Origin of the sequence: Curtobacterium sp. MCBD17_013 (genome assembly GCF_003234565.1) — a bacterium.
Lineage (GTDB): Bacteria > Actinomycetota > Actinomycetes > Actinomycetales > Microbacteriaceae > Curtobacterium.
Window position 1 is genome coordinate 227,931 of the sequence record NZ_QKTU01000001.1, and the last position, 57,671, is coordinate 285,601.

General features: G+C 71.2%; 53 protein-coding genes (2 of these 53 cut by a window edge). 45 read left to right on the forward strand and 8 right to left on the reverse strand.

The window, feature by feature from the left end:
* The 5 genes from DEI81_RS01010 to DEI81_RS01030 all read left to right on the forward strand — a co-directional run.
* Window positions 1-436, forward strand: the final stretch of a protein-coding gene (locus tag DEI81_RS01010; protein WP_111008642.1) for an RluA family pseudouridine synthase. Its footprint begins 488 nt before the window's first position; only the last 436 of its 924 coding nucleotides appear in the window; the start codon falls outside the window, past its left edge; its stop codon occupies window positions 434-436.
* Between the two features lie 134 nt (window positions 437-570).
* On the forward strand, window positions 571-4,044 hold the full coding sequence (dnaE, locus tag DEI81_RS01015) for a DNA polymerase III subunit alpha (RefSeq protein ID WP_375334753.1): 3,474 nt from the start codon (window positions 571-573) through the stop codon (window positions 4,042-4,044).
* Between the two features lie 46 nt (window positions 4,045-4,090).
* On the forward strand, window positions 4,091-5,401 hold the full coding sequence (hisD, locus tag DEI81_RS01020) for a histidinol dehydrogenase (RefSeq protein WP_111008644.1): 1,311 nt from the start codon (window positions 4,091-4,093) through the stop codon (window positions 5,399-5,401).
* A gap of 24 nt (window positions 5,402-5,425) precedes the next feature.
* Window positions 5,426-5,926 carry a transcriptional regulator NrdR gene (nrdR, locus tag DEI81_RS01025; protein ID WP_111008645.1) on the forward strand — a complete coding sequence of 167 codons (501 nt, stop codon included), beginning with the start codon at window positions 5,426-5,428 and terminating at the stop codon, window positions 5,924-5,926.
* Window positions 5,923-7,023: a quinone-dependent dihydroorotate dehydrogenase gene (locus DEI81_RS01030; protein ID WP_111008646.1), complete on the forward strand. Its 1,101-nt coding sequence runs from the start codon at window positions 5,923-5,925 to the stop codon at window positions 7,021-7,023. Before nrdR ends, DEI81_RS01030 begins: the two co-directional genes overlap by 4 nt.
* A 64-nt stretch (window positions 7,024-7,087) precedes the next feature.
* On the opposite strand, the gene DEI81_RS01035 is transcribed toward DEI81_RS01030, so the two are convergent.
* Window positions 7,088-7,705, reverse strand: coding sequence for a DUF3043 domain-containing protein (locus tag DEI81_RS01035; protein WP_258368406.1), 618 nt, complete (start codon window positions 7,703-7,705; stop codon window positions 7,088-7,090).
* A 10-nt stretch (window positions 7,706-7,715) separates the two neighbouring features.
* On the opposite strand from DEI81_RS01035, the gene DEI81_RS01040 reads away from it, so the two are divergent.
* From DEI81_RS01040 to DEI81_RS01065, 6 genes are all read left to right on the forward strand, one after another.
* The gene (locus DEI81_RS01040) at window positions 7,716-9,179 is read left to right on the forward strand and encodes a dipeptidase (RefSeq protein ID WP_111008648.1); all 1,464 of its coding nucleotides are present in this window, start codon (window positions 7,716-7,718) and stop codon (window positions 9,177-9,179) included.
* Between the two features lie 129 nt (window positions 9,180-9,308).
* Entirely contained in the window at window positions 9,309-9,680 is a 372-nt protein-coding gene (locus DEI81_RS01045; RefSeq protein ID WP_111008933.1) for an iron-sulfur cluster assembly accessory protein, read from the forward strand.
* A 264-nt stretch (window positions 9,681-9,944) separates the two neighbouring features.
* Window positions 9,945-10,847 (forward strand): cytochrome c oxidase subunit II, encoded by a 903-nt coding sequence (gene coxB / locus DEI81_RS01050; protein WP_111008649.1) that lies wholly within the window; start codon window positions 9,945-9,947, stop codon window positions 10,845-10,847.
* Window positions 10,848-10,857: 10 nt separating this feature from the next.
* Window positions 10,858-12,624 (forward strand): cytochrome c oxidase subunit I, encoded by a 1,767-nt coding sequence (gene ctaD, locus DEI81_RS01055; protein WP_111008650.1) that lies wholly within the window; start codon window positions 10,858-10,860, stop codon window positions 12,622-12,624.
* Window positions 12,625-12,630: 6 nt separating this feature from the next.
* Window positions 12,631-13,047 carry a cytochrome c oxidase subunit 4 gene (locus DEI81_RS01060; RefSeq protein WP_111008651.1) on the forward strand — a complete coding sequence of 139 codons (417 nt, stop codon included), beginning with the start codon at window positions 12,631-12,633 and terminating at the stop codon, window positions 13,045-13,047.
* Window positions 13,048-13,170: 123 nt separating this feature from the next.
* Window positions 13,171-14,547 carry a glucose-6-phosphate dehydrogenase gene (locus DEI81_RS01065; protein WP_111008934.1) on the forward strand — a complete coding sequence of 459 codons (1,377 nt, stop codon included), beginning with the start codon at window positions 13,171-13,173 and terminating at the stop codon, window positions 14,545-14,547.
* A gap of 84 nt (window positions 14,548-14,631) precedes the next feature.
* Here DEI81_RS01065 and DEI81_RS01070 read toward each other — a convergent pair whose 3' ends face one another.
* Window positions 14,632-16,506: a glycoside hydrolase family 15 protein gene (locus DEI81_RS01070; protein WP_111008652.1), complete on the reverse strand. Its 1,875-nt coding sequence runs from the start codon at window positions 16,504-16,506 to the stop codon at window positions 14,632-14,634.
* A 109-nt stretch (window positions 16,507-16,615) separates the two neighbouring features.
* Complete coding sequence (locus DEI81_RS01075) at window positions 16,616-17,662, reverse strand: App1 family protein (protein WP_111008653.1); 1,047 nt, start codon at window positions 17,660-17,662, stop codon at window positions 16,616-16,618.
* A gap of 379 nt (window positions 17,663-18,041) precedes the next feature.
* Between DEI81_RS01075 and DEI81_RS01080 the strand changes: the two genes are divergently transcribed.
* From DEI81_RS01080 to holA, 9 genes are all read left to right on the forward strand, one after another.
* Entirely contained in the window at window positions 18,042-18,686 is a 645-nt protein-coding gene (locus DEI81_RS01080; protein WP_181435285.1) for a TetR/AcrR family transcriptional regulator, read from the forward strand.
* Between the two features lie 330 nt (window positions 18,687-19,016).
* On the forward strand, window positions 19,017-19,901 hold the full coding sequence (locus DEI81_RS01085; protein WP_111008655.1) for an ABC transporter ATP-binding protein: 885 nt from the start codon (window positions 19,017-19,019) through the stop codon (window positions 19,899-19,901).
* Entirely contained in the window at window positions 19,898-20,635 is a 738-nt protein-coding gene (locus DEI81_RS01090) for an ABC transporter permease (RefSeq protein ID WP_111008656.1), read from the forward strand. The genes DEI81_RS01085 and DEI81_RS01090 overlap by 4 nt, the downstream gene beginning before the upstream one ends.
* Window positions 20,632-21,360 (forward strand): ABC transporter permease, encoded by a 729-nt coding sequence (locus tag DEI81_RS01095; RefSeq protein ID WP_111008935.1) that lies wholly within the window; start codon window positions 20,632-20,634, stop codon window positions 21,358-21,360. Before DEI81_RS01090 ends, DEI81_RS01095 begins: the two co-directional genes overlap by 4 nt.
* The gene (locus tag DEI81_RS01100) at window positions 21,357-22,283 is read left to right on the forward strand and encodes an ABC transporter substrate-binding protein (RefSeq protein ID WP_111008657.1); all 927 of its coding nucleotides are present in this window, start codon (window positions 21,357-21,359) and stop codon (window positions 22,281-22,283) included. Before DEI81_RS01095 ends, DEI81_RS01100 begins: the two co-directional genes overlap by 4 nt.
* A 159-nt stretch (window positions 22,284-22,442) precedes the next feature.
* Window positions 22,443-24,998: a leucine--tRNA ligase gene (gene leuS, locus DEI81_RS01105; protein WP_111008658.1), complete on the forward strand. Its 2,556-nt coding sequence runs from the start codon at window positions 22,443-22,445 to the stop codon at window positions 24,996-24,998.
* A 104-nt stretch (window positions 24,999-25,102) separates the two neighbouring features.
* Complete coding sequence (locus DEI81_RS01110; protein ID WP_111008659.1) at window positions 25,103-25,777, forward strand: ComEA family DNA-binding protein; 675 nt, start codon at window positions 25,103-25,105, stop codon at window positions 25,775-25,777.
* Window positions 25,774-28,392 carry a ComEC/Rec2 family competence protein gene (locus DEI81_RS01115; protein WP_111008660.1) on the forward strand — a complete coding sequence of 873 codons (2,619 nt, stop codon included), beginning with the start codon at window positions 25,774-25,776 and terminating at the stop codon, window positions 28,390-28,392. Before DEI81_RS01110 ends, DEI81_RS01115 begins: the two co-directional genes overlap by 4 nt.
* Window positions 28,305-29,324 carry a DNA polymerase III subunit delta gene (gene holA / locus DEI81_RS01120; RefSeq protein ID WP_111008661.1) on the forward strand — a complete coding sequence of 340 codons (1,020 nt, stop codon included), beginning with the start codon at window positions 28,305-28,307 and terminating at the stop codon, window positions 29,322-29,324. The genes DEI81_RS01115 and holA overlap by 88 nt, the downstream gene beginning before the upstream one ends.
* 207 nt (window positions 29,325-29,531) lie before the next feature.
* Here holA and rpsT read toward each other — a convergent pair whose 3' ends face one another.
* The gene (rpsT, locus tag DEI81_RS01125; RefSeq protein WP_111008662.1) at window positions 29,532-29,792 is read right to left on the reverse strand and encodes a 30S ribosomal protein S20; all 261 of its coding nucleotides are present in this window, start codon (window positions 29,790-29,792) and stop codon (window positions 29,532-29,534) included.
* 169 nt (window positions 29,793-29,961) lie between these two features.
* Here rpsT and DEI81_RS01130 point away from each other — a divergent pair, with 169 nt between their 5' ends.
* From DEI81_RS01130 to DEI81_RS01145, 4 genes are all read left to right on the forward strand, one after another.
* Window positions 29,962-31,104 carry a pyridoxal phosphate-dependent aminotransferase gene (locus DEI81_RS01130; RefSeq protein WP_111008663.1) on the forward strand — a complete coding sequence of 381 codons (1,143 nt, stop codon included), beginning with the start codon at window positions 29,962-29,964 and terminating at the stop codon, window positions 31,102-31,104.
* Window positions 31,105-31,222: 118 nt separating this feature from the next.
* Entirely contained in the window at window positions 31,223-33,079 is a 1,857-nt protein-coding gene (gene lepA, locus DEI81_RS01135; RefSeq protein WP_111008664.1) for a translation elongation factor 4, read from the forward strand.
* A complete protein-coding gene (locus tag DEI81_RS01140; RefSeq protein ID WP_111008665.1) occupies window positions 33,076-33,780 on the forward strand; it encodes a DUF1990 family protein in 705 nt (234 codons plus the stop codon). Before lepA ends, DEI81_RS01140 begins: the two co-directional genes overlap by 4 nt.
* Entirely contained in the window at window positions 33,777-34,430 is a 654-nt protein-coding gene (locus tag DEI81_RS01145; RefSeq protein ID WP_111008666.1) for a DUF1990 family protein, read from the forward strand. The genes DEI81_RS01140 and DEI81_RS01145 overlap by 4 nt, the downstream gene beginning before the upstream one ends.
* A 17-nt stretch (window positions 34,431-34,447) precedes the next feature.
* Here the strand turns inward: DEI81_RS01145 and DEI81_RS01150 are convergent, their stop codons facing one another.
* The gene (locus tag DEI81_RS01150; protein ID WP_111008667.1) at window positions 34,448-35,182 is read right to left on the reverse strand and encodes an HAD family hydrolase; all 735 of its coding nucleotides are present in this window, start codon (window positions 35,180-35,182) and stop codon (window positions 34,448-34,450) included.
* Between the two features lie 82 nt (window positions 35,183-35,264).
* On the opposite strand from DEI81_RS01150, the gene hemW reads away from it, so the two are divergent.
* Window positions 35,265-36,482 (forward strand): radical SAM family heme chaperone HemW, encoded by a 1,218-nt coding sequence (gene hemW, locus DEI81_RS01155; protein WP_181434650.1) that lies wholly within the window; start codon window positions 35,265-35,267, stop codon window positions 36,480-36,482.
* Window positions 36,483-36,557: 75 nt separating this feature from the next.
* Here hemW and DEI81_RS01160 read toward each other — a convergent pair whose 3' ends face one another.
* Window positions 36,558-36,965 (reverse strand): DUF4870 domain-containing protein, encoded by a 408-nt coding sequence (locus DEI81_RS01160; protein ID WP_111008669.1) that lies wholly within the window; start codon window positions 36,963-36,965, stop codon window positions 36,558-36,560.
* Between the two features lie 175 nt (window positions 36,966-37,140).
* Here DEI81_RS01160 and hrcA point away from each other — a divergent pair, with 175 nt between their 5' ends.
* From hrcA to DEI81_RS01235, 15 genes are all read left to right on the forward strand, one after another.
* Complete coding sequence (hrcA, locus tag DEI81_RS01165; RefSeq protein ID WP_111008670.1) at window positions 37,141-38,178, forward strand: heat-inducible transcriptional repressor HrcA; 1,038 nt, start codon at window positions 37,141-37,143, stop codon at window positions 38,176-38,178.
* 80 nt (window positions 38,179-38,258) lie between these two features.
* Window positions 38,259-39,374 (forward strand): molecular chaperone DnaJ, encoded by a 1,116-nt coding sequence (gene dnaJ / locus DEI81_RS01170; RefSeq protein WP_111008671.1) that lies wholly within the window; start codon window positions 38,259-38,261, stop codon window positions 39,372-39,374.
* Between the two features lie 3 nt (window positions 39,375-39,377).
* On the forward strand, window positions 39,378-40,121 hold the full coding sequence (locus DEI81_RS01175; protein ID WP_111008672.1) for a 16S rRNA (uracil(1498)-N(3))-methyltransferase: 744 nt from the start codon (window positions 39,378-39,380) through the stop codon (window positions 40,119-40,121).
* 88 nt (window positions 40,122-40,209) lie between these two features.
* Window positions 40,210-40,560: a histidine triad nucleotide-binding protein gene (locus tag DEI81_RS01180; RefSeq protein WP_111008673.1), complete on the forward strand. Its 351-nt coding sequence runs from the start codon at window positions 40,210-40,212 to the stop codon at window positions 40,558-40,560.
* A complete protein-coding gene (locus tag DEI81_RS01185) occupies window positions 40,550-41,692 on the forward strand; it encodes a PhoH family protein (RefSeq protein ID WP_258368408.1) in 1,143 nt (380 codons plus the stop codon). Before DEI81_RS01180 ends, DEI81_RS01185 begins: the two co-directional genes overlap by 11 nt.
* Window positions 41,689-42,150, forward strand: coding sequence for an rRNA maturation RNase YbeY (ybeY, locus tag DEI81_RS01190; RefSeq protein ID WP_111008674.1), 462 nt, complete (start codon window positions 41,689-41,691; stop codon window positions 42,148-42,150). The genes DEI81_RS01185 and ybeY overlap by 4 nt, the downstream gene beginning before the upstream one ends.
* Window positions 42,147-43,475 carry a hemolysin family protein gene (locus tag DEI81_RS01195; RefSeq protein ID WP_258368410.1) on the forward strand — a complete coding sequence of 443 codons (1,329 nt, stop codon included), beginning with the start codon at window positions 42,147-42,149 and terminating at the stop codon, window positions 43,473-43,475. The genes ybeY and DEI81_RS01195 overlap by 4 nt, the downstream gene beginning before the upstream one ends.
* Entirely contained in the window at window positions 43,472-44,401 is a 930-nt protein-coding gene (gene era, locus DEI81_RS01200) for a GTPase Era (RefSeq protein ID WP_111008675.1), read from the forward strand. The genes DEI81_RS01195 and era overlap by 4 nt, the downstream gene beginning before the upstream one ends.
* A 104-nt stretch (window positions 44,402-44,505) precedes the next feature.
* Window positions 44,506-45,741 (forward strand): sensor histidine kinase, encoded by a 1,236-nt coding sequence (locus DEI81_RS01205; protein ID WP_220035605.1) that lies wholly within the window; start codon window positions 44,506-44,508, stop codon window positions 45,739-45,741.
* Window positions 45,738-46,427 carry a response regulator transcription factor gene (locus DEI81_RS01210; RefSeq protein ID WP_111008676.1) on the forward strand — a complete coding sequence of 230 codons (690 nt, stop codon included), beginning with the start codon at window positions 45,738-45,740 and terminating at the stop codon, window positions 46,425-46,427. Before DEI81_RS01205 ends, DEI81_RS01210 begins: the two co-directional genes overlap by 4 nt.
* A 58-nt stretch (window positions 46,428-46,485) precedes the next feature.
* Complete coding sequence (locus DEI81_RS01215) at window positions 46,486-47,229, forward strand: ABC transporter ATP-binding protein (RefSeq protein WP_111008677.1); 744 nt, start codon at window positions 46,486-46,488, stop codon at window positions 47,227-47,229.
* Window positions 47,226-48,719: an ABC transporter permease gene (locus DEI81_RS01220; protein ID WP_111008678.1), complete on the forward strand. Its 1,494-nt coding sequence runs from the start codon at window positions 47,226-47,228 to the stop codon at window positions 48,717-48,719. Before DEI81_RS01215 ends, DEI81_RS01220 begins: the two co-directional genes overlap by 4 nt.
* A 191-nt stretch (window positions 48,720-48,910) precedes the next feature.
* Complete coding sequence (gene leuA, locus DEI81_RS01225; RefSeq protein ID WP_111008939.1) at window positions 48,911-50,680, forward strand: 2-isopropylmalate synthase; 1,770 nt, start codon at window positions 48,911-48,913, stop codon at window positions 50,678-50,680.
* A gap of 92 nt (window positions 50,681-50,772) precedes the next feature.
* Complete coding sequence (recO, locus tag DEI81_RS01230; RefSeq protein WP_111008679.1) at window positions 50,773-51,561, forward strand: DNA repair protein RecO; 789 nt, start codon at window positions 50,773-50,775, stop codon at window positions 51,559-51,561.
* Window positions 51,558-52,361 (forward strand): isoprenyl transferase, encoded by an 804-nt coding sequence (locus DEI81_RS01235; protein WP_111008680.1) that lies wholly within the window; start codon window positions 51,558-51,560, stop codon window positions 52,359-52,361. The genes recO and DEI81_RS01235 overlap by 4 nt, the downstream gene beginning before the upstream one ends.
* A 97-nt stretch (window positions 52,362-52,458) precedes the next feature.
* On the opposite strand, the gene DEI81_RS01240 is transcribed toward DEI81_RS01235, so the two are convergent.
* Window positions 52,459-53,232 (reverse strand): hypothetical protein, encoded by a 774-nt coding sequence (locus tag DEI81_RS01240; protein ID WP_146243979.1) that lies wholly within the window; start codon window positions 53,230-53,232, stop codon window positions 52,459-52,461.
* Between the two features lie 214 nt (window positions 53,233-53,446).
* Between DEI81_RS01240 and DEI81_RS01245 the strand changes: the two genes are divergently transcribed.
* The 3 genes from DEI81_RS01245 to DEI81_RS16120 all read left to right on the forward strand — a co-directional run bounded on the left by DEI81_RS01245 (window position 53,447) and on the right by DEI81_RS16120 (window position 55,812).
* Window positions 53,447-54,832, forward strand: a complete 1,386-nt coding sequence (locus DEI81_RS01245; RefSeq protein ID WP_111008682.1) for a glycine--tRNA ligase — start codon at window positions 53,447-53,449, stop codon at window positions 54,830-54,832.
* Window positions 54,833-54,898: 66 nt separating this feature from the next.
* Window positions 54,899-55,642, forward strand: a complete 744-nt coding sequence (locus tag DEI81_RS01250; RefSeq protein WP_111008683.1) for a DsbA family protein — start codon at window positions 54,899-54,901, stop codon at window positions 55,640-55,642.
* Window positions 55,639-55,812, forward strand: coding sequence for a hypothetical protein (locus DEI81_RS16120; RefSeq protein WP_181434648.1), 174 nt, complete (start codon window positions 55,639-55,641; stop codon window positions 55,810-55,812). Before DEI81_RS01250 ends, DEI81_RS16120 begins: the two co-directional genes overlap by 4 nt.
* Window positions 55,813-55,924: 112 nt before the next feature.
* Here the strand turns inward: DEI81_RS16120 and DEI81_RS01255 are convergent, their stop codons facing one another.
* Window positions 55,925-56,416 carry an aminoacyl-tRNA deacylase gene (locus DEI81_RS01255; protein WP_111008684.1) on the reverse strand — a complete coding sequence of 164 codons (492 nt, stop codon included), beginning with the start codon at window positions 56,414-56,416 and terminating at the stop codon, window positions 55,925-55,927.
* Between the two features lie 68 nt (window positions 56,417-56,484).
* On the opposite strand from DEI81_RS01255, the gene dusB reads away from it, so the two are divergent.
* Both dusB and DEI81_RS01265 read left to right on the forward strand, forming a co-directional pair.
* Window positions 56,485-57,639 (forward strand): tRNA dihydrouridine synthase DusB, encoded by a 1,155-nt coding sequence (dusB, locus tag DEI81_RS01260; RefSeq protein WP_111008685.1) that lies wholly within the window; start codon window positions 56,485-56,487, stop codon window positions 57,637-57,639.
* Window positions 57,639-57,671, forward strand: the 5' portion of a protein-coding gene (locus DEI81_RS01265; RefSeq protein ID WP_111008686.1) for a deoxyguanosinetriphosphate triphosphohydrolase. 1,266 nt of this gene lie beyond the right edge of the window; only the first 33 of its 1,299 coding nucleotides appear in the window; the start codon lies at window positions 57,639-57,641; the stop codon falls past the right edge of the window. The genes dusB and DEI81_RS01265 overlap by 1 nt, the downstream gene beginning before the upstream one ends.

The window sequence follows — 57,671 nt, forward strand, 5'->3', positions numbered from 1 at the left end:
GGAGCGGACGGTCGACAAGGTCTACCACGCGCTCGTGCAGGGGCATCCCGATCCCACCTCCGGCACCATCGACGCCCCCATCGGCCGCCACCCCTCGAGCGACTGGAAGTTCGCGGTCGTCGCGGACGGCAAGCCCAGCGTGACGCACTACGAGACCCTCGAGGCGTTCCGTGCGGCGACACTGCTCGAGGTCCACCTGGAGACCGGCCGGACCCACCAGATCCGCGTCCACATGGCGGCCACCCGGCACCCGTGCGTCGGGGACACGACGTACGGCGCCGACCCGGTGCTCAGCGCGGAACTCGGGCTGACGCGGCAGTGGCTCGACGCCGTCCGGCTCGGCTTCGAGCACCCCCGCACGGGCGTCTGGGTCGAGTTCGAGGCGGCGTACCCGGACGACCTGCGACACGCCCTGGAACTCGTCCGCGAGGGCTGAACCCGCGCGGCCCGACCACGCGATGTCGTCCGTGCCCGTTACGATTCCCGGACCAGGTCAGAGCATCGATCGCCGGAGGTTCCGTGGCGGACAGCGACTCCTTCGTCCACCTGCACGTGCACAGCGAGTACTCCATGCTCGACGGCGCGGCGCGGATCGGACAGCTCGTCGGCGAGACCGCCGCGCAGGGCATGCCGGCGGTCGCCGTGACCGACCACGGCAACATGTTCGGCGCGTTCGACTTCTGGAAGACGGCTCGTGATGCCGGGGTCAAGCCCATCATCGGGACCGAGGCCTACATCACGCCCGGCACCCACCGGAGCGACAAGACCCGGATCCGATGGGGCGACGGCGGCGGCGACGACGTCTCCGGTGCCGGCGCGTACACGCACATGACGCTGCTCGCCGAGACCACCGAGGGCATGCACAACCTCTTCCGGTTGTCCTCCCGCGCCTCGATCGAGGGCTACTACTTCAAGCCGCGCATGGACCGCGAGCTCCTGTCGACGTACGCCAAGGGCCTCATCGCGACCACCGGGTGCCCCTCGGGCGAGGTCCAGACGCGGCTGCGCCTGGGGCAGTACGACGAGGCCGTCCGGGCCGCGGCCGACTACCGCGACATCTTCGGCGCCGACAACTACTTCTGCGAGATCATGGACCACGGGCTCGGCATCGAGCGTCGGATCATGACGGACCTGATCCGCCTCGCCAAGGACCTCGGCCTCCCGCTCGTCGCCACGAACGACCTGCACTACACGCACGCGGGTGACGCCACCTCGCACGCGGCGCTGCTCTGCGTGCAGTCCGGGTCGACGCTGAACGACCCGAACCGGTTCAAGTTCGACGCCGACGAGTTCTACCTCAAGACCCCGGCACAGATGCGGCACCTGTTCCGCGACCACCCTGACGCCTGCGACAACACCCTGGCGATCGCCGAGCGGTGCGACGTCGAGTTCGACACCTCGGCGAACTACATGCCGCGGTTCCCGACGCCCGAGGGCGAGAACGAGGAGTCCTGGTTCGTCAAGGAGGTCGAGAAGGGGCTGCACTACCGCTACCCGGACGGCATCCCGGACGCCGTCCGGAAGCGGGCGGACTACGAGGTCGGCATCATCACGCAGATGGGGTTCCCGGGGTACTTCCTCGTCGTCGCGGACTTCATCAACTGGTCGAAGGACAACGGCATCCGCGTCGGGCCGGGCCGCGGTTCCGGTGCCGGGTCCATGGCTGCCTACGCCATGCGCATCACCGACCTCGACCCACTGGCGCACGGTCTGATCTTCGAGCGGTTCCTCAACCCGGACCGCGTCTCGATGCCCGACTTCGACGTCGACTTCGACGACCGTCGCCGCGGTGAGGCGATCAAGTACGTCACCGAGAAGTACGGCGACGAACGCGTCGCGCAGATCGTCACGTACGGCACGATCAAGGCGAAGCAGGCCCTCAAGGACTCCTCGCGCGTCCTGGGGTTCCCGTTCGGCATGGGCGAGAAGCTCACGAAGGCGATGCCGCCGCCCGTGATGGGCAAGGACATCCCGCTCACGGGCATCTTCGACCGCGACCACCCGCGCTACAAGGAGGCCGCGGACGTCCGCGCCGTCGTCGAGTCGGACCCCGAAGCCCGGACGGTCTTCGACACCGCCCTGGGGCTCGAGGGCCTGAAGCGACAGTGGGGTGTGCACGCGGCCGGCGTGATCATGTCGAGCGATCCGCTCATCGACATCATCCCGATCATGAAGCGCGAGCAGGACGGCCAGATCGTCACGCAGTTCGACTACCCGGCCGCGGAGTCGCTCGGGCTGATCAAGATGGACTTCCTCGGGCTCCGCAACCTCACGATCATCAGCGACGCCATCGACAACATCAAGATGAACCGGGGGACCGACCTCGACCTCGAGTCGCTCACCCTCGACGACCCCGAGGCCTACGCGCTGCTGCAGCGCGGTGACACGCTCGGCGTCTTCCAGCTCGACGGCGGCCCCATGCGTGGGCTCCTCCGGCTCATGCGCCCCGACAACTTCGAGGACATCTCCGCGCTCATCGCGCTGTACCGCCCGGGGCCGATGGGTGCGAACTCGCACACGAACTACGCCCTGCGCAAGAACGGCGAGCAGGAGATCACGCCCATCCACCCGGAGCTCGCCGAACCGCTCGCCGACATCCTCGACACGACCTACGGCCTGATCATCTACCAGGAGCAGGTCATGGCCATCGCGCAGCGGGTGGCCGGGTTCTCGCTCGGTCAGGCCGACATCCTGCGGCGGGCGATGGGCAAGAAGAAGAAGTCCGAGCTCGACAAGCAGTACGCGGGCTTCGAGCAGGGCATGAAGGACAGCGGCTACTCCGACGCGGCCATCAAGACGCTGTGGGACATCCTGTTGCCCTTCTCCGACTACGCGTTCAACAAGGCGCACTCGGCGGCGTACGGGGTCGTGTCCTACTGGACGGCGTACCTCAAGGCGCACTACCCGGCGGAGTACATGGCGGCGCTGCTGACCAGCGTCGGCGACGCCCGCGACAAGCTCGCGCTGTACCTCAACGAGTGTCGGCGCATGGGCATCAAGGTCATGCCGCCCGACGTCAACGAGTCGATCGGGTTCTTCGCCGCCGTCGGCGAGGACATCCGGTTCGGCATGGGCGCCGTACGCAACGTCGGCTTCAACGTCGTCGACGCGATCGTGGAGGCCCGTGGGCAGAAGGGGCGCTTCGAGTCCTTCCACGACTTCCTCCGCAAGATCCCGATCACCGCCGCGAACAAGCGCACCGTGGAGTCCCTCATCAAGGCCGGTGCGTTCGACTCGCTCGGTGACACCCGGCGTGCGCTCGTCGAGATCCACGAGGGTGCGGTCGAGGCCGCGGTCAAGATCAAGCGCGACGAGGCGAACGGCAACGTCGGGTTCGACTTCGACAGCTTGTTCGCGGAGGTCGCCGAGACCGCCGCGCCCGTGTCACAGGTGCCCGAGCGGCCGGAGTGGTCGAAGCGTGACAAGCTCGCCTTCGAGCGCGACATGCTCGGTCTCTACGTGTCCGACCACCCGCTCGCCGGCCTCGAGGTCGAGCTCGCCAAGCACGCGTCGATGTCGATCGCCGACATCGTCGCGGCCGAGGACCACATCGACGGCGAGACCGTGACGATCGCCGGACTCCTGACGAGCGTGCAGCACCGGGTGTCGAAGAACTCGGGCAACCCGTACGGCATCGTGCAGATCGAGGACTTCGCCGGCGAGATCGGCGTCATGTTCCTCGGCAAGACCTACCAGGAGTTCGGCCCGATGCTCCAGGCGGACGCCATCGTCGTCCTGCGGGGTCGGGTGAGCGTGCGCGACGACGGCAAGAGCCTGCACGCGGTGAGCATGTTCGCGCCGAACGTCGGCGACGCCATGGGCTCGGGGCCGCTCACGCTGTCGTTGCCGGAACGGCGTGCGACGACCGAGACCGTCTCCGAGCTGGCGAAGGTGCTCGGCCGTCATCACGGGGACACCGAGGTGCGACTCCGGCTCCTCAAGGAGGACGCCGCGCGCACCTTCGAGATCCCGTTCCCGGTCGCGTTGACGCCGGATCTCTTCGGCGAGCTGAAGAGCCTGCTCGGACCGTCCTGTCTCGTCTGACCTGCGCCGTCGGTGACCGGGTCGGCCTCGGTAGGCTGGGCTGGCCATGATGCGACGAATCGACCTCCGCGGCGGTCTGCCGGACCGCGCCGAACTCCTCCGACTGATGCCGCGGGCCGCGGGTGACGTCGCGAGTGCGACGACCGCGGCGCGTGACCTGGTGGACGACGTCCGTGACCGCGGTGCCGCCGCGCTCCGCGAGCAGGCGGAGCGGTTCGACGGGGGCGCGCCCGGCGCCGTCCGCGTGGGAGCGGCAGCGATCGGCGCAGCAGTGGCCGGACTCGACCCGGTGGTCCGGAACGCGCTCGACGAGGCCATCCGGCGCGTCCGTGCGGCGAGCACCGCCCAGGTGCCCCAGGCCGCGATCACCACGCTCGCCGACGGAGCCGAGGTCCACCAGCGGTGGCGCCCCGTGCGTCGGGTCGGCCTCTACGTGCCGGGCGGCAAGGCCGTGTACCCGTCGAGCGTGGTCATGAACGTCGTGCCGGCCCAGGTGGCCGGGGTGCGGTCGATCGCCCTCGTGTCCCCGCCCCAACGCGACCACGGACACGGCGTGCACCCGACGATCCTGGGGGCCGCGGGCCTCCTGGGCATCGACGAGGTCTACGCGATGGGCGGTGCGGGTGCGATCGGGGCACTCGCGCACGGTGTGCCGGAGATCGGGCTCGAGCCGGTCGACCTCGTGACCGGTCCCGGCAACAACTACGTCGCGGCGGCGAAGCGGCTCGTCCGCGGCCTCGTCGGCATCGACGCCGAGGCCGGCGCGACCGAGATCCTCGTCATCGCCGACGCCTCCGCCGACGCCGAGTACGTCGCCGCCGACCTGGTGAGCCAGGCCGAGCACGACGAGCAGGCGGGCAGCGTCCTCGTGACGACGTCCGAGGCCCTGGCCGACGCGGTCGACGCCGCGATCCCGGCACAGCTCGCCCGGCTGGCCACCGCGGACCGCGTGCGCGTGGCGCTCGGCGGCCCGCAGTCGGCCGTCGTGCTCGTCGGCTCGCTGACGGACGCCGCCACGGTCAGCAACGCGTACGGACCGGAACACCTCGAGATCCAGACGGAGGACGACGACGCCGTGCTCGCGGAGATCGACAGCGCCGGTGCGGTGTTCGTCGGGCCGTCCGCTCCGGTCAGTCTCGGCGACTACCTCGCGGGGTCGAACCACGTGCTCCCGACGGGCGGGCAGGCCCGGTTCGGCGCCGGCCTCTCGGCGGCGACGTTCCTGCGCCCGCAGCAGATCGTGCGCTACGACGCGGAGGCCCTCGCCGAGGTCGGTCCGCGCATCGTGGCGTTGGCCGAGGCGGAGCAGCTGCCGGCGCACGGGGCCGCCGTGGCCGCACGCCTCGCCCGCTCCTGACCACCCGGTACGATCGTCTGCGACATGTTCTGCCCCTTCTGCCGCCACCCGGACTCGCGCGTCGTCGACTCCCGGACCAGTGACGACGGCACGTCGATCCGTCGTCGTCGCCAGTGCCCGAACTGCGGGCGCCGGTTCTCGACCACCGAGACCGCGAGCCTCAACGTGGTCAAGCGCAACGGAGTGCTCGAGCCGTTCAGCCGCGAGAAGATCATCTCGGGCGTCCGCAAGGCGTGCCAAGGTCGCCCCGTCACCGACGCCGACCTCGCCGTGCTCGCCCAGCGCGTCGAGGAGATCGTCCGCTCGTCCGGTGCGAGCCAGATCGACGCGAACGACGTCGGGCTCGCGATCCTCGATCCGCTCCGCGAGCTCGACGAGGTCGCGTACCTGCGCTTCGCCAGCGTCTACCAGGCGTTCGAGTCGCTCGACGACTTCGACGACGCCATCAAGCAGCTGCGCATCGACCACCACGCCGACGCCGACGCCGACGCGGTGGCGGGCCGCAGCGCGACGAGCGCCGGATGAGCGGCGTCGCCGAAGTCCTCCTCCGGGCCGGGTACAAGGTCGTGTTCCGGGTGGTGTTCGCCCGGATGGACCCAGAACGCGCGCACCACCTGGCCTTCGGCGTGATCCGTGTCCTGCCCCGGCTCCCCGTGCTCGCGGGACTGGCCGAGCGCTACGGACGGCCCGGTGCCGCAGACGGCGTCACGACGATGGGCATCCACTTCCCGTCGCGCTTCGGGATGGCGGCTGGGTTCGACAAGGACGCCAAGGGCGTCATCGGGCTCGGGCTCCTGGGGTTCGGGCACGTCGAGGTCGGCACGCTCACCGCCCGACCGCAGCCCGGGAACGAACGGCCCCGGTTGTTCCGGCTCGTCGCCGACCGAGCGCTCGTGAACCGGATGGGGTTCAACAACGGCGGTGCCGCGCGGGCCGCCCGGCGCCTCGAACGCGCGCGTCGCTTCCCGGGCCGCCCCGTCATCGGTGTCAACATCGGCAAGAGCAGGGTCGTCCCGGTGGCCGAAGCCGTCGACGACTACCTCGAGTCGACCCGCATGCTCGCGCCGTTCGCCGACTACCTCGCCGTGAACGTCAGCTCGCCGAACACCCCTGGGCTCCGCGGTCTGCAGGAGATCGACCAGCTCCTGCCGCTGCTCTCGGCCGTGCACGGCGCTGCCCGGGGCGTGCCGACGCTCGTGAAGATCGCACCGGACCTGACTGACGAGCAGATCGACGCGATCGCGGCACTCGCGGTGGAGCTCGGGCTCGCGGGTGTCATCGCGACCAACACGACGGTGGAACGCACGGGGCTGCGCGCCGCGGAGGACGTCGTCGCCGCCCTCGGCGTGGGTGGTCTCTCCGGCGCGCCGCTCGCGGAGCGGTCCCTCGCGGTCCTGCGTCGTGTGCGCGCTGCGGTACCGGACGACTTCTGCGTGATCGCGGTCGGCGGGGTGACGACCGAGGCCGACGTCGAGGCCCGCATCGAGGCCGGCGCGACGCTCGTGCAGGGCTACACGGCGTTCCTCTACGAGGGACCGACGTGGGCCATGCGCATCAACCGACTGCGTCGGCGTCGCCACCGGCGTGCGGCGCGGCGCGCGGCTGCCGCGGCGCGCGCCTGATCGGCCGCAGGAACGACGGGAGGCCCGGTGCGAGCGTGCACCGGGCCTCCCGTCCGTCCGGTCGTCAGACGGGGTACTGACCGCGCTTGACCTGCGGCTTCGGCAGTCGGAGGAACCGCATCTGGAACTGTCGGGTCACCACGTAGAGGAACGTGCCACGCTGCAGCGACCCCGACCCCCACTTCGCGGTGATGCGACGGCGCAGCGCGAGGAACGTGACGACGGCGTCGAGCAGGAACAGCGCGACGAAGAGCCAGATGAGGACGAACGCGATGCCCTCGATCGCCGTCACGGCCAGCGAGACGATGAGGAACACCGCCATGAGGGGGAGCATCACCTCGCCGACGCTCCATCGGGCGTCGACGTAGTCGCGGACGTACCGGCGCTGCTCACCGCGGTCCTTGGCCGGGAGGTAGCGCTCCTCGCCGTTCGCCAGGCCGACGCGAGCACGCTCGCGGTCGTCCGTCAGGCGTGCCCGCGCGGCCTTGCGGTCCGCCGGGGTCGCGCCGACGATCGGGCGCCGGTTCGCGGCCTCACGCTCCCGACGGCTCGGGGTGGGTCGCCCCTTGCCCCGGGCGGGGGCGCCCGCCGCGAGGAGTTCCTCGTCGGACGGGTTGACCGTCGTGTTCGTCTTGGGTTGCGCCTTGGCCACGGTGTCCTCGATCGTTGCTCGGACTGACAAGATTACCCGCATGACCGACTCCGCACAGCACGCGCCCGAGACCGATCCGACCCTGCTCGCCGCGCTGCGCGACGCGGTCCAGGGCGGCCTGCCGACCACCATCGCCGACCTGTCGGCGCTCATCCGGATCCCCTCCGTGTCGTGGTCCGCGTTCGACCCGTCCGCGGTCCAGGCGAGTGCTGAGGCCGTCGCCGACCTCGCGCGCTCCACGGGCGTGTTCGAGGACGTCCGGGTCGTCCGCTCCGCGATCGCGGGCGCCGAGGGCGAGGGCGCCGACGCGACGGCCGGAACCGACGGGGGCGCGGCGCTCGGACAGCCGGCGGTGCTCGCGGTGCGGCGCGCGCGGAACGGCCGACCGACCGTGATGCTGTACGCGCACCACGACGTCCAGCCGCAGGGTGACGAGGCGCTGTGGGAGACGCCGCCGTTCGAGCCGACCCTCCGCGGGGAGCGTCTGCACGGGCGGGGCGCTTCGGACGACAAGGCCGGCGTGATGACGCACATCGCGTCGCTGCGCGCCCTGCGTGCGGTCGTCGACGACGCCGACCTCGACCTCGGCATCGTCCTCTTCGTCGAGGGCGAGGAGGAGTTCGGGTCGCGCTCGTTCACCACGTTCCTCCGCGAGCAGCGCGAGCACCTCGCGGCCGACGTGATCGTCGTCGCGGACAGTGACAACTGGTCCACCGACGTCCCGGCGATCACGGTGAGCCTGCGCGGCAACGTGACCTTCCGCTTGACGGTGACGACGCTCGAGCACGCGTCGCACAGCGGGATGTTCGGCGGTGCCGTGCCGGACGCGATGATGCCCATGGTGCGCCTCCTCGCGTCGCTCCACGACGACGCCGGCACCGTGGCGGTGCCCGGGCTCAGGCGGTACGACGGTCCGGTGCCCGAGCGGAGCGAGGAGCAACTCGCGGCCGAGGCGGCGTTCGTCGACGGCGTCCGGCCCGTGGGGGAGGGCCCGCTGCTCGGCCGCATGTGGTCCGGGCCCTCGGTGACCGTCACGGGCATGGACGTGCCGAGCGTGGCGAACGCGTCGAACACGCTCCTGCCGACGGTCTCCGCGCGGGTCTCCATCCGGGTCGCCCCCGGGCAGTCGGCGACCGACGCCTTCGCGGCCGTGGAGGCGCACATCCGCGCCAACACCCCGTTCGGCGCGCGGGTCGACATCACCGACGTCGACACCGGCGACGGGTTCCTCGTCGACACGAGCGGCTGGGCCGTGCGCGAGGCCCGGACGGCCATGACCGAGGGGTGGGGTGCGCAGCCGGTCGAGCAGGGGATCGGCGGCTCGATCCCGTTCGTGTCGGACCTCGCCGCCGAGTTCCCCGCCGCGCAGATCCTCGTCACCGGCGTCGAGGACCCGGACACCCGCGCGCACAGCCCGAACGAGTCGCAGCACCTGGGCGTCCTGCACCGCGCCATCGCCGCCGAGACGATCCTGCTGGCCCGCCTCGGCACTCGCTCCGTCTGAGCGGCCCGCCGTCGGGCCTCCCGTCCGGTCCGCACGACCCGGGAGGCCCGACCCGGTGCACGGCGTCGGTGCGCGCGCCTACAATCGGAACGAGCCGCGGTGACCTGCACCGCGCGGAGGGAGACGGCGATGACCGACACCACCACGACGATCGAGAAGCCGGCCGCGGCACCGTCCCACGGCGTGCTGCTGTCCGACGCGGCTGCGGCGAAGGTCGCGAGCCTGCTCGAGCAAGAGGGCCGCGACGATCTCCGGCTCCGTCTGGCCGTCCAGCCGGGCGGCTGCTCGGGCCTCATCTACCAGCTGTACTTCGACGAGCGCCTGCTCGAGGGTGACGCCACCGCCGAGTTCGACGGGGTCGAGGTGGTGGTGGACCGGATGAGCGTGCCCTACCTCGACGGTGCGACCATCGACTTCGAGGACACCATCCAGAAGCAGGGTTTCACCATCGACAACCCGAACGCGCAGGGCAGCTGCGCGTGCGGCGACAGCTTCCACTGACCAGCACCGATCGCGGCGCACGCAGGGCACCGGCCCTGCCGCGGCACCGCAGCGAGCGAGGGACGACCGGGCGACCGGCGTCCCTCGTGCTGCGTTGGGCGACACCTGTGGGCTTCCGAAGCCGCCCGCGAGCGTGTCGCGTGTGCACGTCGGCACCCTGGCTGCGAGTAAGCTAGGAGTGTTCCACCCAGTCTGGGAACGAGCCCTGCGTCGAGCTGATTCGATGCGGTCACGTCCCGACAACCGTCTTCGCGAGAGGTAACAGTGCGTTCGAATCGCCGTATACGTTGGGCGGCCATCCCGGTGGCCGTCGGTCTGGTCATCGCACTGGCCGGTTGCACGCAGCAGCAGCTGAACGGCTGGCTGCCGGGCACCGAGCACACGCGGGACACGACCAACCACACGAGTGCGACGGTCGGCCTCTGGGTGACGAGCTGGATCGTCCTCCTCGCGGTCGGTCTCATCACCTGGGGCCTGATCATCTGGGCCGCGGTGGTCTACCGCCGCCGCAAGGGCCAGACCGGCCTCCCGGTGCAGCTCCGGTACAACATGCCGATCGAGATCTTCTACACGATCGTGCCGCTCATCCTGGTGCTCGGCTTCTTCGCCTTCACCGCCAAGGACCAGGCCGCGATCGAGAAGCCGTTCGCACACCCCGACGCCACCATCCACGTGTACGCCAAGCGCTGGGCGTGGGACTTCAACTACATCGACCAGAACGACGCCAAGAAGTCGGTCTACTACCAGGGCATCCAGGCCCAGGAAGAAGACAACGGCACCGGCGACATCAAGACCAACCAGCTGCCGACCCTCTACCTGCCCAAGGGCAAGAAGGTCGAGATCGAGCTGTCCTCGCGCGACGTGGACCACTCGTTCTGGGTCGTCGACTTCCTCTACAAGAAGGACACGATCCCCGGCCGGACCAACTACGAGTACTTCATCCCGGAGAAGACCGGCACCTACCAGGGCAAGTGTGCCGAGCTCTGCGGCGAGTACCACTCGCTCATGCTCTTCCAGGTGAAGGTCGTGTCGCCGGCGAAGTACCAGGCGTACCTCGCGTCCCTCCGCGACCAGGGCAAGGTCGGTCTGCTCGGCAACGAGTACAACACCGACTCGAACCAGCCGAACAACGTGGCGCCCGCGCAGGCCGCCGGTACCGAGAAGTAAGGCTCGCTCCATGACCACTTCCGCATTCGTCGGCCAGTCGGCCCCGACCTCGACGCCGGACTTCGCGGCCTCGCGGGTGGGCCGCAAGGGCAACATCATCGTCAACTGGATCACGTCGACGGACCACAAGACGATCGGGTACATGTACCTGATCGCCTCGTTCCTGTACTTCCTGCTGGCAGGAGTGATGGCGCTCGTGATCCGTGCGCAGCTCTTCGAGCCCGGCCTGCACGTCGTGGCGACGAAGGAGCAGTACAACCAGCTGTTCACGATGCACGGCACGATCATGCTGCTGCTGTTCGCGACGCCGCTGTTCTCCGGGTTCGCGAACGCGATCATGCCGCTGCAGATCGGCGCGCCCGACGTCGCCTTCCCGCGCCTCAACGGCTTCGCGTTCTGGCTGTACTTCTTCGGCGGCCTCATCGCGGTCGGCGGGTTCCTCACGCCGCAGGGTGCCGCCTCGTTCGGATGGTTCGCCTACGCGCCGTTGTCGGACACCACGTTCACACCAGGTCTCGGCGGGACGTTGTGGGTCTTCGGCCTGGGCCTGACCGGCTTCTCGACGATCCTCGGTGCCGTGAACTTCATCACGACGATCATCACGATGCGCGCGCCGGGCATGACCATGTTCCGCATGTCGATCTTCACCTGGAACACCCTCATCACCGCGCTGCTCGTGCTGATGGCGTTCCCGGTGCTCGCCGCGGCGCTGTTCGGACTCGGCCTCGACCGTGTGTTCGGTGCGCAGGTGTTCAACCCTGCCAACGGTGGTGCGCTGCTCTGGCAGCACCTGTTCTGGTTCTTCGGCCACCCCGAGGTCTACATCATCGCGCTGCCGTTCTTCGGCATCGTGTCCGAGGTCTTCCCGGTCTTCAGCCGGAAGCCGATCTTCGGCTACAAGACGCTCGTCTACGCCACGATCACCATCGCGGCCCTGTCGGTGACGGTGTGGGCGCACCACATGTACGTCACCGGCGGCGTGCTCCTGCCGTGGTTCTCGCTCATGACGATGCTCATCGCGGTCCCGACCGGCGTGAAGATCTTCAACTGGGTCGGCACGATGTGGCGCGGTTCGGTCACCTTCGAGACGCCCATCCTCTGGGCCATCGGGTTCCTCGTGACGTTCACCTTCGGTGGCCTCACGGGCGTGATCCTCGCCTCGCCGCCGCTCGACTTCCACGTGTCCGACTCGTACTTCGTCGTCGCGCACTTCCACTACGTGGTGTTCGGCACGGTCGTGTTCGCGATGTTCTCGGGCTTCTACTTCTGGTGGCCCAAGTGGACCGGCAAGATGCTCAACGAGCGCCTCGGCAAGATCCACTTCTGGCTGCTGTTCATCGGGTTCCACACGACGTTCCTCATCCAGCACTGGCTCGGCGTCGTCGGTATGCCCCGTCGCTACGCCACGTACCTGCCGCAGGACGGCTTCACCTGGATGAACCAGCTGTCGACCATCGGCGCGATGATCCTCGGCGTCTCGTTCCTGCCGTTCATCTACAACGTCTACGTCACCGCGCGGCACGCGCCCAGCGTCGCCGTGAACGACCCGTGGGGCTACGGCCGCTCGCTCGAGTGGGCGACCTCCTGCCCGCCGCCGCGGCACAACTTCACCTCGATCCCGCGCATCCGGTCGGAGTCGCCGGCGTTCGATCTGAACCACCCCGAGGCGGGGATCCCGATCGGTGTCGGTCCGGCGATGGACGCTCCGGACGCGCAGACGCACGACGCGGCGACAGGCAAGACCCGGAACCCGAACCAGACCGACCAGAAGTTCTGAGGAACCATGCGCGCTAGTACCAACCTGTTCTGGATCCTCGCGATCTTCTTCTTCGTGGCGGACGCGGCGTACACGATCTGGGGCATCCTCGCCACCAACCAGATCGAGTGGGTGGGCACGGTCTCGATCGGTCTCACCGGGATCCTGGGGGTGTTCATCGCCTTCTACCTGGGCCGGACGTTCGCAGCGCAGGACGGCGTACTGCCCGAGGACCGCACCGACGCGAACATCGAGGACGGTGACGCCGAACTCGGTCACTTCAGCCCCTGGTCCTACTGGCCGATCACGCTCGCGGCCGCGGCGGCGATCTGCTTCCTCGGCGTCGCAGCCGGGTGGTGGATCTTCGCCATCGGCGCCTCCATCGGGATCGTGGCGCTCGTCGGCTGGACCTACGAGTACTACCGCGGCAACTTCGGACACTGATCCGCACCTGACGCTCATCGGGCGGCACCCTCACCGGTGCCGCCCGACGTGCGTCCGGGCCGATCCCGACCGGTCCGATCGGACGCGGTCGACACCCGCACATCCATCCGAAAGGAGTCACCCCTGGTGACCGACAAGCGCACTCTCATCGTCTTCGGCGCAACCGGCGACCTCGCCGCCCGGCTGCTGCTCCCCGGTCTCGGGACGTTCCTCCAGAGCGCCCGTTCCGTCCCCGTCAAGCTCATCGGCACGGGCCGGAGCGCCCGCTCGGAGGAAGCCTGGACCAAGGTCGTCAAGGACGCCTTCGATTCGCAGCACGTCTCGGGGCCCGAGGTCGACGCGACGCTCGAGTCGACGGTCTTCATGCAGGGCGACCCGAAGGACCCGGCCCACCTCAAGGCCATGCTCGACGCCGCTGAGGGCGAGCCGGTGTTGTACTTCGCGCTGCCGCCGCAGATCGCGTCGGACATCTGTGACGCCCTCGCGGAGCTCGAACTCCCCGAGGGCACGACCCTGGCGTTCGAGAAGCCGTTCGGCACGGATGTCGAATCGGCTCGGGCGCTGAACGAGACCGTCCTCCAGCTCGTCCCCGAGGAGCGCGTGCACCGCACCGACCACTTCCTCGGCCGGTCGACCGTGCTCAACATCATCGGTCTGCGGTTCGCCAACCGGATGTTCGAGCCGATCTGGAACGCGGACAACATCGAGAAGGTCGAGATCCTCTACGACGAGACCCTCGGCCTCGAGGGCCGCGCGCAGTACTACGACGACGCCGGTGCGCTCGTCGACATGATCCAGAGCCACCTGCTCCAGATCCTCGCGCTCGTCACGATGGACGCGCCCGCTGCGGTTGACGCCGTCGAGCTGCGGTCGTCGCTCGCCCGGGTGCTGCGGTCGACCCACCTCGTCGACGACGACCCGCTCAAGGCGAGCCGGCGTGCGCGCTACGTCGCGGGCACGATCGACGGCAAGGAGCTGCCGTCGTACGCGGACGAGGACGGCGTCGACCCCGAGCGCCAGACCGAGACCCTCGCCGAGATCAACGTCGAGGTCGACACCGCCCGCTGGCAGGGCGTGCCCTTCACGCTTCGTTCGGGCAAAGCGCTCGGTGCGAGCCGTAAGGAGGTCCTCGTCACCTTCAAGCCGGTGCCGCGACTCCCGTCCGGCCTCGAGGGACAGCCGGTGTCGGACACGCTGCGCATCGTCCTCAACCCGGACGAGATCGAGCTGAGCCTGTCGGCGAACGGTGGGGGCAACCCGTTCGAGATGGGGCAGATCGTCCTGTCGTCGTCGTTCGACAGTGGCGAGCTCACGCCCTACGGTGAGGTCCTGAGCGGGATCTTCCACGACGACCCGCTGCTGTCGATCCGCGGCGACGTCGCGGTCCGCTGCTGGGAGATCGTCCAGCCCGTCGTGGACGCCTGGAAGCGTCGCGACGTTCCGCTCGACGACTACCGGGCCGGCTCGCGTGGCCCCGCCGACTGGGAGTCCTCGTCCTGATCCCCTGACGTCGATCGTCGTCCGACGCGACCGCGGCCCCGTCACCTCGCCGGTGACGGGGCCGCGGTGTGTCGGCGCGGCGCGTCAGTCGGGAGCGCCCGCGGCTTCGCCCACACCGGTGGTGCTGCGGGTGGTGCCGTCGTTCTGGGCCTCCCGGGTGCGGATGCCGGGCCCGGCCTCGCCGCGTGCCCGCCGGATCGCGTCCGCCGCGGTGACGAGGGTCAGGTGCGACAGTGCCTGGGGTGTGTTGCCGATCTGCCGGCCGTGCTCGACGTCGTACTCCTCCGAGAGCATCCCGACGTCGTTCGCGAACCCGACGAGCGTGTCCATGAGGCGTTCGGCGTCCTCGACCCGGCCCGACGCCGCGTACTGCTCGACGAGCCAGAACGAGCAGGCGAGGAACGGGTGCTCCGATCCAGACAGGCCGTCGAAGCCCGCGGTGGTGCGGTACCGGAGCAGCAGTCCGTCGGGTCCGGTGCGGAGGTCGTGCTCGATCGCGGCGACGGTGCCGAGCATGCGGGGGTCGTCGGGCTTGCAGAAACCGATCTGGGGAAGGACGAGCAGCGAGGCGTCCACCTCGTCGGTGTCGTAGTGCTGCCGGAAGGTGTTCCGCACCGGGTCGTAGCCCTGCGTCTCGATCTCCTCGCGGACCCGGTCACGGAACACGCGCCAGCGCTCGACCGGCCCCTCGAGTCCGAACTCCTCGACGGCGGCGACACCGCGGTCGAACGCGGCCCAGATCATCGCGCGGGAGTGCGTGAAGTGGCGGCGCGGCCCACGCATCTCCCAGATGCCGTTGTCGGGGTCCTGCCAGTGCTCCTCGACGTAGGCCAGGAGTGCGCGCTGCAGCGACCAGCTGTCCGCGTTCTCCTCGACGCCGAGCTCGCGTGCGTCGTGCAGCGCCGCCAGGACCTCGCCGAAGACGTCGCCCTGGTACTGCGTGTAGGCGCCGTTGCCGACGCGGACCGGGCGGGAGTCCTCGTACCCCGCGAGGTGGTCGAGGGTGCGCTCCGGGAGTTCCCGCTCGCCGGCGAGGCCGTACATGATCTGGACGTCGGCGGGGTCACCGGCGATCGCGCGGAGCAACCAGTGCTTCCAGCCGTCCGCCTCGTCGCGGAACCCGTGCGCGAGGAGCGCCGCGAGCGTCAGCGACGCGTCGCGCAGCCACACGTACCGGTAGTCCCAGTTGCGTTCGCCGCCCGGGTCCTCCGGGAGGCTCGTGGTCGCTGCCGCGGCGATCCCGCGGGTGTCCTCGTGCGTCAGCGCACGGAGCACGAGCAACGAGCGGTGCACGGCGTCGGCGTAGCGGCCATCGGTGGCATCGCCGGCGGCCCAGTGGCGCCACCAGCCGACGGTCTCGTCGAGGACGGCGTCGACCTGCGGGGGCGTCGGCGGCTCACGATGGGACGGGTACCAGGTCAGCGTGAGGTCGACCGTGCTGCCGGCCTCGACGGTGAACCGGCTCTCGTGACGGTGGCCCTCCGCATGGAGGCGCGGTCCACGGACGACGATCGAGTCCGGCCCCGCGGTGGCGAGCAGGACGTGCGCGTCGTCGTGGCCGATCTGCCGCATCCACGGCACCGTCGCTCCGTAGCCGTACCGGATCCGCAGTTCCTGCCGCATCGCCACCGATCCGCGCACCCCGCGGACCCGTCGCACGAGGTCGGCGCGCCGGTCCCCGGACGGCATGAACTCGGTCACCTCGACGACGCCGGTGGAGGTCGTCCAGGTCGTCACGAGGACGAACGTGTCGTCGAGGTAGCGGCGTGTGGCGGTCGCGGTGTCGTCGTCCGGTCGGAGCAGCCAGCGACCGTCGTCCTCGTCGCCGAGGAGCGCGGCGAACGCGGACGCGCTGTCGAACCGGGGCAGACACAGCCAGTCGATGCTGCCGTCCCGGCCGACGAGCGCGGCGGTGTGGCAGTCGCCGATGAGTGCGTAGTCCTCGATGTGGAGCGCCATCGGTCCAGCCTGTCACCCTGCGGGTCCCGCGTCCGGCGGGAGGGAGTCGGCTGTGCACTCCCGCAGGGGAGCCGGTGTCCGGACGTCCGGATCGGCACGCCGACACGGGTCAGCGCCGGGTGATCCCGACGTCGGCGAGTGCCTCCCAGAGCCCGGCGCCGTCCGGGGCGTAGACCCACGGAGCGGCCGAATTGCGGCTGCGTTCCTGAGCCCGGGAGCGTCCGCCGGCGAGCACGGCCTCGCTCGTCGAGAGCTGGCGGATCGCGACCCCGGAGACCTTGCCCTCGTGCTCCGCCACGAACTCGCCGTACAGCTCCTCGTCGTGCTGGCCGTCGTCGCCGACGAGCAGCCATCGGACGTCCGGGAAGTCGGCGGCGAGCCGTCGGAGGTTCTCCTGCTTGTGGAGCCGTCCGCTGCGGAAGAAGCGGTCGTGCGTCGGACCCCAGTCCGTGAGGAGCAGGGCGCCGGGCGGGTACATGTTGCGAGTGAGGAACCGGTTGAGCGTCGGCGCGACGTTCCAGGCGCCGGTCGACAGGTAGACCACCGGAGCGCCCGGGTGCTGACCCAGGATCCGCTCGTACAGCACGGACATCCCGGGGACGGGGCGGCGGGCGTGCTCCGTGAGGACGAACGAGTTCCATGCCGCCAGGAACGGGCGGGGGAGGCTCGTCACCATGATCGTGTCGTCGACGTCCGAGACGACGCCGAAGCGGGTCGACGGGTCCACGACGAACACCGGCGCGTGGACGGGACGCGAACCGCCAGCGGCGAGCGTGACGGTCTGCCAGCCGGGCTCGAGGTCGAGCGGGACACGCGTGTCGACCACGCCGCCCCGGTCGGCCTGCACGCGGTGCGTGGCCCCGCCGGCGGTGACGGTGACCTCGACGTCGTCGACGGCCACGCTCGTGAAGCTGCGCCAACCGCGGACGCCCTCGTAGCTGGCGTCGGAGGCGAGGCCACGCCGCGTGAGCAGGACCCGACAGAGGACCCGGACCCATCCCGGCGCCCCGTACCCGGTGTACGGGACGACCGTCGGCACGAGACCGCGAGCACGTGCCCGCCGCTCCCGGAACTCCTGGACCGCGTCCTCGACGCGGGCGGCGCGGTGCAGGATCGGGTCGACCAGCGCGGCATCCGGCATCGTCCGATCGGGCATCGCACCATCATTCCACGCCCCGGTGGGCGCCGGTCGGTCGGCCGACCCTCTGCCGAGTCGCCGCCGCCATCGGCCGCGGTCGGGTGATGTCATGACGCCGCGCACGGGGACGCGGGTGATCCGTCGGTCGGTGCGTGCACCGTGCCGGTCGCGTCGCCCCTCCCGTCCTGCCCTGGCCGGACGGGCGTCCCACGACACGCGTTGCCTCCGAGGAGTCGAAACGCAGCGTCGACCCAGGCGCTCGGTGCGACCATTGTGACCGTCACATCAACACGTCGGCGGGTCCGTCGCCCGTCGCGGCGCGGACGCCCGTTCGTCCCGCCGCCATCGGCCGCTCGGGCCGTCGACCAGCATCGCGTTCGCGCGAGGAGGAGAACACGTGCTCGTCACCGAGGTATCGAACGCACTGCCGGGGGGATCATCACTGCTCAGGAACGAGCCGGTCCAAGCCCGCAGTTCGGCGCGCCTCGCCGGGCTCCTCGACGCTGCGGCCGCGGTGATCGACGAGATCGGGCTCGAGCGCCTGACGACCGCCATGGTCGCCGAGCGGGCCGGAGCCTCGATCGGGACGGTCTACCGGTACTTCCCGGATCGCATCGCGGTCGTGGAGGCGCTCGCGATCCGGTGCGCCCAACGGCTCGCCGAGCGGTTCGTCTCGTCGATCGACGCGAGCGGCGCGACGACGTGGGAGCAGGGCGCGGACGCGCTCATCGACATGACGGTCGAGATGTACCGCACGGAGCCCGGGTTCCGTGCGGTCCGCTTCGGCGACGTCACCGAGGGCGACGACGGCACCGAGGACCGGATGTCCCAACTGGGCGGCGCGGTCGCCGTCATCTTCCGCGACCGCTTCGGGTTCCCGGACTCCGAGCGGATGAGTCGGGCGTGGACCGTCCTGACCGAGGCCGGGCACGCGGTCCTCGCCCGCGCACACCGGGTGCCCGGTGCCGGGGACGCCGCACTCGTCGAGGAGCTCCGGTCGATGTCCCGCGCGTACCTGCGATCGGTCCTCGCCGACGCCTGACCCGGGGCCACCGGACGACGCCCGCTCCCGCTCTCGGGGGCGGGCGTCGTCGTCCGCCACGTCACGATTCGTCATCGTCCCGACGCGAGCGTCGGCGGACCCGGGTACGCTCCTGACCGTCCGTACCCCTCCGGTGCGGTGCGCTCGTACCCCGCTCGATCGGTCGATCCGGCGGAGCAGGGCGTCGGATGTCCGCGTACGCAATCCGTGATTGCCCATCGCGCCGAAGCATGCTTCAGTACGTGGGCGGGACGACCTCCACCCATCGGCGGGAGATCGACGGGCACGCGTCCACCAGACGCACCCAGGAACCGGAAGGGCCAAGCATCCATGATCGAGTTCCGATCGGTGCGCAAGCAGTACCCGGACGGCACCACCGCAGTCGAGCACTTCGACCTGGTGATCCCGTCCCGGACCACGACGGTCTTCGTCGGGTCGAGCGGCTGCGGCAAGACCACCCTGCTCCGGATGATCAACCGCATGGTGGACCCGACCGCGGGCAGTGTCGAGATCGACGGCGAGGACGTCGCGGCGGTCCCGCCGGTCGGACTCCGCCGCCGCATCGGGTACGTGATGCAGAACAGCGGACTCCTGCCGCACCGGAAGGTCGTCGACAACATCGCGACCGTGCCGCTGCTGACCGGTGTCCCCAAGGCCCGCGCACGGGAGCGTGCGCTCGAGCTCATGGACACCGTCGGACTCGACCGCGGCCTCGCCGACCGGTACCCCTCGCAGCTCTCGGGGGGTCAGCAGCAGCGTGTCGGGGTCGCCCGTGGCCTCGCCGTCGACCCGAACATCCTCCTCATGGACGAGCCGTTCGGCGCGGTCGACCCCCTCGTGCGGACGGATCTGCAGAACGAGCTCATCCGGCTCCAACGAGAACTCGGCAAGACCGTCGTGTTCGTGACCCACGACATCGACGAGGCCTTCCGCTTGGGCGACCAGGTCGTCATCCTCCGCAAGGGCGGGGTGATCGCGCAACAGGGAACGCCGGCCGAGATCATGTCGTCGCCCGCCGATGACTTCGTCGCCGACTTCGTCGGTGCCGGTCGCGGCCGCCGCGCCCTCCGCATCGAGCAGACACCCGGTGGTCCCGTGGTGGTCGACGCCGACGGTCGTGCCGCCGGTGTGCTCACCGGACCCGTCCCATCCGTCTCCGAGGCCGCCGCGTACCCCGCGGCGGGTGCTGCGGCGCAGGGTGGGAGCGCGTCGTGACCTGGGTGTGGTCGAACCTCGACATCATCTGGTCGGACACGCTGGCGCACCTGGCGACCGCGTTGCCGGCGATCGTCGTCAGCTTCCTCCTGTCGATCCCCATCGGGTGGCTCGTCGTCAAACTGCGCAGCCCCTCGACGGACGGCGGGGCGCCCCGGAGGCTCGCCCGGGGGACCGGCGGCGGCATCGTCGCCGTCGCCAGCCTGCTCTACGCGATCCCGTCCCTCCCGTTGTTCATCGCGCTGCCGGCGGTGATCGGCACCGACCTGCAGGACCCCGTCAACATCGTCGTCGCGCTGACGCTGTACGGGCTCGCGCTCATGGTGCGGTCGACGGCCGACGCGCTGTCGTCCGTCGACCCGGCCACGCAGGCAGCCGCCGTCGCCATGGGGTACTCGCCGGTGCAGCGGTTCTTCCGGGTCGACCTGCCGCTCGCGGGACCGGTGCTGCTCGCCGGCCTCCGGGTCGTCTCGGTGTCGACGATCTCGCTGACGACGGTCGGCGCGGTGCTCGGGGTGCAGAGCCTCGGGTCGCTGTTCACGGACGGCATCCAGCGCACGATCCCCGAGGAGATCGGGTCCGGGATCGTCATGGTCCTGGTCCTGGCGTTCGTGCTCGACGGCCTGCTCGTGCTGCTCGGGCGGTTGGTGCTCCCATGGACCCGGTCCATGCCCCGCGCCACGCGACGGCGCGCCGCCCGATCCACCGCACCGGTCGCGGAGGTGACCTCGTGATCATCGGCCAGGCGTTCGCGTGGGTGTTCGACCCCACCAACTACCCCGGACCCACCGGCATCCCGACGCGCCTCTGGGAACACGTGTGGATCACGCTCCTCGCGGTCGGGATCGCCGCGGTCATCGCGATCCCGATCGGGTTCGCGATCGGACACACCGGTCGCGCGCGGAGCGTGGCGATCGCCCTCTCCGGCGGCATCCGTGCGCTGCCGACGCTCGGCGTGCTGACGCTGCTCGGCATCGCGCTCGGCGTCGGACTGTCCGCCCCGCTCATCGCCCTGGTCGTGCTCGCGATCCCGTCGGTGCTCGCCGGCGCCTACGCGGGCATCGAGGCCGTCGACCCGGTGACCGTGGACGCGGCCCGTGCCATGGGCATGACCGAGTGGCAGATCCTCTGGAAGGTCGAGATCCCGCTCGGCCTGCCGCTGCTCATCGGGGGCATCCGGGCCGCGGTCCTCCAGGTCGTCGCGACGGCGACCCTCGCGGCGTACGTCGGGGCCGGCGGTCTCGGCGGCTACCTGTTCCTCGGCCTCAAGATCCAGGACTACGCGGAGATGCTCGGCTCGTCGATCCTCGTGATCGCACTCGCCATCGTCTTCGAGATCCTCTTCGCCGGGTTCCAGCGGGCGGTGGTGCCCGTGGGCGTTGCCGGCCGTTCGGGCTCGCGTTCCCGGGTGACGCACGCGTCCTCCCACAATCCCCTCCCGGAAGGAAACCCCTCGTGACCACAGCAACCAGACTCCGCCTCGGCATCGCGGCCGCACTGGCCGTCGGCGCCGTCGCGGCGCTCACCGGCTGCTCCTCGAGCAGCCCCATCGCGGGCAGCAGCGCGTCGTCCGCCGCCGGGTCCTCGACCATCGTCGTGGGCTCGCAGCAGTACTACTCGAACGAGATCATCGCCGAGCTGTACTCGCAGGTGCTCGAGCACGACGGCTACGACGTGAAGCGGAACTTCAACATCGGGCAACGTGAGGTCTACCTGCCGCAGATGCAGAAGGGCGCCATCGACGTCATGCCCGAGTACAGCGGCAACCTGCTCCAGTACTACGACAAGAAGTCCACGGCGTCGAGCCCCGCGGAGATCGCCGCGGGTCTCAAGTCCGCCCTGCCGAGCGGGATCCGTGCGCTCCCCGCAGCGGCGGCGACGGACCAGGACAGCTACACGGTCACCAAGCAGTTCTCGCAGCAGAACCACGTGACCAGCCTGGCCGACCTGAAGGACGTCTCGACGAAGCTGACCGTCGGGGGGAACTCCGAGTTCCAGACCCGCCCCTATGGGCCGAACGGCCTCAAGTCCACCTACGGTGCCACCGTCGGGTTCACCGCGATCGAGGACTCGGGCGGCGCGCTCACCGTCAAGGCGCTCAAGGACGGCACGGTGCAGCTCGCCGACATCTACAGCGCCGACCCGAGCATCAAGGCGAACGACTTCGTCACCCTCAAGGACCCGAAGCACCTGATCCTGCCGCAGAACGTGACGCCGGTCGTCTCGAAGAAGGTGACCGGCAAGGCCGCCACCGACATCGAGAAGGTCGACAAGGCCCTGACCACGTCCGCGCTGATCCAGCTCAACACCGAGAGCACCGTGGACAAGGAGAAGTCGGCGCAGATCGCCAAGAAGTTCCTCACCGACAAGGGACTGCTCTGAGCACCGCGGCGCACTGACCACCGACACGGGGACGGACGCCCGGCGAGTGCCCGGCATCCGTCCCCGTGCGGCGTGCGGCCCGGCTCGGTTCGGTACCCTTGATCGTCGGTCACCCGCTCGTGTGCGGTGACCCGTCCCTCCCGACCGAATGAGAGTTCCGTGACCATCGAGCAACACGTCGAGGACCCGCACGCCTACGACCCCCGGCGCATCCAGGACAAGTGGCAGCGCATCTGGTCGGACCTCGGGCTCTTCACGACGGACCCGGAGGACCGCCGCCCGCGCAAGTACATCCTCGAGATGTTCCCGTACCCGTCCGGAGACCTGCACATGGGTCACGCCGAGAACTGGGCACTCGGCGACTTCGTCGCCCGGTACTGGCGGCAGCAGGGCTTCAACGTGCTGCACCCGATCGGGTGGGACTCGTTCGGCCTGCCCGCCGAGAACGCGGCCATCAAGCGCGGGATCGACCCCCGCGCCTGGACGTACGCGAACATCGAACAACAGAAGGCCTCGTTCAAGCGCTACGCCCCGTCCTTCGACTGGACGCGCGAGCTGCACACGTCGGACCCCGAGTACTACAAGTGGAACCAGTGGCTGTTCCTCAAGATGTACGAGAAGGGCCTGGCGTACCGGAAGGACAGCTGGGTCAACTGGGACCCGGTGGACCAGACCGTCCTGGCGAACGAGCAGGTGTTGCCGGACGGCACGTCCGACCGCTCGGGCGCCGTGGTCGTCAAGAAGAAGTTGACGCAGTGGTACTTCCGGATCACGGACTACGCGGACCGGTTGCTCGACGACCTCAACCAGCTCGAGGGCACCTGGCCGGCGAAGGTCATCGCCATGCAGCGCAACTGGATCGGTCGATCCGTCGGCGCCGACGTCGACTTCGTGATCGAGGGGCGGGACGAACCCGTCACCGTCTTCACGACGCGACCCGACACGGTCTTCGGCGTCACGTTCCTCGTCGTCGCCCCGGACAGTGACCTCGCCGCCGAACTCGTCGCGTCATCGGACGACGCGACCCGGGCGGCCTTCGCCGAGTACCTGACCGAGACCCAGGCGACGAGCGAGATCGACCGGCAGAACGCCGACCGGCCGAAGACCGGTGTCCCGCTCAACCGGTTCGCCCTGCATCCGGTCACGGGGGAGCGCCTGCCCATCTGGGCGGCCGACTACGTGCTCGCGGACTACGGCCACGGTGCGGTCATGGCGGTGCCGGCCCACGACCAACGCGACCTCGACTTCGCACGCGTGTTCGGCCTCCCGGTCAAGGTGGTCGTCGACACGAACGCGGCCGTCACCGGTGCCATCCCGGTGATCCCCGAGGGCGCGACCCTCGAGGACTTCGACCTGCCGCCGCTCGACCCGGCATCGACCGGTGTCGCGCTGACCGGACAGGGGCGGATGATCGCGTCCGGACCGCTCGACGGCATGAGCAAGCAGCACGCGATCCAGGCTGCGATCCGGCTGCTCTCGGAGAAGGGCACCGGTCGCGCCGCCAAGACGTACCGACTGCGCGACTGGCTCATCTCCCGCCAGCGGTACTGGGGCACGCCGATCCCGATCATCCACGGCGACGACGGCACCGAGTACCCGGTGCCCGAGGACCAGCTGCCCGTGCTGCTCCCGCCGAGCGAGGGACTCGACCTCAAGCCGAAGGGCACGAGCCCGCTCGGCGGCGCCGAGGACTGGGTGAACGTGCCGAACCCGGTGGACGGCACTCCCGCCAAGCGCGACGCCGACACGATGGACACCTTCGTGGACTCGTCCTGGTACTTCCTGCGGTTCCTGAGCCCGAACGACGACAGCCAGGCGTTCGACCCGGCCGAGGCGCGCAAGTGGGCGCCCGTCGACCAGTACATCGGCGGCGTCGAGCACGCGATCCTGCACCTGCTCTACGCGCGGTTCGTCACGAAGGTCCTGTTCGACCTCGGGTACATCGACTTCACCGAGCCCTTCAACGCGCTGCTCAACCAGGGCATGGTGCTGTCCGGCGGGTCGAAGATGTCGAAGTCGAAGGGCGGCGTCAGCCTCGGGGACGAGCTCGACGCGCACGGGGTCGACGCCATCCGTCTGGTGATGGGCTTCGCCGGTCCGCCGGAGGACGACATCAACTGGGAGGACGTCTCGCCCGCCGCGAGCGCGCGCTTCCTCGCTCGCGCCTACCGCCTGGCGGTGGACGTGACGTCGGCTCCGAACGCGGTGTGGGCCGAGGGCGACCGCGCGCTGCGCCGCGTCACCCACCGGTTCCTCGCGGACGCGCCCGGTCTCATGGAGTCCTTCAAGTTCAACGTCGTCATCGCGCGGCTCATGGACCTGGTCAACGTCACGCGCAAGGCCATCGACTCGGGTGTCGGGCCGGCAGACCCCGCGGTGCGCGAGGCCACCGAGACCGTCGCGCTCGGTCTGAGTGTCTTCGCGCCGTACACCGGCGAAGAGATGTGGGAGCGGCTCGGGTACGAGCCGTCGGTGGCGACACACGGTTGGCGGAAGGCCGATCCCACCCTGCTCGTGCAGGAGAGCGTCACGGCGGTCGTGCAGGTCAACGGCAAGGTGCGCGACACGTTCGAGGTGCCGCCGTCGATCGACGCGGACGCCCTGGAGGCGCTGGCCCGGTCCTCCGCATCGGTGCAGCGGTTCATCGGTGAGCGCGAGATCGTCAAGGTGATCGTCCGCGCGCCGAAGCTGGTCAACATCGCGATCCGGGGCTGACTGCCCTCCGCGCCCACTCCTCCACAACGGCCCCGCTGGGGCGTCCCGACACAGGAGGCACCGGCGGGGCCGTTCGGCGTCGGGAGCGCCCCTAGCGTCGGAGCATGACGGGAGACGAGTTCGACGACACCGCACCGGTCCGCACCTGGATCCGGCCGCGCGCCCTCGTGGTCGTCGCCATCGCCGTGACGGTCGTGGCGCTGGTGCTGTTGGCGGTGGGCGCACTGACCGACCACGCCACGACGGTCCAGCGCTCCGCCGATGCGGTCTCGGTGTCGGCGCCCGCCACGGCGTCCACGGGAGTGGTCCCCCCAGCGGCGACGCCCGCGACAGTCGTCGTCCACGTGCTCGGGGCCGTCGCCACGCCGGGCCTCGTCGAGCTCCCGGTCGGTGCCCGCGTCGACGACGCGGTCACCGAGGCCGGCGGGGCGGCCGACCACGCAGACCTGAGCCGGGTGAACCTCGCCCGGCCGCTGGTGGACGGCGAGCAACTGTACGTGCCGCGTGACGGCGAGGACGACGTCCCCGAGGCCCCGGGACCCGTCGTGGGGGGCGGGAGTGCGTCCGTCGGTGGTGGGGAGGGCCCGACCCTGGTGGACCTCAACACCGCCGATGCCACCGCCCTGGAGACCCTGCCCGGCATCGGACCGGCGCTCGCCGACCGGATCGTCGCGTGGCGGACCGAGCACGGTCGGTTCTCGAGCGTCGAGGACCTGCTCGACGTCAGCGGGATCGGTGACGCGACCTTCGCGGACCTCCGGGACCGGGTGCGGGTGTGACGTCGCTCGGTGCGCCACGTCCCGATCTCCGCCTCGTCGTGCCGGTGGCCGTGGCCTGGGTGGTCGCGGTGGTCCTGGTCGCCAGTCCCGCGCACGCGGTCCCGGTCGCCGTGGCCGCGGGAGTCGCCGCGGCCACAGCGGTCCTGGTCGTCCTCCAGGCGGTCCGTCGCGGGCGGGCGGGCCCGCCACCCCGAGCGTACAGCGGACCGCTCGGCGTCGTCGGCCTCGTCGCGCCCACCCTGCTGCTCGTGGCCCTCGTCGCGGTCGCCGTCGACGTGCGTGACGCCGTCCGGCGTCCGGAAGCCATCCGAGCGATCGACGACGGGGCGGCCGTGGTCGCCGAGGTCGTGCTCGAGCGCGACGGCGAACCGGGTGTGCGAACGGTCCCCGGGCGCCTCGTCCGGATGGAACACCGCGCGGGTGGCGAGACGAGCACGACCACCGGCCTCCGCGTTCCCGCCCGCGTGGTCCTCGCGGAGCCGGGCTCGACGGAGCACGGCCCGGGTGCCAGCGACCTCGCCGTCCCACTCGTCGCGGGTGCCACGGTGCGTGTGCAGGCGGAGCTGGTCGCCGGGGCGCCGGGTGCGACCGCGTCCGTCCTGCTCTTCACCCGGGGCGACCCCGAGGTCGTCCACGCTCCCGCGGCGCTGCTCCTGGCCAGCACGATCGCCCGCCGCGCGTTCGCCGAGGTCACCGGGAGACTGCCCGGCCCCGGAGCCGGCCTGCTGCGCGGGCTCGCGATCGGGGACCGGAGCGGTATCGACGACCGGACCGCGGATGCGATGGAGGTGACCGCACTGACGCACCTCACCGCCGTCTCCGGCTCGAACTGCGCGGTGCTCGTCGGACTCGTGATGCTCGTCGGCCGCGCCGCACGCGCCCCGCGGCTGGCGCGTGTCGTGGTCTCGGTCGTCGTGCTCGGCGCATTCGTCCTGCTCGTGCGACCGGATCCGAGCATCGTGCGCGCGACGATCATGGCGGTCGTCGTGCTCGTCGTGCACCTGCGTGGACGACCCGTGCAGGGCGCACCGCTCGTGGCGCTGGCGACCATCGGCATGCTCGTCGTCGACCCGTGGCTCGCCCGGTCCTTCGGGTTCGCGCTCTCCGTCCTGGCCACCGCGGGGGTCGTGGTGGTCGCCCCGGTCCTGGCGTCGCGTCTCGCCGGACGACTCGGACCAGTGGTCGCGGCGTCGCTCGCGGTACCGGTCGCGGCGCAGGCCGCGTGCTGGCCCGTCACCGTGGTGCTCGCGCCGTCCATCCCGACGTACGCCGTGCTCACGAACCTGGTCACGGAGCCGTTGGCTCCCGTCGCGACCGTCCTCGGGCTGGCGGCGTGCGCGCTCGCGCCCATCTGGTCGACCGGTGCCTGGTTCCTCGCGGCCGCCGCGTGGGCACCCGCCGCGGTCATCGCCGTCGTCGCGCGGGCGGCCGCGGCACTCCCGTTCGCGGTGGTCCCCTGGCCGGCCGGTCCGTTCGGCGCCGCGACGGCCGCACTGGTGAGCGCGGCGGTCGTGGCGGCCGTGTTCGTGCGCCGTGCTGCACGGGCGGTCCCCGTGGCCGCGGCGGTGGTGGTCGGGGTGATCGGCGTCTCGGTCGTCGTCGTGCCCGACGCCGTCGTCCGGGGGAGCGTCCCCGCCGACTGGTCGCTCGCGGCCTGCGACGTCGGCCAGGGCGACGCGGTCCTGGTGCGGCGGGACGATGCGGTCGCGCTCGTCGACACGGGCGACGAGCCGGAGCGGCTCGAGCGCTGCCTCGACCTGCTGGGGATCGACCGGATCGACCTCTTCGTGGCCTCGCACTACGACCGCGACCACGTGGGTGCGGTCGGGGTGGTAGCCAACCGTGTCGGGACCGCCCTCGTCGGCCCGCTCGGCCGCGCGGCGGACGCCGACGTCGTCGCCACCCTGCGGCGCGCGGGTGCCGACGTGGTCACGGCGGGCGCAGGCACCGCCGGCACGCTCGGGGATCTGCCGTGGCGGGTGGTGTGGCCCCCTCCGTCGACCACCGAGGGCGGGAACGACGCGAGCGTCACGGTCCTGTTCGAGCCGTCCCGGCGTTGCTCCGACTGCCTGTCGTCGCTGTTCCTCGGCGACCTCGGCGAGGCGGCGCAGCGACGGCTGCTCGCCATGGTGACGGCAGCCGGAGGCTGGCCACCCGTCGACGTCGTCAAGGTCGCGCACCACGGCTCCGCCGACCAGGACCCGGCGCTGTACCGAGCGGTGTCGGCTCGGGTGGGCATCGTGAGCGTGGGTGCCGACAACCCCTACGGGCATCCCACCGACCGCGCGCTCGCGATGTTGGAGGCAGCGGGCACGGCGGCGCTCCGCACCGATCAGAACGGCACGATCGTGCTCTCGGCGTCGGGCGGCGACCTCCGGGTCTGGCGCGAGCGGCCCGACCGAGGCGATCCCACTACGGGGGTGTCGCCGGTCGCCCGTACACTGCTGGAGGTCGGTCGGGTCGGAGCCCGGCGTGGACCGGGTCGGGCACCGTCGGGTCCACCAACGTCCCGAGCGGGAGGCACACCATGGCGGCGAAGAGACCAGCGCGCGCAGCCGCGGCGATCGACCAGGTCCCGTGGTCGGCGATCCGGCCGGCACCGGTCGTCCTCGTGACGGGACCCGAGACCTTCCTCGCCGAACGAGCGATCACCTCGCTGCGCGATCTCCTGCTCGCCGAGGACCCCGCACTCGAGGTCCACGATCTCGAGGCCGACCAGTACGCGCCTGGGCTGCTCGCGACCCTCGCCAGCCCCTCGCTGTTCGGCGAACCCCGCCTCCTGCGCGTCGTCCAGGTCGAGAAGTGCACGGACGCGTTCATCACCGAGACCCTCTCCTACCTCCAGGCCCCGGCCGACGACGTCACGCTCGTGCTCCGGCATGGCGGCGGCGTCCGCGGGAAGAAACTGCTCGACGCGATCCGTGGCGGCACCGGCGGCGGGATCGAGGTCCAGTGCGACGAACTGAAGAAGGAGACCGACCGGATCGACTTCGTCCAGGCCGAGTTCCGCGCCGCGCGCCGGAAGATCAGCCCGTCCGCGGTCCGCACCCTCGTCGCGGCGTTCGCGGACGACCTCGCCGAACTCGCTGCCGCCTGTCGTCAGCTGCTCGCCGACGACGACCAGGAGATCACGGACCGGACGGTGGACCGGTACTACGGCGGCCGGGTCGAGACGAACGCCTTCAAGGTGGCCGACATCGCGCTCGCCGGTCGATCGGGGCCGGCCGTCGTGCAGCTCCGGCACGCCCTGGCGACCGGCGAGGCCCCCGTGCCGATCGTCGCGGCGTTCGCGAGCAAGATCCGCACGATGGCGAAGGTCAGTTCCTTCCGCGGGTCGAGCGGGCAGGCGGCATCGGCGCTCGGGCTGGCACCGTGGCAGGTGCAGCGGGCGCAGCGAGACGTCCAGGGCTGGAGCGAGGCCGGCCTCGCGAACGCGATCCTCAGCATCGCGGCCGCCGACACGGCGGTGAAGGGCGGGTCCCGCGACGCCCACTACGCGCTCGAGGTGATGGTTCGCGTCATCGCCCGCCACGGTGAGGGGACCTGACCGGGCCGGGCATGGTCGGCCGGGTGCTGATCCCGCAGGCCGGATCCGCCGGGTGCCGACCCCTGCGCAGTGCGGCCCCTGCGCAGTGCCGACCCCTGCGCCGTGCTGACCCCCAAGCCCGAGCTGCGCCGCGCCGGACACGCGGAACGCCCCCGGCACCGAAGTGTCGGGGGCGTTCGGCGAGGTGCGGCTCGGCCAGCGCTCAGATCAGAGCGCGGCGACCTTCTTCGAGATCGCGGACTTGCGGTTCGCGGCCTGGTTCTTGTGGATGACGCCCTTGCTCACGGCCTTGTCGAGCTTCTTCGTCGCGACGACGAGGGCGGCGGTGGCCTTGTCCTTGTCGCCGGCGGCGATGGCCTCGTTCGTGTGGCGGATGTACGTCTTGAGCTCGCTCTTGTAGGCCTTGTTGCGCTCCTGGGCCTTCAGGTTGGTCTTGATGCGCTTCATCTGCGACTTGATGTTCGCCATGCGGTTCTGCTTTCTGTGTGTCTCGGACGGGTGAACGCGATCACAGGGATAGAGGGTCCGATCGCGGATCGCGCTCCACCTGTGGGAGATGGAACACGCAAGCCAGCGAGCAATGTTACCAGGACCACGAGGAGCGATCAACGCGCCACCCCTCGACTAGCGTTGCGCCATGCCATCGCTCGCGCCGCACATCAGCACCGTGCCCGACTCCGGCATCCGGCGGATCTACGAGCAGGCTCTGCTCCTCGACGACGCCATCATGCTCGTGGTCGGCGAGCCCGACGTGCCCGTGGCCCGGCACATCGGCGACGCGGCGCGACGCGCGTGGACCGAGGACCGGACCAACTACACGCCGAACGGCGGGATCGCGCCACTGCGGCGGGCCCTCCAGGAGAAGCTGTCCCGCGAGAACCGGATCGACGCCGAGATCGAGCAGGTCTGGGTGACGGTCGGGGCGACCCAGGCCCTGCACCAGGCGATGGCACTGCTGCTCGCGCCGGGCGACGAGGTCCTCGTGCCGGACCCCGGCTACACGACCTTCACCATGAACGCCCACATGCTCGGTGCGGTCCCGGTGCCGTACGAGCTGGCACCGGCGCACGGGTTCGAGCCGGACCTCGACGCCCTCGAGGCGAGCGTGACCGACCGCACGCGCGTGCTCCTGCTCAACTCGCCGTCGAACCCGCTCGGGTCGGTGGTCGGCGCGGAGACCGTGCAGCGGCTGCTCGCCTTCGCCCGTCGGCACGACCTCTGGGTCATCAGTGACGAGGTCTACGAGTACTTCACGTTCGGCGCGCGCCACGTCAGTCCCGCGTCCCTCGACGAGGACGACCGGGTGTTCAGCGTGTTCTCCCTGAGCAAGACGTACGCGATGACCGGCGTGCGCGTCGGGTACCTCGTCACGCCGAGGGGTATGGCGGGGACCATGCGGACGGTCCAGGAGGCCACGGTGAGCTGTGTCGCCGAACCCGATCAGTTCGCGGCCCTCGCGGCCATCGTCGGGGACCACTCGGCAGTCCAGGAGGCCCGTGACCACTACCGCGCGAACCTCGAGGTGGCGCGAGAGGTCCTCGACGCGAAGGGCATCACGTACAACGACCCCGAGGGCGCGTTCTACCTGTGGATCGACGTCGCGCACGCGACCGACGGGGACGTCGCGGCATGGGCGGAGCGGTTCCTGCTGGCGGAGCGCGTCGCGGTGGCGCCGGGCAGCGCGTTCGGGAGGGCCGGTGAGGGGTGGATCCGCGTGTGCCTGGCCGCGGACCCCGCGGTGCTCCGCGAGGGTCTCCGTCGTCTCCCGGACCCGCGCTGACGACCCTGCCGGCAGGGTCGCTCCCGTCCTCGCCGCGGTCGCCGCGACCGGGTCTGGCCGCATCGGTCGGCTGCGCGTGGAACAATCGACCGATCCACCGCTCGACCTCAGAGGAACCGTGAGCCCACAAGCATCCGCACCACTCGAACCCGCGTCGACGGCGGCCGGGGCGATCCGCAACTTCTGCATCATCGCCCACATCGACCATGGCAAGTCGACGCTGGCCGACCGCATGCTGCAGATCACCGGCGTCGTCGAGGAGCGTGCGATGCGGGCGCAGTACCTCGACCGGATGGACATCGAGCGCGAGCGTGGGATCACCATCAAGTCGCAGGCCGTGCGCATGCCGTGGGAGCGTGACGGCCAGACGTTCGCCCTGAACATGATCGACACTCCAGGCCACGTCGACTTCTCGTACGAGGTGTCGCGGTCGCTCGCCGCGTGCGAGGGCGCGATCCTGCTCGTCGACGCCGCCCAGGGGATCGAGGCGCAGACCCTGGCCAACCTGTACCTCGCGCTCGAGAACGACCTCGAGATCATCCCGGTGCTCAACAAGATCGACCTGCCCGCCGCGGAGCCGGACAAGTACGCCGCCGAGCTGGCGCAGCTCATCGGCGGCGACCCGGCCGACGTCCTGCGCGTGAGCGGCAAGACCGGCGTGGGCGTGGCGGAGCTGCTCGACCGGGTCGTCGAACGCATCCCGGCGCCGGTCGGTCGCCTGGACGCCGAGCCGCGGGCGATGATCTTCGACTCGGTCTACGACAGCTACCGCGGTGTCGTCACCTACGTGCGCATGGTCGACGGGCGGATCAGCCCCCGCGAGAAGATCCAGATGATGTCGACCCGCACCACCCACGAGATCCTCGAGATCGGGGTGTCGAGCCCGGAGCCGGTACCGACGAAGGGCCTGGCGGTCGGCGAGGTCGGGTACCTCATCACCGGCGTCAAGGACGTCCGGCAGTCCAAGGTCGGCGACACCGTCACGAGCGCCGCGAGGCCCGCCACGGAGGCGCTGGCCGGGTACACCGACCCGAAGCCGATGGTGTTCTCGGGGCTGTACCCGATCGACGGCAGCGATTACCCGGACCTGCGCGAGGCACTCGACAAGCTGAAGCTGTCCGACGCCGCACTCGTCTACGAACCCGAGACCTCGGTCGCGCTCGGCTTCGGGTTCCGCTGCGGGTTCCTCGGGCTGTTGCACCTCGAGATCATCACGGAGCGGCTGTCCCGCGAGTTCGGACTCGACCTCATCACCACCGCGCCGAGTGTGGTCTACGAGGTCACGACCGAGGACAAGAAGACCGTCGAGGTCACGAACCCGTCGGAGTTCCCGTCGGGCAAGATCGCCAGCGTCAAGGAGCCCGTCGTCCGCGCGGCGATCCTGGCGCCGAAGGACTACGTGGGCGCGATCATGGACCTGTGCCAGTCGCGCCGCGGCACGATGCTCGGCATGGAGTACCTCGGCGAGGACCGCGTCGAGCTCCGGTACTCGATGCCGCTCGGTGAGATCGTGTTCGACTTCTTCGACCAGTTGAAGAGCCGCACGCAGGGGTACGCGAGCCTCGACTACGAGCCCATGGGGGACCAGGAGGCCGACCTCGTCAAGGTGGACATCCTGCTCCAGGGAGACCAGGTCGACGCCTTCAGCGCGATCGTCCACCGGGACAAGGCGTACGCGTACGGCGTGCTCATGACCGGTCGCCTGCGCGAACTCATCCCGCGGCAGCAGTTCGAGGTCCCGATCCAGGCCGCGATCGGTGCGCGCATCATCGCGCGCGAATCGATCCGTGCCATGCGCAAGGACGTCCTGGCGAAGTGCTACGGCGGTGACATCACCCGCAAGCGCAAGCTCCTCGAGAAGCAGAAGGAGGGCAAGAAGCGCATGAAGATGGTGGGTCGCGTCGAGGTCCCGCAAGAGGCGTTCATCGCTGCGCTCTCCGGTGACACCGAGGCCAAGGACGCCAAGAAGAAGTGACCGCCGACGGTCCGGGGAGCGCCCACGCCGCACGTGCCGGTGCTGACCGCGACGCCCTGACCTACGCGCCCGAGGGCGGATCGCTCGCCCCCGACCTGGTGACGGCCCCGCCAGCGGGGTACCGCGCACGGCAGGACGCCGCGCGGATCGGGCGCGGTCGTGCCTGCCACGACCGCACGGTCGACGCCGTGCTCCGCTGGGAGATCCAGGAGCGCGTCGGGATCCGGGTGGAACCGGAGGTCCGGGAGACCCAGGACCACCGGGAGACCCAGGACCACCGGGAGACCCAGGACCACCGGGAGGCCCGGGAGGACCCGGACGGTCCGCACGACCCGTCCCGACCCGGGCGACCGCACCCGCGCCTCCGCGCCGGAGACCGTGCTGTCCTGCACATCCGCGCGTACGGCGTCACCACCCACGCGCCGGTCCGCGCCGTCCGCGTGGTCGACGAGGAGACCCGCGGCGGCTTCGCCTACGGCACCCGTCGCGGGCACCCCGAGTCGGGCGAGGTCGCGTTCCTCGTCGAGCACCGTCCCGATGACACGGTCTGGCTCGTCGTGCGGTCGTTCTCACGACCGGCGAACCGACTGTGGGCGCTGCTCTGGCCGTTCGTGCAGTGGAAGTCGCGGCGCACGACGGCGCGCTACCTGCGGGTCCTCGCCGGGGGGATCGATCCCACGCTCGGTACGATGGGCGGATGAGCACCCGCGGCAGCCACCGCCCCACCGCCCTGACCTACGGCGCCGTCGGGGCGACCCAGGCGCCGGACCTCATGACCTACCCGCCCGAGGGGTTCACGCCGAGCGAGTCCCGCACGCGCATCGGCCACGGCGACCAGCGGTTCGAGACGGCGTGGGTCCAGACCCTGACCTGGCAGATCCAGGAGCGCAGCGGCATCCGGGTCCGCGTGGACGACGTCCCCGACGACGACGAGGTCGGCTACACCCCCGTCGAGTTCGACGACGAGGGTCGTCCGGTCACACCGGCCTCGATCGGCGGCGGGACGACCGAGCGGTTCGCGCCGGACGGCACGCCCTTGCTGACCGCGGGGACGACCGCGACGCTGACGATCCACGCGTACGGGCGGGTCGTGCACGCCCCGGTCCGCGTCGTCTCGGTGATCGACGAACCGGACCGCAAGGGCTTCGCGTACGGCACGCTCGAGGGGCACCCGGTGTCGGGCGAGGAGTCCTTCGTCGTCGAGCGCACCACGGACGGCTCGGTCTGGCTGCAGGTGCGGCAGTTCTCGCAGCCGTCGTCGCGCGGGTGGCGGTTCCTCGGCCCGTTCCTCCGACGCCAGCAGCGGCGACTCGCCCAGGCCTACCTGCAGGCGTTGCTCGGTTCCGACTGACGATCACGCCGGGTCGTTCAGACCAGGGGCCGGAGCGCGGCGACGGCGTCCAGCAGGGTGTCGGCACCCTCCGCGCAGTCCGCGACGACCGCGACCGCGCTCGTCCTGCCGAGCTCGTCGACGTCGTGCACGCCGGTGGCGACCGCGATGAACGGGATGCCCGCCGCGTCGGCGGCGGTGCCGTCGCGGGGCGTGTCCCCGATGACCACCACGCGGTTCCCGCGGAGGTCCGCGGCCGCCCGGCGCGTCAGCGCCTGCCGCTCGACGTCCTCGTCCCCGAAGTACGAGTGCGCCCAGTCGAACGCGTCCGGGTCGAACCCGGCGCTGGTGAGCTTGAGGCGAGCCCGACCCGCGGAGTTCCCGGTGAGCAGCGCGGAGCGCCAGCCACGATCGGTCATGCGTTGCAGCAGGGCCATCACACCCGGCGCGGGCGTCCGCCGCTCACCCGACCGGTAGCGCTCCTCGGACAGGCGTTGCAGGTGTCCGCGGACGGTCTCGGACAGCTCCGGGTCGAGCCCGTGGGCCCGGAGGGCCTCGAGGATGATCCCGGCGTCGGTCCGGCCGTGCTGGTGGCCGACAAGCTGCTCGAGGTCCCGGCCCACGGTGCGCTCCAGTGCGAGGTGGTACAGGCTCCCGGGGACGGCGGCGTTCTCGACGAGGGTCCCGTCGACGTCCCAGAGGACGATGGTGCCGGCGACGCTGTCGGCGCTGGGTTCCGGGTCCGTGCTCCCGGAGGTGGTGCTGTCGTGCATGGGACCATCATGTCGACCCCGTCCCGGCCGCGCGACCGGTGGTGTGACCCGGGGACGGCGGCGCGGTGGGACAATGGAGTCCGTGCCCAGCGCCCTGCCGATCGCCGATCCCGCCCCCGCGGATGGCCTGATCGTCCCCTCGGCGGACGCGGGAGACACCCCGTTCGGCGTCTACGTGCACGTGCCGTTCTGCCGTGTCCGCTGCGGCTACTGCGACTTCAACACCTACACGGCATCGGAACTGCGGGGCGTCCGGCGCGACGACTACGCGGGTCACGCGGTCCAGGAGATCCGGTTCGCGGCGTCCGTCCTCGACCGGTCGGGCGTCGCGCGTCGGCCGGTGTCCACGGTGTTCTTCGGCGGTGGGACCCCGACGATGCTGCCGGCGGACGACCTCGTGATGATCCTTCGCGCGATCGACGACACCTGGGGGATCCTCCCGGGTGCCGAGGTCACGACCGAGGCGAACCCGGACTCGGTCGACGCGGAGTCCCTGGCGACGCTGCGCCGCGGCGGGTTCTCGCGCGTGAGCTTCGGCATGCAGTCCGCGGTGCCCCACGTGCTCGCCACGCTCGACCGGACGCACGACCCGGAGCGGGTCCCGCTCGTGGTGGATGCGGCGCGGGCGGAGGGGCTCGACGTCAGCCTCGACCTCATCTACTCGACGCCGGGGGAGTCACTCGACGACTGGCGCCGTTCGCTCGACGCGGCGATCGCGTACGGGCCGGACCACCTGTCGGCCTACGCGCTCATCGTCGAGGACGGCACGGCCATGGGGCGCGCCGTCGCGAAGGGGCTCCTGCCGGCGCCGGACGACGACCTGGCCGCCGACATGTACGAGGAGGCCGACGCACGTCTTGCTGCCGCCGGGTACAGCTGGTACGAGGTCTCGAACTGGGCCCGCGGTGCCGAGCACGCGAGCCGCCACAACCTGTCCTACTGGAAGGGCCACGACTGGTGGGGGGTGGGTCCGGGGGCGCACTCGGCCGTCGCCGGCACCCGATGGTGGAACGTCAAGCACCCGGCCGCGTACGCCGCGCGCGTGCTCGGGGGCGAATCACCGGCGGCCGGCCGCGAGACGCTCGACGACGAGACCCGGTACGTCGAGCGCGTCCTGCTCGCTGCGCGCGTGCGCGGCGAGCTGGCCACCGCGGAGCTCCGTCCCGAGGCGCGTGGGCGCGTCGCCGGGCTCATCGCGCGCGGACTCGTCGACGGCCGCGCCGCGCTGTCCGGGAGGCTCGACCTCACGCTGCGCGGGCGCCTGCTGGCTGACGCCGTGGTGCGGGAGCTGTTGGACTGACGGACCGCCGGGGGAGCGGCGGGCTGCTGGCGGGCCTCCCGGCCGTGTCCGCCGGCAGGTGACCGACGGTGGTCGTCAGGCGCGGATGAACTCGATGCTGAGCGGGTAGCGGTAGAACTGCCCGGCGTTGGCGCGCACGGCCGCGATGACGCCGAACACGACCTGGATCACGGCGACGGCGAACAGGATGAGGACGCCGATGCCGAGCCACGACGTGATGACGCCGACCGCGTACGCGATCGCCATCGTGAAGTGGAAGTTCAACGCGACCCGCGTGTGCTCGCGGACGAACGGTCCCCGGTCGCGCAGCACGAGGTACCCGACCAGCGGGACGACGAACTGGAAGAAGATCCCGCCGACGTGCACGAGGGTCGCCCAGAGGCGCTGGTCCTCGGGGCGCATCGGCTGCGGCGGCTGGTAGTGCCCCCACTGCTGTCCCCACTGCGGGTCCGGCTGCTGTCCGTAGGGCGGCGTCGTGCTCATGCCGGAAGCGTAACGGCTCGCTGTGACCGGTTCGAGGCCCGGTCGGTCGGAGGTTCGGCGTAGGATCAGCAGTCGGACCCGGAGAGTGCCAGCCCTGTGGCACAGCGGACGGTGCGACCACCGCCGGACCCTCTGGGCGCACATCGCGCACGAGTGGCAGGAGGGAGGGCGCGTCATGGTGTCGGAACGCAGTCTCGAGGTGCTCAAGGCGATCGTGCGCGACTACGTCGCGTCCCGCGAGCCCGTCGGGTCCCGCTCCATCGTCGAGCGGCACGCGTTCGGGGTGTCGTCGGCGACGATCCGGAACGACATGGCCGCCCTCGAGGAAGAACAGCTCATCGTCGCCCCGCACACGTCGTCGGGGCGGGTGCCCACCGACAAGGGCTACCGCGTGTTCGTCAACCACCTGACCGAGGCCCGCCCGCTGTCGAGCGCCCAGCGGCACGCGATCGAGACCTTCCTCGGGCGGTCGAACGACCTCGACGAGGTCCTCGGTCGCACGGTACGTCTGCTCAGCCAGCTCACGAACCAGGTCGCGCTCGTGCAGTACCCCTCGATGATCCGCGCCCGGGTACGGCACGTCGAACTCGTCCGGCTCAGCGAGACCCGGTTCATGAGCGTGCTCATCACGGACACCGCACGCGTCGAGCAGCGCATCCTCGAGACCGATCTCCGCGTCGAGGACGACGCCCTCACCGAACTCCGCGCCGTGCTCGGCTCCGCGGCCGTCGGGCTGCTGCTGCAGGACGTCCCCCGGGTGCTGCTCGGCATCCCCGAACGCGTGCGCCCCGAGCTGCAGGGACTCGCCGCCGTCGTGGTCGCGGCACTCGTCGAGCAGGTCCGGGCCAACCGCCAGGACCGGCTCGTCATGGCGGGTGCGGCGAACCTCGCGAAGAGCGAGGACGACTTCGCCGGCGGCCTGTTCCCCGTGCTCGAGGCGATCGAGGAACAGGTGACCCTGCTCCGGCTCTTCGGCGAGATGCAGCTCGACGCGGTCGCCGTCGCCGCGAGCATCGGCGAGGAGAACGCCGCGTACCTCGGCACCGCCGGGGGACTCGACGCGACGAGCATCGTGGCCGGTGGGTACACCGCGGCCGGGGGCGAGGTCGCCCGGCTCGGCGTGCTCGGCCCGACCCGCATGGACTACGGCACGAACATGGCCGCCGTCCGGGCGGTGGCCAGGTACCTCTCGGGGCTCCTGGCCGACAATTGACCATCCGTCCGGACCGCCGGTCGTCCCGGATCGGGACCACCGTGCGGCGGACGCCGACCACTCCGACAGACTGAGGTGCTGTGGCAGACCACTACGAGGTCCTCGGCGTCGCACGCGACGCCGCCGACGCGGACATCAAGAAGGCGTACCGACGCCTGGCCCGGGAACTCCACCCGGACGTCAACCCGAGCCCGGAGGCGGCAGAGCGGTTCAAGGACGTCACCCACGCCTACGACGTCCTCAGCGACCCGGAGCAGCGGCGCCGCTACGACGCCGGTCCGCAGGACGGCACCTTCGGCGGCGGAGCCGGTGGCTTCGGCGACATCTTCGACGCCTTCTTCGGTGGTGGCGGTGGCGGATTCGGTGCGCGCGGCACCGGGCCGCGGTCGCGCGCCGAGCGCGGCCAGGACGCCCTGCTGCGTGTCGAGGTCGACCTCGAGGAGGTCGTGTTCGGCACGCACAAGGACATCGAGGTCGACACGGCCGTGCTGTGCGAGACCTGCGGCGGCTCGTGCAGCGCGCCCGGGACCCACCCGGTGACCTGCGACATCTGCGGGGGCACCGGGCACGTGCAACGGACCGTCCGGTCGCTCCTCGGCAACGTGGTCACGAGCGCGCCCTGCGGCACCTGCCGCGGGTACGGGACCGTGATCCCGAACCCGTGCCCGACCTGCCAGGGCCAGGGCCGCGTTCGCGCCCGCCGGACGCTCCCCGTCGACATCCCCGCGGGCGTCGACTCCGGTCTGCGGCTGCAGATGCCCGGTCAGGGCGAGGTCGGGCCGGCGGGCGGACCCTCGGGCGACCTGTACCTCGAGGTCAAGGTGCGGCACCACGACGTGTACAGCCGCGACGGCGACGACCTCCTCGCGACACTCGAGGTGCAGATGACCGACGCGATCCTCGGCACGACGACGACCATCGACGGGCTCGACGGGCCGGTCGAGCTCGAGATCCGGCCGGGGGTGCAGAGCGCCGACGTCCTGACGATCAAGGACCGCGGGGTGACGCGACTGCGCGGTGGGGGTCGGGGCGACCTGCGCGTCGGCGTCCAGGTCGTCACGCCGACGAAGCTCTCGCACAAGGAACGCGGTCTCGTCGAACAACTCGCCAAGTCCCGGAAGGCGCCGGCGCCGCAGCTCGCCCGGTTCCAGCAGGGGCTCTTCGGCAAGCTCCGTGACCGCTTCTTCACCTTCTGATCCGTGGCGTCCCTGTACCTGGTCGACGACCTCGCCGGCGTCCGGCCCGGCGACGTCGTGTCGCTCGACGGCGCCGAGGGTCGGCACGCCGTCACGGTCGCGCGGATCCGCCAGGGCGAGGCGCTGCGGATCGGGGACGGTCGGGGCACCGTCGTCAGCGGCGCGGTGGCGGAGGTCGGCCGCGACGCGCTGACGCTCGCGGTCCGGTCCGTGGACGTCGAACCGGAAGGCTCGCCACGGCTCGTGCTCGTCCAGGCACTCGCGAAGGGCGGCCGTGACGAGATGGCGGTCCAGGCGGCGACCGAGATCGGCGTCGACGGCGTGGTGCCCTGGTCGGCCGCACGGAGCGTGTCCCGCTGGGAGGGTCCGAAGACCGAGAAGGGCCGTGCGCGCTGGGGCGCGATCGTCCGCGAGGCGGCGAAACAATCGCTCCGGGCCCGGGTCCCCGACGTCGGACCGCTCGTCACGACCGCGACCCTGGCCGACGGGGCGGGCCTCCCGCCCTCGACGACGGTCCTCGTGCTCGATCCGCTCGCGGAGCAGCCGCTCAGTTCGGTGGCCGTTCCCGAGGGCGCGGGGGCGATCGCACTCGTCGTCGGTCCCGAGGGCGGCATCGCGGACACCGAGTTCGACCGCCTCACCGACGCGGGCGCCACGCGGGTCCGGCTCGGTGCGTCGGTCCTCCGCACGAGCACCGCGGGGCCCGCGGCGCTCGCCGTGCTCCAGGCGCGGCTCGGCCGCTGGTGACGGCTGCCACCGTCGGGGCGCCCGGCGCAGCGCAAGCCCAGCGCGAACAGCTCGGAACGGTGTCGCCAGCACGCCCTACGATGGAGCGATGAGCACCTCGCCGAGCGTCTTCTCGCGGATCGTCGCGCGCGAGATCCCCGCCACCGTCGTCGCCGAGGACGACCGCCTCATCGCGATCGAGGACATCGCTCCGAAGGCGCCCGTCCACGTGCTCGTCGTCCCGAAGACCGAGCAGTACGCCACCGTGGCGGAGCTCGCGGCCGGCGACCCGTCGCTGCTCGCGGACCTCGTCGCGATGGCCCAGCGCGTCGCCGACGAGCGTGCGGGGGGCCAGTTCCGTCTCGTGTTCAACTCCGGTGCGTCCGCCGGACAGACCGTGTTCCACGTCCACGCCCACGTCCTCGCGGGCGACCTCCAGGAAGGCACCCTTGCCGGTTAGCAGCACCGCACACCCCGCATCCTCGTCCGACGAGCCCGAGGTCACCGTCGACCTCGCCGTGGACGGCATCGCCATGGTGCAACTCCTCGGGCCGCAGGACCGCCTGCTCCGCACGGTCGAGCGGCAGTACCCGACCGTCCGCGTGCTGGTCCGCGGCAACGAGGTCAGCCTCACCGGTCCGGAGCGCGACGTCGCACACGCCCGTGTCCTCGTCGACGAGCTCATCACCATGGTGCGTCGCGGCCAGGACATCGGACAGGCGGACGTCGCCACCTCCGCCCGCGTCATCGAGGACGACCGCCGGCCGACCGACCTGTTCGGCACCCCCATCGTGCAGAGCCGCGGCAAGTCCGTCCGGCCCAAGACGGACGGCCAGCGTGCCTACGTCGACGCGATCGACGAGAACACGATCACGTTCGGCATCGGACCGGCCGGCACGGGCAAGACCTACCTCGCCATGGCGAAGGCCGTGCAGGCGCTGCAGCGACGTGAGGTCAACCGGATCATCCTGACCCGCCCGGCGGTGGAGGCCGGTGAGAAGCTCGGGTTCCTGCCCGGCACGCTCACCGACAAGATCGACCCGTACCTCCGGCCGCTGTACGACGCCCTCAACGAGATGATGGACCCCGAGCTGGTCCCGAAGCTCCTGGCGTCCGGCACGGTCGAGGTCGCACCGCTCGCGTACATGCGTGGTCGCACGCTCAACGACTCGTTCGTGGTCCTCGACGAGGCGCAGAACACGACGCCCGAGCAGATGAAGATGTTCCTCACCCGGCTCGGCTTCGGCTCGAAGATGGTCGTCACCGGCGACATCACGCAGGTCGACCTGCCCGCGCAGGTGAGCGGTCTGCGGCTCGTGACCCAGATCCTCGACCAGGTCGACGACATCCACTTCGCGCGCCTGACGAGTGACGACGTCGTCCGTCACACGCTCGTCGGCCGCATCGTGGACGCCTACTCGCGCTACGACGAGGAGCGCCTCGCCGAGCAGGCAGGCGACCGACCGGGCGGTCGTGGCACTCCGTACCGGGGCAACCCCGACGGGACGAACCGCTCGGAGCGCCGTGGGCGACCGCCGCAGGACCGCCAGCAGAGCCCGTACCCGACCAGCGCCCGAGGAGGTAGCCGGTGAGCATCGAGCTGAACAACGAGTCCGGCGTCGAGGTCGACGAGGACGCCGTCCAACGTCTCGCGGCCTTCGCGCTCGATGCCATGCACGTCCACGCCGACGCCGAGCTCGCGATCGTGCTCGTGGACGAGGGCGCGATGGAACAGCTGCACGTCCAGTGGATGGACGAGCCCGGCCCGACCGACGTCCTGAGCTTCCCGATGGACGAACTCCGGCCCGGCACCGAGGACGACCCGACACCTCCCGGACTCCTCGGCGACATCGTGTTGTGTCCCCAGGTCGCGGCGGAGCAGGCGCGGACGGCCGGTCACTCGACGCTCGACGAACTCCTCCTCCTCACCTGCCACGGTGTGCTGCACCTGCTCGGCTTCGACCACGCCGAGCCGGACGAGAAGGCCGAGATGTTCGGGTTGCAGGGCGAGATCCTCAGCGCCTTCGCGGCGCAGCGTCGAGGCCGGTGACCCCGGTGCTCCTGGTCGCCGTGCTGCTCGCGGTGGCGGCCGCACTGGTCGTGCTCGGCGGTCTGCTCGCCGCCTCGGACGCCGCGTTGTCGGTGATGTCCCGAGCGGACCTCGACGAGATCGCCGAGCACAGCCGGTACCGCCGGGCCGTCGAGGCCATCTCCGACGACCCGGGAGCGCACCTCAACGCCCTCAACTTCTTCCGCGTCCTCGCCGAGACGGCGGCGGCCGTGCTCGTCACGGTCGCGCTCGTGCGCGTCTTCGCGGTCTGGTGGGTCGCGCTGCTCGTCTCGGCGGCGGTCATGACGGCCGTCTCCTTCGTCCTCGTGGGGTCGAGTCCGCGGAGCGTCGGCCGTGCCCACGCCGGCCAGCTCATCGCGTGGACGGGCGGCCTCGTGCACGCGGTCCGCATCGTGCTCGGGCCGCTCGCGACCGTCCTCGTCGCGATCGGGGACCGCGTGACCCCGGGGCGGAGCGGAGGGTCGAGCGTCGCGACGGAGGAGCAGCTGCTCAGCATCGTCGACGAGGCGGCCGAGAGCAACGTGCTCGAGGCGGACGACCGCGAGCTCATCCACTCGGTGTTCGAGTTCAGCGACACGCTCGTCCGCGAGGTCATGGTCCCGCGCACGGACATGACGACCGTCGACGTCGACGACACCCTCGCCACCGTGATGGAGCGGTCGCTGCGGTCGGGGGTGTCCCGCATGCCGGTCATCGGCCGTGACAGCGACGACGTCCTCGGGGTCGTCCACCTGCGCGACGTCGCCCGCGCCCTGTACGAGCGCGCGGGATCCGCCACCGCTGACGTCACGACCGTGTTGCGTCCCGCCGAGTTCGTGCCGGAGTCGAAACCGGCGGACGAGACCCTGCGGTTCATGCAGGCGGTGAAGAACCACCTGCTCCTCGTGGTGGACGAGTACGGCGGCGTCGCGGGACTCGTCACCATGGAGGACCTCATCGAGGAACTCGTGGGAGACATCTCGGACGAGTACGACCGCACCGTCGTGGACCGCACCGAGATCCGCCCGGGCGTCTGGCGCATCTCGGCACGGCTTCCGGTCGACGAGCTCGGCGACCTCTTCGGGATGGAGCTCGACGACGACGACGTCGACACGGCGGGTGGCCTGCTCGTCAAGGAGCTCGGCCAGCTGGCCACCGCGGGGGACACCGTCACGGTGTCCGGCGTCGAGCTCACCGCGGAACGGGTGGAAGGCCGACGTCGCGACCTGGTCACCCTGCTCGTCGAGCGGGCACCGACGCCGGACGACGCCCCGGCACTCGACGACGAACCGACCCCCACGACGACGGGACACCACACCGCATGACCACCACCGGATCCACCAGCGATGCCGCCGGGACCCCCTTCCGGGCCGGGTTCGTCTCGTTCGTCGGCCGCCCGAACGTGGGCAAGTCGACCCTGACGAACGCCCTCGTCGGCGAGAAGGTCGCCATCACCTCCTCGAAGCCCCAGACCACCCGACGCGCGATCCGCGGCGTCGTGCACCGGCCCGACGGGCAGGTCGTCATCGTCGACACGCCCGGGGTCCACCGGCCCCGGACGCTGCTCGGGGAGCGCCTCAACGACCTCGTGCAGGCGACCCTCGGTGACGTCGACGTCATCGGGTTCTGCGTGCCCGCGAACGAGCCGATCGGTCCCGGCGACCGGTTCATCAACGCGCAGCTCGACGCCCACCCGCGCGCGCGCACGATCGCGATCGTCACGAAGACCGACCGCGCCTCACGTGAGCAGGTGGCGGCGCAACTGCTCGCGGTGTCCGAACTGCGCGACTGGGACGCGATCGTGCCGACGTCGGGGATCCGCGGCACCCAGCTCGACGAACTCCTGGACGAGGTCGTGCGGCTGCTGCCGGAGTCGCCCGCGCTCTACGACGCCGAGACCGTGACCGAGGAGACCGCGAGCGACCGCGTCGCCGAGCTCGTCCGCGAGGCCGCGCTCGAGGGCGTCCGCGACGAACTGCCGCACTCCCTCGCGGTGGTGATCGACGACATGGTCGAGCGGGACGACGAGGACGACGACACGCTCGACGTGTACGTGAACCTCTTCGTCGAGCGGGACAGCCAGAAGGCGATCGTCATCGGGCGCGGGGGTGAACGCCTGCGGGACGTCGGCTCCCGGGCGCGCGCGGAGATCGAGCGGCTCCTCGGGCGACACGTCTACTTGAACATCCGGGTGAAGGTCGCCAAGGAGTGGCAGCGCGACCCCAAGCAGCTCGGTCGTCTCGGGTTCTGATCGCCAGTCCGGCGTCATCCGATCGGATGACGCCGGGGCGCCTCGCGGGGGACTTCCCGGACGACGGCTGCGTGGGGCCGGTCAGCGGCCGTAGCGTTGTCGGCGTGTTCCGGACCATGCTGCGCAGCCAGATGGCGTTCGACGTCGTGCTGGCGCTCGTCGCGGCGGTCGTCGCGGTCCTGGGCGGCGACCGGTGGTCGGGTCTGACCTGGCTGCTCGGCGGGTTGTTCGGACTCGCCCTGGCGCTCCGACGACTCGCGCCCGGGCGTGGGCTCGCCATCGCGTGGGTGGGCGCACTCGTCCAGATGTACGTCAGCGCGAACGTCGCCGTCGCCGACCTCATGATCCCCGGTGTGCTCTACGGGACGGCCCTCTACGGCTCACCCCGGGTGCGTCGGTTCGGCCTCACGTCGGCGCTGGTGGGGTCCGTGGTCGGCGCGCTGTACCTGACGGTCAAGGAGTACCTCCAGCGATACGACCTCGTCGGCTCGCTCATCGAGCACCCCACGCAGCTCGTGCGCGAGGCGGCGCAGGGCGCGGGCTACTTCGTCGTCATCGTGGCGTTGCTCGTCCTGCCGTGGCTCGCGGGCGCGGTGGCCCGCGCCCGTGGCGTGGCGCGCGTCAGTCTCGAGGCCCAACTCCTCGCCGAGCGCGACGCGGCCCGTTCGGACCGAGCCGTGGCGGTCGAGCAGGAACGGGTGCGCATCGCCCGCGAGATGCACGACATCGTGGCGCACTCGCTCGCGGTCGTGATCGCGCAGGCCGACGGCGCCCGCTACGCGATGCGGTCCTCCCCGGAGAGCGCGGACGCCGCGCTGGCGACGATCGGCGCGACCGCCCGCCGTGCCCTCGGCGACGTCCGTGAGCTCCTCGGCGCACTGCGGCACGACGAGGCGCCGGGTCCGACGCCGGCCCTCGACGACATCGAGCAGCTCGTGCGGGACATGCGGCAGGTCGGCCTGGACGTCCAGGTCGAGCGCGCGGGCGAACCCGAGCACCTGCCCACCACATCGCAGCTCGCCGTCTACCGCGTCGTGCAAGAGGGCCTGACGAACGCGTTGAAGCACGGCGACCGGAGCGGACCCGTCCGACTCGCGCTGCGGTACGCTCCCGACCACGTCGAGGTCGCCGTGGCGAACCGGCTCCCGCCCGAGGGCCACGGCGGCCAGGGCGTCGGGCACGGTCTGGTCGGGATGCGGGAGCGCGCGGCGTTGTCCGGCGGGACGATGTCCGCGGGGCCGACCAACGGTGAGTTCCGGGTGGCCGTCCGGCTGCCCACCGCCGGGAGCACCGGGGCCGTCCCGCTGCCCCGACATGGCCGAGAGGAAGGCGCACGATGACCGCACCGATCCGGGTCGCTCTGGTCGACGACCAGGCGCTGTTCCGCACGGGCATCACGATGCTCGTCGAGTCGCAACCCGACCTGCTGTTCGTCGGTGAGGCGGGCGACGGCGCCGCCGGGGTCGAGCTCGTCCGACGGACGCGGCCCGACGTCGTGCTCATGGACGTCCGGATGCCGGTCATGGACGGCATCACGGCGACCGCCCGCATCGTCGAGGCGCGTGCCGAGGGTGCCGGCCCGCAGGTGCTCGTGCTCACGACCTTCGACTTCGACGAGGCGGCGGCGCGGGCGATCCGTGCCGGTGCGAGCGGCTTCGTGCTCAAGGACGCCGACCCGGAGTTCCTGCTCGCGGCGATCCGGACCGTGCACGCAGGAACGACGGTGTTCGCGGCGGCGGCCACGCGCGACCTGTTGCGCCGGTTCCAGGAACGGTCCGCCCCGCCGGCACCTCCGGCTGCCTTCGCCGACCTGACCCCGCGGGAACGCGAGGTCTTCGACCTCGCCGCGCGTGGGTTGAGCAACGCGGAGATCGCCCGGCACGAGTTCGTCAGCGAGGCGACCGTGAAGACCCACGTCTCCCGTGTCCTCGGGAAGCTCGGGCTCCGCGACCGCGTGCGCCTCGTCGTGTTCGCGCACGAGCACGGCCTGGTCCCTCGAGAGCCGTCGGATCAGCCGCGAGGATGACGGGCGCGCGCCGCGGGACGGACGCGCGCCGGGCCTCCCGGCCGCCAGGCTCGGAGGCATGAACGAACCGATCATCCGTCTGGAACACGTCCGGAAGCAGTACGGCAGCGACGGCCGTGCGGTGGTCGCGCTCGACGACGTCAGCGTCACGATCGCCGCTGGTGCGTTCACGGCGGTGATGGGTCCCTCGGGCTCCGGCAAGTCGACGCTGATGCACGTCGCCGCGGGCCTCGACTCGGTCTCGAGTGGCCGGGTCGTGGTGGACGGCACCGACCTCACGACCCTCGACGACCGCGGACTCACCGACCTGCGCCGACGCCGCCTCGGGTTCGTGTTCCAGTCCTTCAACCTCGTCCCCACGCTCGACGTCCTCGAGAACATCGAGCTGCCGTTCCTGCTCGGAGGCCGCCGTCCGACCGCCGAGGAGCGGGACTTCATCGACCACCTCGTCGGTCGCCTCGGCCTGGCGGATCGACTCGACCACCGACCCCACGAGCTGTCGGGCGGCCAGCAGCAGCGCGTGGCGATCGCGCGCGCGCTCGCCACCCGTCCCGCCGTCGTCGTCGCGGACGAGCCGACCGGAGCCCTCGATTCCCGCACCGGGAGGGACGTCCTCGCGATCCTCCGCGGTGCCGTCGGCGAGTGGGGACAGAGCGTCGTCATGGTGACGCACGACGCCGTCGCGGCCGCCAACGCGGACCGCATCCTGTTCCTCGCCGACGGACGGGTGGTCGGGGACCGGCCGTCCATGACGCCGGCGGAGATCTCGACGACGATGCTCGGGATGGAGGCCGCGGCATGAGCTCGACCAGCGGTACGGACGCGGCCACCGCATCCCGGACGCCACGGCCGCTCCGACGCGCGACCCGACGGCCGACGGCTCGAGGACTCGACACGCTGCGCGCCTTCCGCCCGACGCTGCTCGTCGCGGCGCTCGCCTCGATGTTCGGGACGGTGCTCGTCATCACGCCCGGTGTGGTCGCCGACGCACTGCGCGCCATCGGGCTCGAGGACGTCGGCTCGGTCCAGGCGGTGCTGTCGGTGGTCGGGTGGGTGTTCCTCGCGGTCGCCGTCTACGTCGGCTCGATCGTCACCGCGAACACCTGCAGCACGATCATCGCCGGGCAGACGCGGGTCCTCGCCCTGCAACGGCTCGTCGGGGCGACCGGGGCGGCCCTCCGGCGTGGCATCGGTCGGTCGGGCGTCCTGGTCGGCGTGGTGGGCGCGCTCCTCGGCGGTGTCCTGGGCGTGGGGGTCGCCGCCGCCGTCGTCGCGATGCTGCGTGCCCGACACTTCCTGCCGGACACCACGTACGACCTCGTGCCCGCGGGCATCGTGCTCCCGGTCGGCGCGGTGGTCGTCGCGACCTGGGCGGCGTTCCGGGCGGGGAGCCGGCGCGTGCTCGCCGTGACGCCCCTGCAGGCGCTGTCGAACACGGTCGAACCCACCGCCGCCGACCTCCGCGCCGGTCGTGGTCGCCGCGCGGTCGCGATCACGCTGCTCGTCGTGGGCGCGGCGTCCATGCTCCTCGCCGTCGCGCTCGGCGGCGTCACCGTGCTCGCCGTGCTGCCGGGCACATTCGGCGCGTTCGTCTCGTTCTCGGGCGTCGTCGTCGGAGCACCGCTCGTCATGCCGCCGGTCCTCGCGTTGGCCGGACGGATCGGCTCCCGTGACCCGGTCGTGCTGCTCGCGGGGCGGAACGCGCTCCGCGCCCCGGGACGCACCGCACGTGCGGTGATCGGACTCGTGATCGGCGTGACGCTGCTCGTCACGTTCGCGGTCGCGCTCGGGATCCTCCAGCACGTCTCGGCGCTCTCGGTGCGGGAACTCGGAGGCGGCTCGGCGGCGTCCGCGGCGACCATCCGCTCCGAGGACCACTTCTTCGCCCAGCTCAACGCGGTCGTCAGCGCACTCGTCGGGTTCTCCGGCGTCCTCGCCGCGGTGGGTGTCGTCAACGCCCTGGCGCTCGGGGTCGTGCAGCGGCGCCGCGAGCTCGGCCTCCTCCGGGTGCTCGGCCTGACCGCGTCACAGGTCCGGCGCATGATCGTGACCGAGGCCGTCCAGATGGTCGCCGCCGCCGTCGTCACCGGACTGGTGCTCGGTGTCGTCTACGGCTGGCTGGCGGCGCGGACGCTGCTCGGAACGCTGCACTTCCCGCTGACGCCCGTCCTGCCACCGGTGACCGTGGCGGTGGTGGTGGGCGGCGCGCTCCTGCTCGCCGTCGTGGCGACCGTCGCTCCGGTGCGTCGGGCGATGCGGGTGACACCGCGTGAGGCCCTCGCGGTCGACTGAGGGGTGGGGCCTCCCGGTCGCGGCCACCTGGGCGTCATCGCCCACGGTGGCCGCTGCGGTGCTACCGTGGGTGCCGATGCACGCTGCACTCCTCCTCCTTCGCCGCCGCGACGAGGCCTGACCACCGGCCCCCCTCGTCGCGGAGTCCGTCGTCGGCCGACACGAGACCAGCAACGAAGCGAGTGACCACCATGCAGAACACGCAGCGCCCCTCCGAGATGCCGATCCACAAGTACGTCCCCTTCTCCGAGCAGATCACGGTCGACCTGCCGGACCGCACCTGGCCGACGAAGCAGATCACCGAGGCACCCCGCTGGTGCGCGGTCGACCTCCGTGACGGCAACCAGGCCCTCATCGACCCGATGGACGCCGACCGCAAGCGGGCGATGTTCGACCTGCTCGTGCGCATGGGCTACAAGGAGATCGAGGTCGGGTTCCCCAGCGCCTCGCAGACCGACTTCGACTTCGTCCGCAGTCTGATCGACGAAGGCGCGATCCCGGACGACGTGACGATCCAGGTCCTGACGCAGGCCCGCGAGCACCTCATCGCCCGCACGTACGAGGCGATCGACGGGGCGAAGCAGGCCATCGTCCACCTGTACAACTCGACGAGCGTCGTCCAGCGTGACGTCGTCTTCCGGACCGACGTGCAGGGGGTCGTCGACATCGCGCTCGAGGGCGCCCGGATGTGCAAGGCGGCCGAGGCCACACTCCGTCACGGCACCACGGTGTACTACGAGTACTCGCCGGAGTCGTACACGGGCACCGAGCTCGAGGTCGCGCTGCGCATCTGCAACGAGGTGCTCGAGGTCCTCGAGCCGACACCGGAGCGCAAGGTCGTCATCAACCTGCCCGCCACCGTCGAGATGGCGACGCCGAACGTCTACGCCGACTCGATCGAGTGGATGTCGCGGCACCTGAACCACCGGCAGAACGTGATCCTGTCGCTCCACCCGCACAACGACCGCGGCACCGCCGTCGCCGCGGCCGAGCTCGGGTACATGGCCGGCGCCGACCGGATCGAGGGCTGCCTGTTCGGCAACGGGGAGCGGACGGGCAACGTGGACCTCGTCGCGCTCGGCATGAACCTGTTCACGCAGGGCATCGACCCGATGATCGACTTCTCGGACATCGACCAGGTCAAGCGCACGGTCGAGTACTGCAACCAGCTGCCCGTGCCCGAGCGACAGCCCTGGGCGGGCGACCTCGTGTACACCGCGTTCAGCGGGTCGCACCAGGACGCCATCAAGAAGGGGCTCGAGGCCATGACGGCCCGGGCCGAGGCGGCAGGCAGCAGTGTCGACGACATGGTCTGGGCGGTGCCGTACCTGCCCGTCGACCCGAAGGACATCGGCCGGAGCTACGAAGCGGTCATCCGCGTGAACTCCCAGTCCGGCAAGGGTGGTGTCGCGTACCTGCTCAAGCAGGACCACGCCCTGGACCTGCCGCGCAGGCTGCAGATCGAGTTCTCCGGCGTGGTGCAGCGGCGGACCGATGCCGAGGGCGGCGAGTTCACGTCCGAGGCGATCTGGGAGCTGTTCAGCGACGAGTACCTGCCGGCGCCCGCCGAGGACGACAAGTGGGGCCGCTACGAGCTCACGAAGACGGCGACGTCGAGCGACTTCGGTGGGACGACGCAGCTCACCGTGACGATGCGCGTCGACGACGGCGGGGTGGACGCCCAAGCGGTCGGGACCGGCCCGATCGACGCGTTCATCCGGATCCTCGCGGACCAGGGCGTCGCGGTGACGCTGTACGACTACGTCGAGCACACCATGAGCGCCTCCGGTGACGCCAAGGCCGCCGCGTACGTCGAGCTCGACGTCGATGGCTCCCGCCTGTGGGGCGTCGGCATCGACGCCGACATCGCGACCGCCTCGCTCAAGGCGATCGTGTCGGCCGTCAACCGCGCGGTGCGCGCCGGTGCCGTCGCCGGGGAGGCCGTGCTCGCGTCCGCCTGACGCCCTGCGACGGCGCCGTCGGAGGCCCTGCGCCAGCGCGCGGTCGGAGGCCCTGCGCCGGCGCCGTCGGAGGCCCGTGGGATCATGGTCCGGTGCCCCTGTACCGCGACGAGTGCGTCGTCCTCCGCACCCACAAGCTGGGTGAGGCGGACCGCATCGTCACGATGCTGAGTCGGCAGCATGGCAAGGTCCGTGCCGTGGCGAAGGGCGTCCGGCGCACCGCGAGCAAGTTCGGTGCGCGCCTCGAGCCGTTCATGGTCGTCGACGCGCAGTTCTACGAGGGCCGGTCGCTCGACATCGTGACGCAGGCCGAGTCGATCGGGTCGTACGGGGCGCAGATCGTCGCCGACTACGGCAGCTACACGGCCGCGAGCGCCATGGTCGAGACCGCCGACCGGCTGAGCGACGCCGATGCGGGCCTGCAGCAGTACCTGCTCCTCGTCGGGGCGCTCCGGTCGCTGTCCCGGCAGGAACACGCGTCGAGCCTGACCCTCGACTCGTACCTGCTCCGCGCGATGAGCATCGCGGGATGGGCCCCGAGCTTCCGGGACTGCGCCGTCACCGGCGATCCCGGCCCGCACTCGGCGTTCGTCGTGCAGCTCGGCGGGGTCGTCGCGGACCGCGCGGCGCCGCCGGGCTCCCCACGACTCGATCCCGTGACGCTCGGCCTGCTCGGTGCGCTGCTTGCCGGGGACTGGGCGACGGCCGACGCGGCGGACGAGCGGACGCGCTCCCGGGCTTCCGGCGTGGTCGCGGCGTACGCGCAGTGGCACCTGGAACGATCGTTGCGCTCCCTCCCGCACGTCGACCGGAGCGAGCACCCCGTTCCGGTGACCCCCGGACCGACCGCAGGACGAGCAGAAGGAACCCCGAACGCATGAGCCCCCGCCGATCGGTGCCAGCGGAACCGTTCCGACCGCTGGACTGGACCGGCGAACAGCCGCCGTCCCTCCCGGCCGGTGCGGTCCCGGAGCACGTCGCCGTCGTCATGGACGGCAACGGGCGATGGGCGAACGAGCGCGGCCTGACGCGCATCGAGGGGCACCGCGCAGGCGAGGCGTCGTTGCTCGACGTCGTCGCGGGTGCGGTCCAGATCGGCGTGAAGCACCTGTCGGCGTACGCGTTCTCGACCGAGAACTGGAAGCGGTCCCCGGACGAGGTGCGGTTCCTCATGGGGTTCAACCGCGAGGTCCTGCACCGCCGTCGAGACCAGCTGAACGAGTGGGGCGTCCGCGTGCGCTGGGCCGGACGCAAGCCGCGGCTGTGGCGGAGCGTCATCGACGAGCTGCAGTACGCGGAGCGGATGACGGCCGGCAACGACACGCTCACGCTGACGATGTGCGTCAACTACGGCGGCCGCACCGAGATCGCCGACGCCGTCCGGAGCATCGCCGACGACGTGGCCGCGGGTCGGATGCGGCCCGCCCAGGTCACGGAGAAGGCGATCGCCCGACGGCTCTACACGCCGGAGATGCCCGACGTCGACCTGTTCGTCCGGAGCTCGGGGGAGCAGCGGACGAGCAACTTCCTGCTCTGGCAGTCGGCGTACGCCGAGATGGTGTTCCTCGACCGCCTGTGGCCCGACTTCCGCCGGCAGGACCTCTGGGACGCCATCCAGCTGTACGCCTCGCGGGACCGACGGTTCGGCGGCGCCGTGGACGCGCCGACGCCGCGCCCCTGAGCGTCGCAGGCATCGCGGGCGGCCCGCAGCCAGCCGGCCCGCTGCCAGCCGGTCCCGTGGCGAGCCGCGGAACCGGCCGGCAGCAGCGGCGCGACCGTCAGACGACGGTCGAGCGGTACCCGGACGCGACGAGCTGTCCGCCGCGCAGGGTGAGGACGGCGCTCGAGTGCTCGCTGCCGTCGGCGTCGTCCTTGCCCGGCGCGGGTCCGGTCCACGCGACGTCGATCGTGGCGTCCGAGACGACCGTGCTGTGCAGGGACACGATGTTGTGGGAGAGCTGCTCGGGCGCGTAGACGGACACGAACTGCAGGCTGGTCCCGCTCGTCCACCGCCAGACGCCGACGACCTCGGGCCACGGGACCCCGCCTGCGTCGCAGTACAGACCCGCGACGACGTCGTGGCTGCCGGCGCCCTCGAGCGACCCGACGCTGGTGAGCGCCGCCTCGGAGCGCCCCTCGCCCACGAGGGAGGACAGGGCGACCGTCCCCGCGTGCGCGGGCTGGGCGGGCAGTCGACCGTGCACGAGCCGCCCCGCGGTGTGCCCGCAGAGCGCCGGCACCGGAGCGTCCTGCAGCATCGCGACGAGGGCATCGCTGCTCGGCGTGCTCGCGGCCGGCGCCGCGCTCGGCGTGGTCGGTCTGCTGTTCGGTGTCGGGGAGCTCGTGGCGGTCGTTGCGGGTGTCGAGGCAGCGGTGGGCACGGCGCTCGCAGAGGACGTCGTCGTGGTGCGGTGCGCGACCGCGGTCCCGTCGGGTCGGGTGGTACCGGCGGTGCAGCCGGTGATCGCGAGGGCGGTGGTGACGCCGAGCGCGATCGTGGTCCCCCAAGCGAGCGCACGGCTGCTGCCGCCACGCACGCGGTGTGTTGTCATCGGATCTCGTCCTGTCGTTCGTGGTGTTTGTTGACCGATCGTCAACTGGACATGACGGTACGCATTCCCCGACGACGTGGCGTACCGGTCCGATCACGGTCCGCTCGGTGTCGGCTGTGGGCGCTGAGCGCCCGCACAGGCGGAGTGCCGCCGGTAGCATTGCCCGGTACGTCACCGCACCGGGCATCCAGCTCGGCGACCTCTGGAGCACCCTTTGGCACAGCCCTCCCGTCTCGACAACGTCATCGCCCTCGCGAAACGTCGTGGCTTCGTCTTCCAGTCCGGCGAGATCTACGGCGGATCGCGGTCGGCGTGGGACTACGGGCCCCTCGGCGTCGAGCTCAAGGAGAACATCAAGCGCCAGTGGTGGCAGCGGTTCGTCCGTGGCCGTGGGGACATGGTGGGCCTCGACTCCGCGGTGATCCTGCCCCGCAAGGTGTGGGAGGCCTCGGGTCACGTCGCGACCTTCACGGACCCGCTCGTCGAGTGCCTGCACTGCCACCACCGGTTCCGGCAGGACCACCTGGTGGACGCGTTCGTCGCGAAGAAGGACCGGCAGCCCGAGGGCGGCATGGCCGAGATCGCCTGCCCGAACTGCGGCACGCGCGGCCAGTGGACCGAGCCGCAGAACTTCTCGGGGATGCTCAAGACCTACCTCGGGCCGGTCGACAACGAGGAGGGCCTGAACTTCCTCCGGCCGGAGACCGCGCAGGGCATCTTCGTCGACTTCGCGCAGGTCGTCACCACGAGCCGGATGAAGCCCCCGTTCGGCATCGGCCAGGTCGGCAAGGCGTTCCGCAACGAGATCACGCCCGGCAACTTCATCTTCCGCACGCGTGAGTTCGAGCAGATGGAGATCGAGTACTTCGTGCCCCCGGCGGAGGCCGCCGAGTGGTACGAGCGCTGGATCACGGACGCCGTCGCCTGGTACACCGACCTGGGCATCGACCCGGAGCACCTGCGCCGCTTCGACGTACCGGACGGCGAGCGGGCGCACTACTCCGACGCCACCGCGGACATCGAGTACCGCTTCGGCTTCGTGTCGGGGGAGTGGGGCGAGCTCATGGGCGTCGCGAACCGCACCGACTTCGACCTGACGAACCACATCGACGCGTCGGGCCAGGACCTCCGGTACTTCGACCAGGCGTCCGGCGAGCGGTACACGCCGTACGTCATCGAACCGTCGTTCGGACTCACCCGCGCCCTCATGGCGTTCCTGCTCGACGCCTACCACGAGGACGAGGCCCCGAACGCCAAGGGCGGCGTCGACAAGCGCACGGTCCTGCGCCTGGACCCCCGTCTCGCCCCGGTCAAGGCCGCCGTGCTGCCGCTGTCGCGCAACGAGCAGCTGTCGCCCGTCGCGCGCGGCCTCGCCGACGACCTCCGACAGTTGTGGAACGTCGACTTCGACGACGCCGGTGCGATCGGCCGTCGGTACCGCCGGCACGACGAGATCGGCACCCCGTTCTGCATCACCGTCGACTTCGACACGCTCGAGGACCGCGCCGTCACCGTCCGCGAGCGCGACACGATGGGGCAGGAGCGCGTGGCGCTCGACCAGCTCCAGGGGTACCTCGGGTCACGCCTCGTCGGCGCGTAGTCGACCGGCCGCCCCGGCCCTCCCGACCGCGGGAATGCGGCCGGGAGGGCCGGGGTTGCGCCCGTCATGAGCGAAACCGTGAAGGTCGATGTCTGGTCCGACATCGCCTGCCCCTGGTGTTACATCGGCAAGCGCAGGTTCGAGGCGGGTGCGGCGGCCTTCACGGCCGGGTCCGCGGAGACCACCGGGATCGAGATCGAGTACCACTCGTTCGAGCTCAGCCCGGACACCCCGGTCGACTTCGAGGGCAGCGAGGCGGAGTTCCTGGCGCGCCACAAGGGGCTGCCGGTCGCGCAGGCGCAGCAGATGATCGACACGGTGACGGGGATCGCGGCCGGGGTCGGCCTCGAGTACCACTACGACACGCTCCACCACACGAACACGGTGAAGGCGCACCAGGTGATCCACCTCGCCAAGACCAAGGGCCTGCAGCTGCCCATGGTCGAGCGCATGTTCGCCGCCTACTTCGTGGAGGGTCGCCACGTCGGGCACGACGACGACCTGGCGGACCTCGGTGCCGAGGTCGGTCTCGACCGTGACGAGGTCCTCGCCGTCCTCCGGGACGACGCGCAGCTCGACGCCGTGCGTGCCGACCAGGCGCAGGCGCAGGCGTTCGGCATCACGGGCGTCCCGTTCTTCGTCATCGACGGCAAGTACGGGGTGTCGGGTGCCCAGGATCCCGCCACCTTCACGCAGGTGCTCGAGCAGGTGGTCGCGATGCGGACCGCGGAGGACGTCGCCGCGACGACGGCGCGAGCAGCTGACGACGCGGACGCCGACGCGGCGGTCGTCGCCGAGGGCGCACGATGAGCGCGCTGCCGGGTCTCGACGGACGGGAGGCGGTGCAGCGACCGGTCCCGCTCCTCCCGACTGGTGGTGGGCTGGTGGCGCTCGACCTGGCCGGAGGCGCGCCGGTCTGCGAGGGCGACGTCTGCTTCGTGCCGGGTGCCGAGGGCGCCTGGACCGAGGTCCCTGACTAGACCGCCGACGCGCCATCACGGGCGCGAGATCGCAGTCGTTGCCGTTCTGGGCGCGGCGACAGTGGCAACGACTGCGATCTCGCGGAACGGGGACGGGCCGGACCGGGGCGGGTCAGGAGCGCTGCGGTTCCTCGTCGGTGATGTCGGCGAGGACGGCGCGGTAGGCGGCGACGAGCGCGTCCGCGTCGACGAAGGCGCTCGCGCCGTGGCGACCGCTGCCCATCGCGATGCGGCGGCCGGCGATCCGCTCGTCGGCGTACACCGGCCACGGCGTCGTGCTGCCGATCGGCGTGATCGTGCCGCGTTCGTAGCCGGTGGCCTCGAGCGCGGTACCCGCGTCGGGCATCGACAGCTTGTTGACACCGACGACCGCGCGGAGCTTCTTCCAGGCGATGCTGCGGCCGCCCGGCACGAGCGCGAACAGGTACCCGCCGTCGTGCCGCTTGACCACGAGCGACTTGACGATGTCACCGGGCTGGATGCCGAGCGCGGCCGCGGCCTCCCCGAGCGAGGCGGACGGGCCCCGCTCCACGATCTCGACCTCGAGCCCACGAGCGGCGGCGTCGGCGGCGAAGCGGTCGGGGCCGTCCATGGCGGTCGTCATGCCCGAGACGCTAACAGGGGGATCCGGCGCGGCGCTGCGCCACCGAGCATCTGGGACAATGGAGGACGATGACGATCACGAGTGCACCCGCAGCGCCCCTGCGCATCGGCCCCATCGAGGTCGCGGCGCCGGTCGTGCTCGCCCCCATGGCGGGGATCACCAACATGGCGTACCGCCGCCTCTGCCGCGAGTACGGGGCCGGCCTCTACGTGTGCGAGATGATCACGTCGCGGGCGCTCGTCGAGCGGACACCGGTGTCGATGCAGCTCATCCAGCACCACGAGTCCGAGACCCCGCGGTCGATCCAGCTGTACGGCGTCGAGCCGAACACGGTGGCCGAGGCGGCGACCATGCTCGTCGCGGAGGACCGCGCCGACCACATCGACCTGAACTTCGGGTGCCCCGTGCCGAAGGTCACCCGCAAGGGCGGAGGGGCAGCACTGCCCTGGAAACTGGACCTGTTCCGCGAGCTCGTGACCAAGACGGTCCGCGCCGCTGGCGACGTGCCGGTCACGGTCAAGATGCGCAAGGGCATCGACGCGGACCACCTGACGTACCTCGACGCCGCGCGGATCGCGCGGGACGCCGGTGTCGCGGCGATCTCGCTTCACGCCCGGACGGCGAACGAGCACTACTCGGGCCAGGCGGACTGGTCGGCGATCGCGACCCTCAAGGAGACGATCACCGACCTGCCGGTACTCGGGAACGGTGACATCTGGTCGGCGGCCGACGCGCTGCGCATGGTCGACGAGACCGGGTGCGACGGCGTCGTCGTCGGTCGCGGGTGCCTCGGTCGCCCCTGGCTGTTCGGCGACCTGGCGGCGGCCTTCCGCGGCGAGGACGTCCGGGCGATGCCCTCGCTCGGCGAGGTCGCGGTCGCGGTCCGGCGGCACGCGGAACTCCTCGTCGAGTTCCTCGAGTCCGAGGAGCACGGTTGCCGCGACATCCGGAAGCACGTCGCGTGGTACTTCAAGGGCTACCCGATCGGCGGTGAGGTCCGATCCGCACTCGCGATGGCGTCGAGTCTGCAGGAGATCGACGACCTCCTCGGCCGACTCGACTGGTCCGCTCCCTACCCGGGTGCCGACGTCGAGGGCCCACGGGGTCGCGCGGGACACCCGAAGAAGACCGCGCTGCCGGACCGATGGCTCGAGAGCCGCGACGTCGACGCGGAGTTCCGGCAGGTCCTCGCCGCGGCCGAGCTGCACCACTCGGGCGGCTGATGGACTCCCTGACGGGGCACGGCGGGTTGGCG

Excerpts from the sequence above, each read along its gene's own strand:
- dnaE (WP_375334753.1), top strand. The coding sequence starts at position 571 with ATGCTCGACGGCGCGGCGCGGATCGGACAGCTCGTCGGCGAGACCGCC.
- hisD (WP_111008644.1), top strand. The coding sequence starts at position 4,091 with ATGATGCGACGAATCGACCTCCGCGGCGGTCTGCCGGACCGCGCCGAA.
- nrdR (WP_111008645.1), top strand. The coding sequence starts at position 5,426 with ATGTTCTGCCCCTTCTGCCGCCACCCGGACTCGCGCGTCGTCGACTCC.
- DEI81_RS01030 (WP_111008646.1), top strand. The coding sequence starts at position 5,923 with ATGAGCGGCGTCGCCGAAGTCCTCCTCCGGGCCGGGTACAAGGTCGTG.
- DEI81_RS01040 (WP_111008648.1), top strand. The coding sequence starts at position 7,716 with ATGACCGACTCCGCACAGCACGCGCCCGAGACCGATCCGACCCTGCTC.
- DEI81_RS01045 (WP_111008933.1), top strand. The coding sequence starts at position 9,309 with ATGACCGACACCACCACGACGATCGAGAAGCCGGCCGCGGCACCGTCC.
- ctaD (WP_111008650.1), top strand. The coding sequence starts at position 10,858 with ATGACCACTTCCGCATTCGTCGGCCAGTCGGCCCCGACCTCGACGCCG.
- DEI81_RS01060 (WP_111008651.1), top strand. The coding sequence starts at position 12,631 with ATGCGCGCTAGTACCAACCTGTTCTGGATCCTCGCGATCTTCTTCTTC.
- DEI81_RS01070 (WP_111008652.1), bottom strand. The coding sequence starts at position 16,506 with ATGGCGCTCCACATCGAGGACTACGCACTCATCGGCGACTGCCACACC.
- DEI81_RS01075 (WP_111008653.1), bottom strand. The coding sequence starts at position 17,662 with ATGCCCGATCGGACGATGCCGGATGCCGCGCTGGTCGACCCGATCCTG.
- DEI81_RS01085 (WP_111008655.1), top strand. The coding sequence starts at position 19,017 with ATGATCGAGTTCCGATCGGTGCGCAAGCAGTACCCGGACGGCACCACC.
- DEI81_RS01110 (WP_111008659.1), top strand. The coding sequence starts at position 25,103 with ATGACGGGAGACGAGTTCGACGACACCGCACCGGTCCGCACCTGGATC.
- holA (WP_111008661.1), top strand. The coding sequence starts at position 28,305 with ATGGCGGCGAAGAGACCAGCGCGCGCAGCCGCGGCGATCGACCAGGTC.
- rpsT (WP_111008662.1), bottom strand. The coding sequence starts at position 29,792 with ATGGCGAACATCAAGTCGCAGATGAAGCGCATCAAGACCAACCTGAAG.
- DEI81_RS01130 (WP_111008663.1), top strand. The coding sequence starts at position 29,962 with ATGCCATCGCTCGCGCCGCACATCAGCACCGTGCCCGACTCCGGCATC.
- DEI81_RS01145 (WP_111008666.1), top strand. The coding sequence starts at position 33,777 with ATGAGCACCCGCGGCAGCCACCGCCCCACCGCCCTGACCTACGGCGCC.
- DEI81_RS01150 (WP_111008667.1), bottom strand. The coding sequence starts at position 35,182 with ATGCACGACAGCACCACCTCCGGGAGCACGGACCCGGAACCCAGCGCC.
- DEI81_RS01160 (WP_111008669.1), bottom strand. The coding sequence starts at position 36,965 with ATGAGCACGACGCCGCCCTACGGACAGCAGCCGGACCCGCAGTGGGGA.
- hrcA (WP_111008670.1), top strand. The coding sequence starts at position 37,141 with ATGGTGTCGGAACGCAGTCTCGAGGTGCTCAAGGCGATCGTGCGCGAC.
- DEI81_RS01180 (WP_111008673.1), top strand. The coding sequence starts at position 40,210 with ATGAGCACCTCGCCGAGCGTCTTCTCGCGGATCGTCGCGCGCGAGATC.
- era (WP_111008675.1), top strand. The coding sequence starts at position 43,472 with ATGACCACCACCGGATCCACCAGCGATGCCGCCGGGACCCCCTTCCGG.
- DEI81_RS01210 (WP_111008676.1), top strand. The coding sequence starts at position 45,738 with ATGACCGCACCGATCCGGGTCGCTCTGGTCGACGACCAGGCGCTGTTC.
- DEI81_RS01215 (WP_111008677.1), top strand. The coding sequence starts at position 46,486 with ATGAACGAACCGATCATCCGTCTGGAACACGTCCGGAAGCAGTACGGC.
- DEI81_RS01220 (WP_111008678.1), top strand. The coding sequence starts at position 47,226 with ATGAGCTCGACCAGCGGTACGGACGCGGCCACCGCATCCCGGACGCCA.
- leuA (WP_111008939.1), top strand. The coding sequence starts at position 48,911 with ATGCAGAACACGCAGCGCCCCTCCGAGATGCCGATCCACAAGTACGTC.
- DEI81_RS01235 (WP_111008680.1), top strand. The coding sequence starts at position 51,558 with ATGAGCCCCCGCCGATCGGTGCCAGCGGAACCGTTCCGACCGCTGGAC.
- DEI81_RS01240 (WP_146243979.1), bottom strand. The coding sequence starts at position 53,232 with ATGACAACACACCGCGTGCGTGGCGGCAGCAGCCGTGCGCTCGCTTGG.
- DEI81_RS01250 (WP_111008683.1), top strand. The coding sequence starts at position 54,899 with ATGAGCGAAACCGTGAAGGTCGATGTCTGGTCCGACATCGCCTGCCCC.
- DEI81_RS16120 (WP_181434648.1), top strand. The coding sequence starts at position 55,639 with ATGAGCGCGCTGCCGGGTCTCGACGGACGGGAGGCGGTGCAGCGACCG.
- DEI81_RS01255 (WP_111008684.1), bottom strand. The coding sequence starts at position 56,416 with ATGACGACCGCCATGGACGGCCCCGACCGCTTCGCCGCCGACGCCGCC.
- dusB (WP_111008685.1), top strand. The coding sequence starts at position 56,485 with ATGACGATCACGAGTGCACCCGCAGCGCCCCTGCGCATCGGCCCCATC.